Raw genomic sequence first — 42,462 nt, 5'->3', positions numbered from 1 at the left:
TCTGTACTCTCCATTAAATGATTCTTCGCAAAATCAGTTTAATGAATGCGGATGTCCCCCGTTAATGATGAAGAGCCGGGTCACTTTTAGTTTTTGATGTTTTTTATTTGAGCAATAAACTGAGAGAAAGATATGGGGCGGTAACCCTTGGCTTAACTGTAAGGTTGAAGCAAGCAAGAAGAAAAGTTTGCCTTAACACTACCGTAATTTCACTGATGAAGAACTGGCTCACATTCTCGCTGAGACTGACTTCAAGAAGCTTAATACATCAACTTGGGCTTATCCGTATGCCTTACACATGTTACCTCGTTCATTGCATTTCCTTGGCACACGACTCAGTGAACTAGCACTAGCGCAAAAGGAACAGTTCGTTGATGTGGATGGGCGCTTGCTCTTTGAGGTACGAGAAGGTAAGACAGTTAACGCTCAACGTATAGTGTCTGTATCACCATCTATAAAGCTTCTTGTGCTTCAAGTCTTAGACAGGGCAGGTGATGGCCTTTGGTTGCTCCCTGAGATCGGTGAGGCTGTAATAGGTGCTGAAGGTTCGGCTAATAGTATCTCGTCGAAGTTCGGTAAGATAACTAAAGGATTCGCTAAGGTTGAAGGCTACACGACAGGCTTACACTCGTTCAGAGGTCACTTCGCGACAGCGCTAGAACAAGTGGGTTGTCCTGAAGACATCGCTACGAAACTATCAGGGCACAAGCAGTTGTCCTTGACGTATAACTTGTATAGTAAGTACAAAAACAAGGACGAACTGTGGCAGTATGTCGAGAGGATTCACGAGGCTGACTGCTTGAAAAGAATAACTTTTTGATTAAGTTTAGTAGTTTACTTGTTAATACTTTACGAATAAAGGACGATATATGGATGAGCTTAAACTTTATAGAGAGTACGACAGTCACCCGTCTAAAGACATGTATAGGCAGTACTTGAAAATAGCCCAGTGTATAGGCATCACGCTCGATTCGTTAAGTTCAATTGATGTTGTTTTGAATAATCAATCAACAGCAGGTGAAAAGTTAATATCAATTGCAAAAGAAGTGCAGTGTTACGTAATAAACGTGGTAGGGATAAAAGAACTGGCATGTGGGTTGAGACGTTTTAAGGCTTATAAATTTAGTGAAAACCAACAATGCTTAGTTAACATTTGTAAAGCAATTCGTAATGCCTACGCCCATTCTTCTCTTCTAATTCCCAGTTACAAAGCAAAATGTATAAAAGGCTCTTGCGTAGAGTCTTACGACTTGCCACTGAGTGAGTTAGCACCATATATTGAGAAGTTGTGGAAATCTGATGACCCCGAAAAAGTATCTAACATATCACTTACGATGGCTTACTTAACTGATATTTGCTTCGAGTATTCCGAGTTCTCTTACACGAAGGATTCATGCGAAACCAAGTTAGAGAAGTTTTTAGATGTCGTTGGCTTTATCCAAAAGCACTCTTCATTTTTTCTTTGTATAACTTTAGATAACCTTGAGAAAGGATTTAAGAGAAATAGTCTAGAAGGCTATAGTGGTATACGTGCCAGCTTGTCGTTACCAACCTTTGAAGAACACATTAAAGGATGCCGCTCGAAACTAAATACTATCGGCATAAAAATCTGAGAGACCATATCGAAATTGATGAAGCCTCATCCCCCCTACAAGGGGCTTCTACGCACTGTAGGAACACCGCCAAGATAATCTTAAAGCCAGTCGCAGGCCAAAAGTCCACCACAAGTGTCTGTTGTGAGATGACTGGTAGTAATGAAGGCTCTCGAACTGGCAGAGCCTGAGGACACTATCCACTCAGATAACAATATGATTGCTAATGGCTACAACGAGTGACACAGAGAGTGGAAACTGAGCGGTTGGAAGACTGCCAGTAAGAAACCAGTAGCGAATCAAGACATATGGCAATGTATCGACAACCTGAAGAAAGAGAATCCAACAGTTGTCGTTAAGTGGGTTCGAGGCTATAGCGGTCTCTACGGCAATGAACTTGCGGATAACTCAGCGACTGTAAAGAGCATCAAGCAAGTGCTGGTTAACTTTGAATAATGCCTTCAATTCTGTCTATATATATTTTGTGCGTGAAGGTGTAGGCTATTGAAAGCAAGGTGAAAGTTAGTCAGCACATGGTCTTAGTATTTGGAGAAGAGTAAATGGACATACTATCAGATGACGGAACCCAATTAGCGGAACGCATTAGTAATTGGGAGGATATATTTAGTCGCCCAAGATATCAAAAAGACGTAGACCATGATGCAGTACAGTTGGTGCGGATACTCGGACACTACACGATGGAGGAAGTAGGGAGTTGTGGACTTTCAAACTGTCACCAACCACATAAGAAAGGTTTCTTGGTTCTCTGTAAACCTCAAAATGGCCTCGCTAACCACTTTGAGACCAATATTGGGAATCAGTGTGGTAAGAATATCTTTGGCGTTACTTTTGATGAGCAAACCAAAAATTATAATATTGAAAGGAATACAATTCTGTATCGAGACTCGCTTGTTGATGCAATCTGTAAAGTAGATGACTTTAGACAAAGAGTGCACGTTCTCTTAAAGGATGAAGGTGGTGAAGCTGCTTATGCGCGTGTTAGAAATGCTATTAAAATTAGGGGTATCGATCGTTCTTTGGTTTCTAAATTGGAGAGAAGAGCTAAGAATGGGGATGTTGAGGTTTTTTTGAGAATCGCTGCTACCAAACGTGATATCGATTTAGAGGAGTCCCGCATGGGACGAAAGCTATCAGCGGAAGAACTCGAAGACTTAACTCAACATGAGAGCCTTGGACGTATCTCGGGAGTTCGAGCTGTGACGAATTATGAGAAAATTAAAAGTGAATTGAAGGTTGAGTTGCCTCAACTTCTTGATGAGCTAGATGAATTGAAGCCGGAGGAGCTTTTATATAACGACTTGAAGAGTTGGTCGAAAAGAATAGGAGACCTTGACTCTCGTTTCCGAGAGGTTGAAAAGTGTATTGATGACTGTAAACGATTTTCGGTGGCTTCAAATATTGAATTCATTAATGCAAATAAGGAGTGGATTTAAAAGTGTTTTTAAAGGGTTGTTTTTTTAGCTTTTGGATTTAATTTATTCTGAAATCGAAAAAGAGTAGGGGCACCTAATGGGTCACTCTTTGGGTCCCCAATTTGAAATAACCCTACGAATATTGGTGTGTAGAAGTGCGATTATGTTTAGTGGCTCATATCTAATCTGACAGTCCAGAGAAAAAAGTGGAAGTTGAAATTTCTGATTTTAAGTTTCTGAATCGTGCCAATGTACGAACATCTCAAACTAAAAAGCCTCAGAATTTACCGGTGCGATTCCGTGCACTGATTATCTGAAACTGCGAGCTCGTCGAAGTAGATTTATAGACAGCTATTTTGTCACCTTGATAGCTGTTTAACGAATGGAAGAATATTTCCGTAATGTAGGCTAAAAATAACTATTCTTTTAACCAAGCGGTTAACTTTAGTAATATTTGATGGTTATCGATCAAATACGAATGGTTAATGTCTTCGTATTCAGTATAATTGTTAAAGTGGTGGTGATTATTGTCCGCGTTTGGTGTTGAATTTTTGATGTTGCTGCTGTATTCCAACACAAGGCCATCATTAGGCTTATCTTCGAACCATTTTTGAATTTTCCAATTTGCTATATAACTTTTAAAAAAGTTACCAAATTCTAACCATTTTTTTCCACCGGAAACACTGAAAATTTTTATATCTTTCAAGCTATCTGAATCGCTTTGTAGTTTATCAATGAGGCATTGGCCGTTTATATTGTCTTTCTTAGTTAATTCTTTTGCCGAGTTTGCATTCGGCGTAAACCCCTTCATTTTTGAACTTATCGACTCTCCCCAGTGAATCAGATGACCTATGACCTCTGTATCGTAGAGTGTTCCATCATGAGGTGTTCCCAGGGTTACTATTTTTGACACATACTTACTACTTCCTGTTAGTTGGCATAGTGCTCGCGCGACTAAGCCCCCCATACTGTGAGCTACTAAGCATAAAGATTTTTCTTGGATACAATCTTTTTTAATTTCATTAAAACTTTCAATAATTGCATTCAGATTATCGGCTGCAGCTTTAATACCTCTGTAGGAATGATAGTTGAAGACAAATGTTTGGAAATCATGGTTGTTCAGAGTTTCAGCAATTGCACTCATATACACACTATTAGCTGTAAAACCGTGAATTAACACAACATTATTTTTAACCCCAAAATCGTCCGCTTTGGCTCTGCGCATGTCTCCCCCAGTGTAACAGAGTAACTCATCTCCTTTTTTTTCAGTTTTCCTTGTGAATACATCAGTCATAGGAGTACTCCAACTATTAAGATGTCAAAATAAAAGTGCATTATCTTTTCATTCTTTACATCAATTTCGTTTACGTCGGATTTTGAGTCAATAAAGTCAAGGTACTTGGGCTTTGTCACCGCTTTCTTATTTTTGATTTCCAAGTACTGGCCAAACGAAAATTGAGTTTGTGTATTCAAGTGAATGCCCAATAGAGCAAGCTGTGTTTTAGGTACAAGATCAAGTAGTTCGTCCCTTTTTAGGCTGAATGCCAATTCTTCGTTAGAAAAACTTTCCAATAGGACATCAAATTTTTTAATACTTAAAGGCTTTGATAGTGAGAATTTTATCTCTATTGGATCAATGGGCGAGCTTTCACACAGGCTCAGTATCTCTTGATTCAAAATGCTTTCCTTTTGAAAAGATACAATGCAATCGTTTAATGATTTCATTGTTTTTATATTTACATTTCTAGGTGGATGTATCTCTTCTAAAAAGTTACTGTGTTGATTAACTTTTTCTTGATGAAAGCTTGCATTGCCTGTAACTATTGCTTCCGCAGCAGCTTTAAGGTATAGCCTAATTGCAATAACGGCATCATCATTGCCAGGAATAATATAGTCAATTCCGTCTGGGTTGGTATTAGTATCAACGACCGCCACTACGGGGATACCTAATTGTCGAGCTTCTGTTACCGCAATATGTTCATGGTCAGCATCAATAACAAATATAGCGTCGGGAAGCCCGCCCATTTCTTTAATACCTCCCAAGCTATTATTTAACTTTTCATGTTCTCGCTGAAGCATAAGGCATTCTTTTTTACTCAACTTTTGAAAAGTACCGTCTTGGCTTTGTTGCTCAAGATTTTTCAAACGTTTTATTGCCTGCCGAACCGTTTTCCAATTTGTTAACATACCGCCTAACCAGCGGTTATTTACGTAAAATTGGTTGCAACTTGTCGCCGCTTCTTTGATTGCTTGACTGGCAGCTCTTTTGGTACCTATGAATAGAATTCGGCCATTGCCTGACGAAACTTGGGTAAGAAAGTGCAGTGCATCATTAAACAAAGGCACTGTCTTTTCTAGGTTGATGATGTGAACATTGTTACGCGCTCCAAAAATGTATGGCTTCATTTTTGGATTCCAATATCGTGTTTGATGACCAAAATGCACGCCTGCTTTGAGCATTTCTCTCATGGAGACGCTTACTCTCGAACCCTTGACTGGTGCAGTATTTTCTTTGTATGCAACTTCAGTTTTATGTTCTAGCTCTTTTGAAGACATTGTGTATTGATGGATTTTATTGGGTATGAGTAAAAGATAGTTGATCCAAAATCAATATGCTAGGAGAAGTCGACTTATGTATAAAGAGGTTTAATTACCTGTTGCATTGCGCAATTCGTTGTTCTTTCAAAGACCGTTTTGAAAGATCAGCGGCTATATTTTTTTCTTGAGCCCCAAGATCCTAAAAACGTACATAAAAGACTGTCAGAATTGGTTAAGCCCTATTTCTGAGAGTGTCAGGGGTCGGAGGTTCAAATCCTCTCACACCGACCAACTTCCTCGCCCCAAATAAACAACTTTCATCACTCTTCAGCGTTTACTCAATCCAAAGCAAGCATCTTTCAAGTTACCTTTTTGATTATGAAGGGCCAGCAGAGCCATTTTGAATACTTCATTAGTCAATTTCAGGCTGAAACTGAAGGCTTATTGCAATGCGGTTCCAGCTATTAATTTGAAGGACGACCGTTGTAAGCTCTACTAAACTTTGTTTTCCGAACACGCTTTCTACCTTGCTATAGATGTCGTCGGAAATGGTAGAGGAATGAATGAGTGTTAACGCTTCAGTCCACTCTAATGCCGTTCTTTCTTCATTTGTAAAACAGTCTAATTCTTTCCATGCCGATAGAACGTCTAATCTTGCCTGCTTTTCACCTGCGGCCCTTGCCTCATCGGCATGCATCTTTTGACAAAATCCACACTGGTTTATTTGCGATGCGCGCAGTCTTACCAAATGAATGAGATTTTCGCTTAATTGGCTAGTGTTAGAAACGTTAACCAGCCCTGCCAAATGCTCAAGAATGTGAGGGTGCGTAGAATAGAACTCAGATTGTTTGATACGGTTAGTCATTGTGATCTCCTTTAATTTAAGGAGAACTGTAAACGCATCGCGCTGGGTTTAATTGTAAATTTGCGACAACTTTCGCTTTCTATACTGAAACGGCGTTTCTAGCGCAAACGAGCGAAACGCGTGGGTGAAGTGTGCTTGGTCGAAATAGCCACTGGCTAAAGCCACTTGGCTTATTTCTAGTTTATTTGAAGCAAGCAGTGACCTAGCGTTGCGAATTTGAGCAAATTGATAGATTTTATTTGGCGAAAAGCCAAAATGGTTACGAAATTGTCGCTCAAGCGTTCTTCTACTCACGCCATGCTGATCAGCAATGTGTTGTGGGGGCACCAGTAAATTCATTGACTGGTAAAGCACTTGCTCCCATTTTTGAGCGCTTGCGTGGCTGCTTTCCACTGAATGCTGTAACCAGCTCTGTATAGCAGAACACTGTTGGCTGATACTTTTTCCTACCAGGTTTTCTAGCAGCCTGCGATATGAATCACGCTGCGTTTTTAGCACTAATTCAAAGTCAATTTCTTGATTTGTATTATCATCTATCTGAAGGCCAAATAGCTGCTTTAATGCGCCTGGTCTGAACCTTATACTTACTTGTCTATTAAGTGGCTTCCAAGGCAACTCACAAACGTGAGTTTGGTGAAACAACAGCGCTTTACAATGCGTTGGGTTGATAAAAAAGGTTAAGCTTGCCCCCGCATCGGGGTACAGCTTTTCGTTTACTGAAGTGGTAGAGGGGGCTGTTTTATCAATTACCCAAATACACTGTACGAACCTTTTTAGGCAAGGCGATGGCGGCACAAAAACAATATCCATTTGCTTAAAGCTTGCGGCTGGAATGATGTCGTTACTATATAAAGCGTGCATGAGCCTTGTTTGCAGTGGGTTCGTCCGTGGCAGTGTTTTTATATTACCTCTATTAAACGGTGGTTCAAGCTAAAGCGTTGGCTAATTGAGCGATTCATCAATTAATGCGTCTGCACTAAACGTATCATCATCAAACCCGTCACTAATAAACGCTTCAACCGATGCTAACACCGCCGTAGCGCTTTCAATTTGTGGGTAATGCCCAATATTTTCCAGTTCAACCACATTGGCATTCGGTATAAGTGCTTTGTAGCGAGCCACCATGTGGGCGCCAGAAATGGGGTCGGCCATACCTGCGGTTAGCCGAATAGGTACGGTTGTATTTTGAAGTGCGCCAACCCACCTCTCTCTGTATTTACGACGCTGTTTCATATAGTCCAACAGTAAATGCATGTACTTATGGCCATTGTTTTCACTAATCAGCGCCCAAAAATCGTCAATTTCTTGATTGGTCGGTGGCGTGTTGGGGCCAAATATACTGTGCATGTTTTTCCTAATGGCGTTTTTATTTAGAAAGTGAATGAGCAAATTGCCAAGAGGGGAGAGCAATAGTTTTTGAATAGGAAGAGCTAAATGGGTTTCTGGAAACAGGCCACCATTTAGTAAGTGCAATGATTCGATGTGAAACGGCAGCGCGTTTTCATTGTGCTGCGCCAATAATTCCTGCGCTACCGTGTCGCCGTAGTCGTGAGATAAAACGTGGGCACTTGCAATGCTTAAGTGCGCCATTAGTGCGTTAATAACAGCCGCTTGTTCTTTAATTTGGTACTTTTTTGGGGCTTTGCTGCTAAACCCAAACCCTAGCATATCAAGGGTTACACAACGAAAACGAGACGTCAGCGCGGGCCACATTTTTACCCAGTCGAAACTAGCGGTAGGGTATCCATGAATAAGCAGCAGAGTAGGTCCGCTACCCTCGGTTTTATAGAATATTTGCTGCCCATCTATACTTAAAAACGTACCGCTGTCGCGCCATTGTGTAAGTTGCATCGTTTTATGCTCTTGTCCTTTTTGTCGTTACAAGCTTGCCCAGCACTCGTTAAAAGGTCTGTCGTGAAAACGACATTTCAAAATCATTTCAAAGCCTTTCAATGTTAAGTGCTACCTATTTAATAACGCTAGGTCTGATTTTGTTGTTACGCTATATTAAAAGCCTCTTCAAAATAATGTATGACCAAAGTAACGTTGTAAACTTGCTCGGTATTTTCGGCTATCTTAAATGATGAGATGCGCTAAATAGTGTGGATATGATAAAACGAAGTTGTTTCATAATATTCTGGATGGTGTCAGCTTCGGTATTGGCAGAAAATGCTGCGCAAAAGGAAAACTGTGTCGTTTCTCAACATGAAACGTTCACCGCAGACAACGTGGTTATTACGCCGCAAAATATCTTTGACGAAGAAGCCGAAAATGCCATTGCTTTGCACCATTGGGCGAATTCACTGCACATTGTTACTAAACCATTTGTTATTGAAGAGCGATTGGTTTTCCAGCAAGGAGATGAGGTTAGTTTAGGCGACCTTGCCGAGGCAGAAGCGATTTTGCGCCGTGAAATTTACATTGCCAATGCACAAGTTGAGGCTACAAACCTCTGTGACGCAACCAAACCCAACACCGTTACGGTAACAACCCAAGATAACTGGTCGTTAGTGCCTACGTTTTCTTTTGGTCGCAGTGGCGGCGAAAATAGTTCACTGATTGGGGTACGAGATAGCAACCTTTTAGGTTTAGGTGTATACGCGCAATTTCGTTACACCAGCGATGAGCAGCGCAGTGGTTACCAACTGGGGTTTGCCTCGGCATTTCACTGGATACCTCATGCCAACGTGCAACTTAATCTGGCTGACAACGACGATGGCGAGCGATTTCATTTCATCTTCAACAAGCCGTTTTATCACGTGGGCACTCAAACAATGCAATACGCAGAGGTGTTTAACTTCCGACGCGTTGAAGACATCTTTCAAAATGGTGAAACACGGAACAGTTTAGACGTAGAGCAAACGCTCTTTAGAGGTGCGTATGGTTGGAATATTAGTGCCTCTGAGAACCATGCCAGGCGCATTGTAGTGGGCGTGGACTTTTCTGATACTGTTTTTGCATTCGACCCATCAAGCCCCAGTTTTAACCCGTTATTTTTGCCAGAAGACCGTGAGTACCAATTTCCTTGGGTTGCTTATGAGTTCTTAGATAGAAACATCAAAGTGAAGCAGGATATCCGCCTTATAAAGCAACCTGAAGATATTAATTTTGGCTGGCTCTATCGTTTACAATTTGGGCTTGAAACCAATGATACCCGAGAAGGTAGTGACTTTGGCTATCATTTGTCGGCCTCTGCAGAGCGGGCATTTGAAATGAACGATTGGCTGTTCTTATTTGAAACGGACTTTCGCACAATTTTAAATACCACGGCAAAAGACTTTGTTCGGATGTCTTCGCGAATTGATGCGTTTTATCGCTATTCCAATGTTATTGGTTATTACGCACGCTTTAGTGGCGACTTTAGCAGTGGGCAATTTTTAGATATTCCCATAGCGCTTGATGACGACAGTGGTGTCCGTGGTTATCCTAATCAATATCAGCATGGCGCACACAGAGTATCAGCCAGTGTGGAAACCCGTTTTTATACTAACTACAATGTTTATCAGCTGTTTGAAGTAGGATTCGCAGGTTTTTTTGATGTTGGACGCGCCTTTAATGGTGAAACGGCACAATTTAATGAAGACGACGGTGTACTTTCCAGTGTGGGTATAGGCGCACGATTTTATTCGAATAAGGCCAGCAGCCCTGGCGTTGTGCATTTAGATATTACAAAACCGCTAACTGACGGCGATGGTGTAGATAGCCTTGAATGGAGTGTGCAGTTTCGTCGTAGTTTTTGATCTAACCTATTTGAGCGGTTAGAGTAAATCGAGTTTTTCGCCACATTAGGCCAACTAAATAAAACTGACTTATCATAATGAGCGAAAACCACCATTCGTAAGCATTTTCCCATGCATCCCAACCTAACCATAAAAAACCGAGTAGGGCGCTTACAATTGCCGAGCTCACCAAGCACCCACAAATCATCTTCAACCACTTGAATTCCTTGTCAATAGTGAGAATTTCTAAATTGAGATGTCTTAATTTGCTAAGCAAAATCAGATGGGCAAAAGAGGAGAACGCAAAATACAGTACTACACCAAGCCGTCTCGCTAGCGCGTAGGGTTCACCTTGTGCACCAAGCGTTACTGTATAAATGATAAGAGCAAGGCAAGCCGTTATTCCTAAAATCGAAATTAGGTAGGGGTTCAAACGGTAATCAGAAATTGATAACACCCATTTATGAAGTAGAAGCCAGTAGAAGAACATAAATACAGCTGTAGGAATAAGTAGCGCTTTGAAAATAAAGAATTCAGGATAACTACGCCCTGTAGCACTGATAGAATAGCACTCAGACCAATAGACCATGCATGGCGTTAAGTTGCCAGCCAAGGTGCCAATTAACCACGTGGTGTGTACAGAAGTTAAAGGTAAAAACACACAGATTGATGCAAGACGAAAAGGAGTCACTTAGTCACCCTAAACAGATTAACGATTTTACTTAATTGTTTACTTGCCTGACTTCGGCGTAGCGAGGTAATGATTTGCTTCGAGCAATGAGGCTAAATCCTGTCATGCCTCGCTGGTGTTATGGCCAGATCCCATAGTGCCATTTCTGATAAAACTGATCACGCTCTCATTTACTCATTTGCAAAGTAAAGATGGAAAAAGAACCAATCAGCGAGATTCAGCGCTCAATAGGAATGGTGACAATAAATCTAGTTCCATCGTTAACACTTGATTGCACCGTAATTTCACCATTAAGCTTTTGATGTACCAAGTTGTACAAGATGTTTAGGCCTAGCCCAGTCCCCCCTTTATCGCGCGCGGTTGTGTAGAAAGGTTCGAATATTTTTTTATGAAGTGCTTCGGGAATACCTTTTCCGTTATCTGCTACGCTAAGCGCAATACTTTGCTCATTTTCGTAGCAGGTAACCGACACCTTGTTATCTTGGTTGTTCACCGCAGATCCAAATGCATGGCGTTGGGCGTTTGAAATAAGGTTTGTTAACAATTGGGCAATGATGCCCGGACAGGTGGTAATGACCAAGTTTGGTGTTACATCAATGGAAAGCTCTACGCGTTCTTTGCGAAGCATTGGCTTTAAAGGGTTACAAACCCGCGGAATGTATTCGTCTAGTGCTATTTCTTCAATTTCTAAAGAAGTTTGGTCAGCCGATGTTCGCTTAAAGTCCTGAATGAGGTTCGCTGCACGCGTTAAGCTGGTTTCTGCTAAATTCAAACCTTCTGAGCACACAGATTCAAAGTCTCTAAAGCCTTTTTCCGTCAATTCTTCGTTTTCAAAGTCGCGGAATATATGCTTAAGTTCATCTTTGCAATTGCTAACAGATGTTAAGGCGATACCCAGTGGTGTATTAACTTCATGGGCAATACCAGCAACTAAATTTCCAAGTGCCGCCATTTTTTCAGATTCAATCAGTTTCTCTTGCGCAGACTCTAATTCAGACGTTCGCTTTATAATTTTTTCTTCAAGGGTTTGATTGACCTCGAGTAGTTTTGCTTCGTAATCGGCACGTTCATTAGCACTAATTGCTCGGCCGTAAAGGTCGGCCAAGGACGCTGCGAAAACTACTTCATCAGCATGCCACTCTCTCGCTGGGCCTTGGTGCTCGCAGCAAATAATTCCAATCATTTTTCCTCGGTGTCGAATGGGTACATCCAACATTGAACTAATGCCCAGTGGGGTTAGGTATACTTCTGCAAACTCAAAAGTGGCTACATGCGTTAATGCGTCGTGCGCTGCAATAGTTCTTTCGGTATCTAATGCTTCGAAATAGTGAGGAAAGTCTTTTCTTGTAAGAACCAACGACTCATAATTTGAATCGTTACCCCTATCTATCAGAAGTTTACATTTTATAAGAGACTGCTTTTCGTCATAAAGCCAAATACCTGCCCGTGTAATTTGTAAGCCTCTGCATGCTGAATGGATAATAAGACGAGAGGCAACGTCTAGTTCTCCTTTGTCTATATCGGCGCTTTGACTAACGTGAAGTAATATTAGTTCAAGCGTTTCTTTCATGCGACTTCGTCCGGTTCGGTAGCGCGAATCTCTAGAATTTCGTCGAAGTGTTCAAGCATAACTTCGGTAAGACGCGGATCGAACTGTTTACCTGCGTTCTCTTTTAGATATGTTTTGACCTCTTCTGGGCTCCAAGCGGGCTTGTAGCAGCGCATTGAGAGTAAAGCATCTACTACATCAACAATACTCATAATACGCCCTTCCATGGGAATGTCTTCACCGGCCAACCCCTCTGGGTAGCCCTTGCCGTCCCACCTTTCGTGATGAGTTTTAGCAATCACAGCGCCCATTTTGGCAACAATTCTGTCTGAGTCTGCAAGCAAGTTGTAGCCTCTTTGCGCATGAGTTCTCATTACTGACCATTCTGCAGCATTGAGTTTATCGGGTTTGTGAAGAATGGATTCAGGAATGCTAATTTTGCCCACATCATGTAGCGCTGATGAATAGCGAATGGTGTCTATAAACTCTTTGCTCATGTTTAGCTTTTTAGACAGAAATTCGGTCATTAAAATAACCCGCCTTACATGGCCTCCTGTTTCTTTACTCCGCATTTCTATTGCGTCGCTTAGCACCATGATTAGCTCTTTTTGGCTTTTTTGAATGTCTTCTTTTTGAGTGAGGTTCTGGAATATGACAGCAACGTTAGAGGCAAATATTTCAAGTGTTTTGCGCTGCAGTTCGTCAAGAGGGTGATCTAGCTTAACGTACAAAATATTGTGGCTGTCTTCACCGGTTGGGTAGTAGCCTATGAAAACATCTTTCGACTGATAGTGCGTTTTGCTAGCAAGAACCTGCTTTACTTCTGCTTCTATCGATTCTGGAATGCGCGTTGAAATTCCCGGTTCACTTAGCTCAACTAAATCACCACTTGCGCCCAATACGGTCATCCTTGTATCACCGTATAGGTCAGTTTGCTGTGTTGAGAAATACAGTACAGAGTTATTAAGATTCAATAAGGTGAGCGTTTGTTTTAAAACGGCATTACCAAATTGCGCTAAAGACTGACTGGCTAAAACCGATGATGACGATTTAAGCACATCTTCCATTCCGCGTTTACTTTTCTCTATCGTCAAAATATCGCGATATGAACGAATGGCCGTGTAAACACATGATTTTAGCTTTGAAGAAGAGAGCTCAGTTTTTTCTTTATAGTCGTTAATGTCGTACTTTCTTATGACTTCTTCTTCGGGAGCTTGCCCGGGCTGTCCGGTTCTAAGAATGAGTCGTGTTGAATGATTGTTTAGTTCATTTCGAATAGCATTGACCATCTTAAGGCCCGCGTCATCGGTTTCCATCACCACATCCACAAAAGCAAGCGCAATATCTGGATGGGCTTTAAATAGAGCTAAGCCTTCCTCGCCGCTATGTGCTGATAAAAACTTCACCCCTCGATTTTCAAAATCAAATCGTCGAAGGGTCAATCTGGTGACCTCATGAACATCTGCTTCATCGTCAATGATGGCTATTTTCCATGGCGCTAGGCGAGATGCAGATGCTTCGGGTTTTGACATTTTAAATAATGGCATACTTAGCGCTTTAAACGTTCGGGTACAATAAACGTAAGTCACAAAACGCAATCTCGCAAACTTTAGCGACACGATTTATTCTAAAGTTTAATGTTGATAACTTGTTAAGAACTGTCGTTTTTTTGGGTAAGCATACGCTGAAATAAGAGGTATTAGCGTATCGTCGGCAATAGGAAAACAGCCCTTCTGGTTTTAATGCATTTAGAAGGGCTGCGATGAAGTTGTAGGCGAGTAGGTTAGTTAATTGTCTTCAATAGGGGTGTTTTCAGTAATAGGTACCGTGTTCACATCGGTGTCTAGACGTTCAACCGCATTTCTCACGCCTGCAGCGTAGTCGGGGTGAACCCTTTCTAAAACCGCGTACCAGCGCTCTTTAACGCCGTCAGAACATGGGCCCATTGCTGCTGCATAGTTGCTGTAAAGGCGCGCTTTTTGGTCGTCAGAGAACATTTCGTAAAGTTTACGAGGCTGCACGTAGTCAACATCAGCATCTTCCTGATCATACCTGTCGGCATCACCATCAATGCGTAACGGCGGCTCTTTCATTGAAGAATCAGCGACAGGGCCCTCATGCTGATTGGGCTCATAGTACGCGTCAGGGTTGCCGAAATCATTGGTGAAAAAGCGCATGGCGCCATCTTTGTGATAGTGGTTTACTTCATTGCTTTTCGGCGCATTGGCCGGTAGTGCTTCGTAATGTGTCCCTAAACGATATCGATGTGCATCGGCATAGGCAAATATACGGGCTTGCAGCATTTTGTCGGGGCTAAAGCCTATACCAGGCACTACATTCGATGGGCTATAGGCAGCATTCTCAACCATCTGGAAGTAGTTTTCAGGGTTTTTATTCATCTCCAATTCGCCCACTTCAATAAGTGGATAGTCATCGTGGGGCCAAACCTTGGTTAAATCGAAAGGGTTGTAGCTTTGCTCGCCTGCTTCTTCTTCAGGCATCGCTTGAATGTACATGGTCCATTTAGGGTACTTTCCTTCTTCAATCGCATTGTATAGTTCTTCTTGATATTTCTCTCGCGTACTCCCGATAATTTTCTCGGAAGTTTCATTCGTGTAGTTTTTTATGCCTTGCTGGGTTTTGAAATGAAATTTAACCCAATGACGTTTGCCATCTTTGTTCCACATACTGAAGGTATGGCTGCCATAGCCATTCATATGCATAGGAGAAACCGGTATGCCGCGATCAGACATCAATATGGTGACCTGATGCACACTTTCAGGCTGAGCAGCCCAAAAGTCGAACATCGCTTCTGGCGAACGAAGGTTGGTCTTTGGATGACGTTTTTGCGTGCGAATAAAATCTGGAAACTTATATCCATCTCTTATAAAAAAAATAGGCGTATTATTGCCTACTAAATCCCAGTTTCCCTGCTGCGTGTAAAATTTAAGGCTAAAGCCTCGAACATCTCGTTCAGTGTCGGCTGCGCCCGACTCTCCAGCCACGGTTGACCAGCGACTTAGTACTTCCGTTTGTTTACCAACTTCAGAGAGCATGTCTGTACACGTGTAGTCTGATATATCGTGAGTAACCGTGAAGGTACCTTGTGCGCCCCAGCCCTTAGCGTGAACCACGCGTTCTGGGATGCGCTCGCGGTTTTGGTGCGCTAGCTTTTCAATAAGCTGATAATCTTGCAGTAGGGCAGGGCCGCGCGCTCCTGCTGTTTGTGTGGTTTCATTACTTACAACAGGGGCGCCTGCCGACGTTGTTAATTGCGGTTTCTTAGCCATTAAAAAACTCCTTTCATCTGCTTTATTGAAAGCCAAACATCCATAATCGTCATGGATTCTTCACTCATGACATGCACTTGCTACGGGCCTTTAAATGAAAGAGTTTACAAACGTGTATACATATCTATAAAAACAAACAATTCTTATATTGCGTTAAACCTGTTGAACACAGTTGTGCTGCTGTTTACTCTAAATTAACAAATCAGTATGTATTTAAAAGTGTTAAAGGGGTCGCATGAACTTTGCAGAGTTTGCAGCATCAAGAAAAAGTGTACGAGGGTTTACCAAACAGCCTGTTACTAAGGAAACGGTTGACGCCATTATTAATGCGGCTAAGTGGGCTCCCTCTTCATACAACACACAAACATGGAAAATCCATGCGGTGTCTGGTGAAGTTCTGGATAAAATTCGCGAAGGGAACACCAAAAATACATTAGAAGGGAAGCCTCATGTAAGAGACTTTCCTTATAAAGAAGACTACCAAGGTATCCATCGTCAGCGTCAAATCGATGTTGCTATTCAGCTGTTTGAAGTCATGGGCATTTCACGTGAAGATAAAGAAAAGCGTATGGACTGGATGATGCGGGGCTTTAGGCAGTTCGATGCGCCAGTGTCACTAGTGCTTACTTATGATAAATCTTTGGAGCCCGCTGGAATCACTCAGTTTGGACTCGGTTCATTAGCGTATGGGATTGTTCTTGCTGCATGGGATCTTGGGCTTGGCTGTGTTATTAACGGTCAAGGTATTATGCAGTCTGACGTGGTCCACAAGTACGCAAATATCCCCGATGACGAAGCAATAATGATTTGTATTGCATTAGGCTATCCTGACCCTGAATTTTTGGCTAATGAGGTGCGCTCTACTCGCGCTAACAACGAAGAGTTCGTTACCTATCACGGCTTTTAGCGCCAAGATAGCGCAAGCCTAAGACGCCAAATTAACCTTATGCGCTTGCGCTGTTCTCTTTGATCAGCCTTTCAATTTCATCTTGCGGAACGGGTTTACTCCAGTAATACCCCTGACCTACATCGCATCCCATTCCGATTAACTTCGACAGTGCCGATTCGTTTTCAATTCCCTCAGCAACCGTTTGCATTCCTAAACTCTCTGCCATTTGAATAATGGCTGAAACCAGTGGCTCTTCGTTATCGTCTACGCCTAGCGTGTTAATGAATATTCTATCTATTTTAAGTTTTTTGGCACTGAAGGTACGAAGGTAATTTAGGTTCGAATATCCAGTACCGAAGTCGTCAATGGCGAATTGCACACCTAGCGCTTTTATCTCGTCAAGCTGTTGAGAAATATTGCCTGTCTCGTCCGCCAGAATTGATTCCGTGAGCTCTAACTCAAGATACTGGGGAGGTAACTGCGATGATGCTAACGCTTGCGAAACAATTGACGGTAACGTGCCATCTTTAAATTGTGCAAACGACAAATTAACCGCTACTGAAAGGTGGGAATACCCATTTTTATGTTGCTTTGCACAAAAATGACAGGCTTGGTCTAATACCCATTTACCTATAGGGATAATGAGACCGCTGCTTTCCGCTAAAGGAATGAATTTGTCAGGAAATACCATGCCGCCATTGCTCTGAGGCCAGCGAAGTAACGCTTCCACCGCGCATATTTTTCCTGAACTTAAATCTACAAGGGGTTGATAATATACAGCTAGTTCGTTGGCTTGAACTGCCGGACGTAAGCGCTGAATAAGCGTAAATTTTTCATCACTTTCTTTATCAAGTTTAACGTCGTAGTATTCGAACCTATTCCTCCCTTTGCTTTTGGCTTCATACATTGCAATGTCTGCTTTTCTGCAAAGCTGCTTAAAGTTCATGCCGTCAAAGGGCGCTTGCGCCACACCTATAGAGCCAGACACCACAACTTTAGTCTGGAAAACGTCAAACTCGGTGGCACACCACGTAATAATTTTTCTGCATAACGTATCAATTTGCGATTTGTGCTTTATTCGTGAGGCCAACACAATAAACTCGTCACCCCCAAAGCGTATTAGACATTCATCGATTGAGAGATTATCAGTTATGGTTTGTGATATTTGCTGTAAGAAGCGATCTCCAGCAGCGTGACCTAGTGCATCGTTTACGGGTTTAAAGTTGTCTAAATCGATAAATAGTAGCGCTAGCTGTAGACCTTCTGCTTCACTTTCTCGCAACTTATCGTTAAATAACCGTTCTCCCATTAACCTGTTAGGCAAGTTGGTAAGAGGGTCGTGATGGGCCAAATGCTGGATGTGCGCTCTATTTTGCTCAACTTTAGCAATCTCGCGCTGTAATGAGAGCATCAAGCGGCGGATGTCTTGCACCAAGATAAAAACACTGAACCCCGTAATTACATAAATAACGATAATGAAAAGAACGTGTGGCCAGCTTAAAACGGGAGGATTGGGCGAGACAGTTCCTTGCATAATAAGCCACGTAAGTGTTACGCATTGAAGGATAACCAAAGATAAAACGGTACCAAAGAGAACAATACCCCCCAATAACGCGGCAAAAATAATGACCCCCGGATAGCCAAGCATCGCGATGTCGAACACGCCTGCGCCGGTTGCCGCTAAGGCAAAAAGCATGGAAGACATAGCGCCAAGCAAAAGGTAGCTACTGGTTGTTACGTGGTATTTGTATGCAAGGGTTGCTGTCACTACTAGAGAAAACAAACCCAGTAAAAAAATATCGAAAGTAATGCCACGGGCGGCCATTGATGAGGCCAGAAGTCCGGTACCTGTTACCGCGCTTATTTGAATGACACGATGTCTTCTAATAGAGACTAGGTTTGCTGACTTCACTGAAGAAAAGAGGAATTTTGGAACCTGCATTATTTCATTTTTTAAATGAGCTTTAAGCAACCTTAAACTCAACTTGAAAAAATGCAAGTGCTGCCAGTGAGATGGACGATAAACTAGGCAGTGCAGTGTGAAGCCGCACTGCCTTGAATCGTAACTATCTTTCGTCAGAAGGCGCGTAGCGTTCTAACCAGTGGCCATAAGGGGCGGGCATAACCCAAGATGGTTTTTCCACGCCTAATTGTTTAGCGGCAAAGTAAGTCCAGTGTGGGTTGCTTAAGTGCATTCTGCCTACCATTACCACGTCTAGCTGTTCATTCTTTACCGTGTCGTTGGCAAGTTCTGGCGTATCAACACCCCACGCCGTTGCTACAGGAATGCCAGCTTTGTCGCGTACCCGTTTCGCAATAGGTGCTAAAAAGGCCGGGCCTCATGGAATGTTGGCATTGGGAATGTTAAAGCCCACACTATCACTCACAAAATCAGCGCCAATTTCTCTCTTTTACGATGAGAACAAAAAAGCACCCTGCGGCCTTATTAAAATGGTAGCAAAGTGCCTTTTAGTGTCAGGTTATGCTGCGAGAGTTAAGATTTCGCGTGCTTTTGCTAGGTCAATATCGCCGTGCTCGCCAAGGGCAGTTAAACCGTTGCGCTCTAGATTAGAAACAAGACCGTCAATAGCCGATTTCTCTATGTTGTAGTCTGACAGGCGAGTCTTAACCTGCATTGTTTCGAAGAAGTCCTGAACCGCTTTAATCGTTAAGTCGATGGCTTTTTCAGTGTTGTCTTCTTGAATGCCAAATACGCGCTCACCTAGTTGCAAAATCTTGTCTTGCTTTTTGTCGCGCTGTACAAACATGAGCGAAGGTAAAACAATGGCCAGCGTTACGGCGTGATCAAGGCCGTGAAGGGCAGTGAGCTCGTGACCAATCATGTGAGTTCCCCAGTCTTGAGGTACTCCTTTACCAATTAGCCCGTTAAGCGCCATAGTGGCAGACCACATTACGTTTGCGCGCACATCATAGTCTTGTGGCGTAGCAAGTGCTTTAGGGCCTTCTTGAACGAGTGTTTGTAAAATTCCCTCGGCAAAGCGGTCTTGTAGTGGCGCGTTTACCGGGTAGGTTAGGTACTGTTCAATAACGTGAACAAATGCATCAACTACACCGTTTGACACTTGACGAGGTGGTAACGAATAAGTGAATTCAGGGTCAAGCACCGCAAATACAGGTTGTACCGTTTCCGAAGAAAACGCACGTTTTTGAGACGTTTCTTTACGATTAACCACTGAGTTTCCGTTGCTTTCAGAGCCCGTTGCAGGAAGTGTAAGCACAGCGCCAATCGGCAGCGGATTTTCAAACGCTGCGCCTTTTACTAATATATCCCACGGGTCGCCTGCAAAATTCACAGCAGCGGCTACAAACTTTGCGCCGTCAATTACACTGCCGCCACCAACAGCTAAAATGAAGTTAACGTCGTTCTCACGAGCAACTTGCACGGCCTTCATTAGTGTTTCGAATTCTGGGTTCGGCTCAACACCTTGAAATTCAATAACGTCGGCACCTTCAAGTGCAGTATTCACTTTATCGTAAATACCGTTTTTCTTAATTGAACCGCCGCCATAAAGGAATAGTACTTTTGCTTGTTTCGGCAAACGGGAAGACACTTCGCTAAGCTGGCCTTTGCCGAATAAAATCTCAGTTTGATTTTTAAATGTAAAATTAAGCATCGTTTTGCCTGTCCTTATTTATTTTGTGCATTTAGCTGCTGTAGAAGTTTTTCTGCTAGCAGATCATCAGAAAATGGGTTTTGGCCTGTAATGAGCTCACGGTCTACCACTACATTAGGCGCCCACATTTCTTTGTATTCCATATCACCACCCGCTTGCGCCATGGCGTCTGCTGGGTAATATAATAAAGTCGCGTTATCTAACGTGCTTTCAAAATACTCTTCTTCCGGTGTAGAGAAGATAGTCATTTTGTAGCCTTCGTAAATCCAGTTATCAGATGTGGCTTGTTCACCTGATTTCAATGCTAGCTCGAACGCTTGTGGGTTGGATTGACCAGAAAGTAAGGCGATTGGGCCATGACAAATTGCCGCAGTCGGTTTTCCTTCATTGTGGAAGTGCGACAAAATTTCACCTACCTGCGGGTTGTTTGCTAAGTCAATTAAAGGCGCGTGACCGCCAGGAATAAATACCCCCTCGTATTCGCTAAGGCCTTGGCTGATAACTTCGCTTAGCGATAATGTGTTGTTTATGCCGTCAAGTGACGCTACGAACGATTGAATTTCAAGCATTTGTGATTCGCCGCCGTCAAAGTACTGAGGGATTACAGACTTTTTATCAACGGAAGGTGCGTTACCTTTCGGCGTGGCTAAAACTAGCGTGTAGCCAGCGTCGACAAGCGCTTTAGCCGGTACGCCAAATTCATTTAAGTAATAGCCCGTTGGCTCAGTTTTACCTTCTGCAAGCTGCATAACGTTTTCACTTGATAGCAAGACAAGTACTTCACCTTTACTAGCTTGTGATGATTGCGCGTCGCCTGCAAATGCCGATTGAGATAAACCTGCTACAACGGCGAGTGATAAAATTGATGATACTGAATTCATGTGTTGCTCCTGTCGCATGAGAAAGTGCGTGTATCTTAGAGGTGTTGGATAAAATGAAGAAGTCAGATAAATTTAGATGAGTCATCAAAAATCTGATGGGTAAAGATTTATGTCTTACTTAACACAGCTAAAAACATTCGTAGAAGTCTACAGAAGCGGCAACATAACTCGCGCCGCGGCGAGTCTTCATATGTCACAGCCTGCGGTAACATCGCATATTCAGGCAATGGAAAGTATTGTTGGGAAAGAATTGTTTGTGAGAAAGGCGCGAGGGGTTGAGCCGACCGCCATTGCAGACGACTTAGCACTGCAAGTTGCCAGTCATATAGACATATTAGAGCAAAAAGTGGCGTCTATTCGCAGTCGCGCGTCAACTGATCACGGCACGTTGCATCTTGCAGGGCCGGCTGAGTATTTAAGCCTTGTCGCGGGGCCTGCGTTAGCTAATCTGCTTCAGGCAGATAAAGTCAATTTAGTCATTCATACGGGTAACAAGAATAACACCTATCACTTGCTCGAAAATGATATCGCAGAGCTGGGGATAACAGCGTCAGAGCCTACAGACGCTATGTATGAATACCAAACACTCGACAAAGAGCGTTTGGTATTGGTTATGAATCGCGTGCAAGGAAAGCTATTAGCTGAGCGGGAGATAACGGCAACACTGCTTAATCAATATAAAGTGGTAACTTATGATGAACAGTTGCCGCTTATTCGCCGTTACTTCTCTGAAGTATTTAATGCAGCATGCGAGTCGCCTGTAGCTGCGGTTTGCCCAGATATTCGAGCCATCAGCAGTATTATAAAAGCAGGAATAGGATTTTCAGTATTACCCGACTACTTATGTAAAGAGGGTATCGCTAGGGGGGAGCTTGTACCATTAGGCAAACCCGGGCCTGAAAATCAGCTGTATCTGGTTTGGAAAAAAGGCGCGCTTCGTAACCCTAGAGTCGACTTTGCTAAAGATGTCATAATGGCATTTGCCAATATTAATTATTTATCAACTTACCCTGGCTAAATACACATTTTTACAATTAAAATGCGCTAGGTCGCACTTTTTGTGTGCGCCGTTGCGCATTGGCAATAGACCTCAATCAAAAAGTGCCGACGACTTTCACCGTATTGTTCACTTTGCTTTCATCAATTAAGCCAATTGTGTTTGGGTTAGTTGCCACTAAGCTTAACATTTCATCTTCGGTTGCTATCATTTTAGGCGGTGTACCTCTTCCGGTGAAAACAAGCTTGGACCAAAACGCAGAGTACTGAGACTCAGATTTTCCGAGCACGTTGATATTAAACGCGTCTCTGATAACGTTTCCTTGTTCGAAGGTCAGTGGAATAACCCGGTTTCCGTCTGGAAAGGCTTTTACTTTACCTAAATAGATTTTTTTCACCGTGTCGAAGTCTATACCAGAATTGTTATTGGCATTGACTATAACTGCTGTGCCAGCGCACAGCGGCGCGGACAATAAAAAACACAGTGCTGCAACTATCTTCATCTTCATTACCTTTGCGCTAAACGTGTAGAGATTGATAAATAAGAACGGGTTTCATTGCCCAACGGCAATCTACCTTACATCAAGTATAACCAAAACTAACGGTTTGTCGCATTTCGACAAAAGGTGGAGTTTGAAAATTAACTTAAATGATTTTACGAGAAATTATGGCAAAACCTAATGCAAAAGGCCCTGTTAGAACCGTTCAAATTTACTGTGCGAAATGTAAGTTTCAATTGTTCAAATACCGCAAAGGTGGGAAAGGAGCCTTAGTAAAATGCTTCAAGGAAAGAATTGTTGAGGATTACACAGAAAAAGAGGGCATTTGCCCATCATGTCAAGGTCAGTTTGCGCGAGATACGCTAATTCGAGGAACGCCAGCCCTGAAAATTGTAGGTGGGAAAGTGACGATGAAATGAATGGTAACAATTTGATTCTGCAACGGGTGGGCTTTAGATTGCTTAGGTTCCTTTTCATTATTATCCTTATATATGAACGAATATAGGGGTTTCTCGTCGAAAAACGGGGAGGCCCATAACATGGATAAACCATAATGAAACAACTATCTACACTGTTTGGAGTGATAGCAAGTGTTGTAACACTGATCTCGCTATCAACTACATCAGTTTTGGCGCAACCAGCGCACAAGGCATCAGCATTAGAACGACCACTACCACCAAAAAAAATGCTTGCCGATGTGGAGTATCGTTTACCTTCAACAATAGCGCCTACATTCCAAAAGATTCACCTTCACATTGACCCAGACAAGCCTACGTACAGCGGCACAACCAATATCGATATAGCAGTTAAAAAGGCTACGAACAAAGTGGGCTTTTATCAACAAGACTTGACGGTTACTTCAGCCCAGCTGGTTTCAGGAGATACAGTTATTCCCCTACAGGTAACCATTGGTGAATATGACATTAACTGGGGCGAGTCACAAAGTGCCATTGCACTAGGAAAATATACATTACAGATTACCTTTGAAGGCAAAGTAAATACGTCTTCTGACGGAATGTACCTGTCACGTTTTGAAGAAACAAATTATATCTTTACGCAGTTTGAAGATATGCACGCCCGTAAAGCGTTTCCAAGTTTCGACGAGCCGAACTTCAAAATACCGTATCAAATGACAATCAGCTCGCCACAGCATCAAGAAATTGTAAGTAATACCCCTGTTGAGAAATTAACAATTGAAGGCGGCATCAAAACGGTTGTGTTTGAAAAAACCAAGCCAATGCCCACATACCTCATTGCTTACACAGTAGGGCCGTTCGACAGTACTGAAATAACGGGCTTATCTGTGCCTGGTAAAATTTACGTGCCTAAAGGTTATGTAGATAAAACCAAGTTTGTTATTAAGCACACACCAGAAATTCTTGCCTCATTGGAAGACTTTTTTGGTATTAAATACCCTTACAAAAAAATGGACTTTGTGGCGGTACCTAACTTTACCCATGGTGCCATGGAAAATGTTGGTTTAATTACATATCGCGACAGTTTATTACTGCTTGATGATAACCCTAGTGTGACAGAGCGCTCGCGCCCATTAAATGTTATTGCTCATGAGATTGCTCACCAATGGTTCGGCAACCTTGTAACAATGGCATGGTGGGACGACCTGTGGCTTAACGAGGCCTTTGCTTCATGGGCTGCTAGTCACACTATGAAAACCCTTTATCCAGAATTGAAATACGCCGATCGCATTGTTCAAGAAGGTGCATTTAGCGCAGATGCAAGTCCAACGGTTAAGCCTGTGAAAAAAGTAGTGAAAAGCCAGCCTGATGTCATGGATGGCTTGGGTCTTAACTACTCAAAAGGCGAGTCAATTCTTCAAATGATTGAGTCGCTCATTGGCACCGAAAAGTTTCGCGAAGGGGTTCGAAACTATATGAACACACACGCGTGGGGCAATACCGTTGCTGATGATTTGTGGCAGGCACTAGATAATGTGTCTGATTTTAACCTAAGCGCCATGATGAAAGCGTATTTGGAGCAACCCGGCTATCCGCTTATCCACATTTCTCAAGATGGAAAACTTGCTCAGTCTCGTTTCCACTTGGCTGGCGCAACAGTAGAAGATCAAACTTGGGCAATTCCGTTAAAGCTTACTTATCAAACGGAAGGTAAAATTCGTAACGACGTGGTATTCATAGACAAAGACGTTACCACCTTACCTCAATTGGCTGAAGCAGACTGGGTGTACCCGAACGACAATGCAACAGGATATTTTCGCTGGTCTATAGAACCTGCCCAGCTTAACGCGTTATTGGAAAACTTGGACGTATTAAATAAGCGAGAGAAGAAAAACGTATTGTACAACTATCAAGCGCTGTTAAATGCTGATGAAGTGGGCATTGATAGTGTTATGAACGTACTTAATCGTTTGGCAAAAGATGATGACCCAGAAGTGATCCGCGCAGCTGTGACGGTATTAGCGGAATTTGATTATCTAGTAAATGAGAGCAATCAGGCTCAATTTGCATCATTGCTACAGCTAACTTACTTGCCATTATTAAACGAGTTGTCACTTAGTCAGAGCGAGCACGATAACGCTGACGTTATTCGTTTGCGCAATCAGCTATACGATTTATTAGGCAAACATGCCATCAATAAAGAACTTACGGAGCAAAGCGTTAACATTGCAAAGCAATATCTTGCCGATACCTCTTCTGTGCCTTCTGGCATTGCAGGTACGGCGATTGAGGTTGCAACTCGTAATAGTGATAAAGGCGAGCACGCAAAATGGTTCAACGCCATTGTTGAGGCGTTTAAAAATGCCGAGCTTCCTAATGTGAAAAACACATTGGTGTATTCCATGCATTTTGATGGTAAAGAAACCGTATTTAAAATGCTAGATTTAGCGCTAACTGATGACATCACGCCAGCGAATACTATGTATATGGTGGTTCGTGTAGCGAGAAACTTAGATGATCACACATTATTGTACGAATGGCTTGATCAGAATAAAACCGCATTATTTGCGAAAATGCCAGACTATCATGTCAGCAGAATGCCTGAATTTGTGTCTACAACGTGCTCAGCAAAAAACCTTGAAATGGCGAACGCATTCTATGCGCCCATTGACGAAGAGCATCAAGGTATGGCGCGTGGCGTCGAAATTATGCAAGACGAGTCTATGCAGTGTATGCGATTGAAATCTGCGTTTCAGGAAGACTTTGACCGTTTTCTAAATCAGCAGCAATAATTACTTTAAGGCGCGTTAATCGCGCCTTTTTCTTTTATTCACCTAATTAATAGAGCGCTAGTTCAGCGCTCTTTTTTTGTGCATAAAGCTGTCACTTGCACCACATTTATCCACTGAAATATGTCAAATCTGAAACATTTTGCTTTTATGACAAATTAACTTTCCCTGTACCAAAGTTCAGTAGAGTTAATTAACAAATAAACTTATTTTACATCGCTAAGTTTATGATTTTTATAGTGTGTGACGTTTATATTATTATTTTCGTTAACTGCTTGCTGTATATACGTATGTATAAGAATTTATACCTTCCTTATACAAAAAAGCGGAAAGCAAAATGATTAATGAGGGTAACACACAAAAGTATCAGCTGAGGAAATCAGCTAAAGTGGTCAATGCGTTGTTGGCGGGCGCGTTGTCGCTAGGTGCCGTATCTTTTAACGTTGCGGCAGAAACGATTTGGTTAGAAGATTTTGAAGCAAGCGAACTCCAAAACAAAGGTGCTACGGGGCCAATTGACGCTGGCACTAACGTTAATGTTGACGGCGTTGAGCGATGGTCAATTGATGTATCTAATGCTGGCCTAACAGCTACATCTGACTGGTTCAAAGTGAATAACGGCGCCATGCAGGCACGAGATGTGGATGGCGAGGCAGTTTGGTTAAGCGAATCAATCGATATCTCTGAGAAAGGTGATATTACTATTGAAGCCGTGTTAACTGAAAGCGGTAAGTTCGAAAATGCAGACTACATTGATGTTTTATATTCAGTAGATGGTGGTGCTTTCGAACTCATTACAATAACCGAGGGCAGCACAAATACGGTAAATGATGACTTTTCTAACGCAGTAGTTACGCAAACCATCACGGGCGGCAGCACGCTAGTTTTAAAAGTGGCTATGCTCAATAACTCTGGTTCTGAATATCTTAATTTAGACAGCATTTCTGTAAGTGCGTCTGGCACGTCAGATGGTGGCGACAATGGCGGCATTGATAACCCTGATAACGGCGGTGAGCCGTCCAATGAATTGCTTTTCTTAAGCGGCGCGTGTTTCAATTGTCCTGACCTACAGGCGGTTAACTTAGCAACCGACTATAATAGCGCTGAATACTATGCTGCTCTAGACGCAGCAATAGCAAATAACGAAAGCCCGCAAACGTTAAAAGAAACAGCGCATAACATAATAGAAAATGGCCATCGCACGTTGTCTTACTCTGAAGCATGGACCGCGTTAACATATACCGACGAAGACCCTGCAAACACGGATAATGTTTTGCTGTTTTATAAAGGGATTTCGCAAGGAAAATTTACTAACGGCAGTGGAAGTCAAAGCACGAATCCAGATAATTGGAATCGTGAACATGTTTGGGCAAAAAGCCACGGTTTCTCTAGCTCAAGCCTTACCGCATACAGCGATATTCTACACCTACGCCCAACCGACATATCTGTAAATAGCTCTCGTGGCAACTTAGATTTTGACATCAGCGATAGCGACTTGGCTGAGGCACCGTCGAACCGTGTTGATGGTGATTCATTCGAGCCACGCGACGCAGTGAAAGGCGACGTAGCCCGTTCAATGATGTATATGGACGTGAGATACGACGGTAACACCACAGGTGATACAGAAGACGATTTAGTATTGGTTAACCGACTCACATCTACCAGTGAAGCCGCATTTGGTAAGCTTTGTGTTTTACTGCAATGGCATGAAAGCGATCCAGTTGATGATTTTGAGCAACGCCGTAATGAGCGTGTTTATGAACTTCAGGGGAACCGTAATCCGTTTATCGACAAACCTGAGCTAGCCTCACTCATTTTTAACGACAGCTGTGACGGCACAGGCGGCGATACAGGAGGAGACACTGGTGGTGATACAGGTGGTGATACAGGTGGCGACACTGGCGGAGACACAGGTGGAGATACTGGCGGAGACACAAGCCCTTCAACCAATAGCGTTTATATTTCAGAATACGTAGAAGGCGGTGGTTTCAATAAAGGCATTGAGCTTTTCAATAGCTCAACACAGCCAGTTAGCTTAGCGGGTTACGAGCTGGTGCTACTTTCTAATGGCGATACGCAAGACGCTGATCGCAAAGTACTTACTCTGGAAGGTACAATTCCTGCTGGTGGTGTGGCCACATTTGCGCACGGTAGCGCCGATCCATTGCTGACCAACGGCGCGACACTAAGCAGCTTTGTTATGAATTTTAACGGCGATGACTACATCGAGCTTGTGTTTAATGGGCAAGTGGTTGATGCATTAGGTACTTACGGCGTTAGATCTAACTGGGGTAAAGACGTTACCTTGGTTCGTAAAAGCTCAGTAACCGGCGGCAACCCTAATCGCAACCCGGCATTCACGCTAGAGGAGTGGGATAGCTTCCCTAAAGATACTTTGAGTAATTTCGGCGCTCATAATGGTTCTGTTAGCGAGCCGACTGACCCGACCGATCCTACCGATCCAACTGACCCAACAGACCCGGTAACTGAAGTTGTATTAATTAGTACTATTCAGGGGGAAGGCGAGGCATCACCTCTTGCAGGAACTGATGTCATTGTTGAAGCTGTGGTAACTAAGGTTGTTCCTGATATGAATGGGTTCTTTGTTCAAGAAGAAGCCAGTGACTCAGATGGCAACACTAAGACATCTGAAGGTGTTTTTGTTTACTCTACGACATTCACTGAGTTCCCGAATGCTGGTGACGCGGTGCGTGTAACAGGCGCGGTAGCTGAATACAACGGTATTACTGAAATTGTGCTTAGCGCTAATGCCGAGGTAATTGGCACAGGCGACAGTATCTTATCAACTACACTTGCCATGCCGTTTGACGACGCTGTAGACCTAGAAGCGTTTGAAGGCATGCAGGTTGGATTCGAACAAACACTAAAAGTGTCTGATATATACAACTTAGGGCGTTTTGGTCAGTTTAAAGTTTCGTCTGAGCGCTTAATGATTCCAACAAATCAGTATGTTGCTGGCTCTAATGAAGCCATAGCGTTAGCGCAATCTAATGCGCGTAACTATTTGTTAGTAGACGATGGGGCGAGCGCTCAAAATGTGGACGGCCTTGCGTTCCCTGTAGGTGGCTTGTCACATAATAACCCGCTTCGATTAGGCTACAGTGTAGAAAATCTAGAAGGGGTAATGCATTACGCTTTTGGTGCTTACAACCTTATCCCTATCGGTGACGTTCAAACTGTACGCACCAATCCGAGAACTGCTTCACCTCAGCTAAACGCAATTGGCGATGTGAAAGTAGCCAGCTTTAACGTACTGAACTACTTCAACGGTCCAAATTTCCCAACGTCTCGCGGTGCAGATTCTGAAATCGAATTCGCGCGTCAAAAGGCGAAAACAACGGCCGCTATTGTTGCGATGAATGCAGATGTTCTTGGCTTAGTGGAAATTGAGAACGATGGATATGATTCAGATTCGGCCATTGCGTCATTGGTTGATGATGTTAATGCTGAGCTAGGTAGCAATGAGTATAGCTACGTCGCGCTTGACTCAATGCTTGGCGGTGACGCGATTGCCGTTGGCATTATCTATAAGCCAGCGGTCGTGTCGCTTCAAGGCCCAGCGGTTACATCAATAGAAGCACCGTTTGATTTTGGCAATCGTCAGCCGCTGCTTCAAAGCTTTAGTGTAAATAGTAATGGAGAAATATTTACGCTAGCAGTAAACCACTTTAAATCAAAAGGTAGCTGTGGCAGTGCAACAGGTAACAATGCTGATTTAGGCGACGGGCAAGGCTGCTGGAACGAGCTACGCACGCAAGCTGCAGAAGGACTTCTTGCATTGGTAGAACAAAACAGCGACGTGTTATCTGACCGCGTAGTGGTAATGGGAGACTTAAATGCTTACGCGAAAGAGTCGCCAATTTTAGCCCTTGAAGATGCAGGTTATAGCAACTTGGTTAACCTTTTCGATGGCGAAAATGCTTACTCTTACAGCTTTGGTGGCGAGATTGGCTACTTAGACCACGCGCTTTCAAGTGCTGCGCTAACTGAATTTGTTGTAGACACTACCGTATGGCATATCAATGCGGATGAGCCACGTGTGTTTGACTATAACGTAGAGTTTAAAACAGAAACTCAATTGTCGAGTTACTACGGTGCAGATGCCTATCGCTCATCAGATCACGACCCAGTAATTGTTGTGCTTAATTTCCCTGAGGCGGTGATTGTGGGCGACTTAGATGGCGACGACGACGTTGACTACAACGATGTATTGGCGTTCTATCAGTTGTTTTTATCTGGTCAAGCAGCAGACGAGTCTTTCGATTTTAATGGCGATGGCCAAGTCAGTTTGTTTGATATTCAAGCGCTTATGGCAATGTGTACACGCGCTAACTGTGCAATTTAATTTAGGACTATAATAATGAAAAAATTCTTTTTACTTTTACTAACGATTTCGACGCTTAATGCAAACGCAGCAATTATCTCAATTTCCACAGATAAAGACGTTTACAACGTGGGTGAAACCGTGACCGCTACCGTGAATGCGAAAAATTTGATTGAAAGCGGAATACAAACGTATTTTTATGGTTACGACATACTTCTAATGCTGAATAACCCATTAATTAGTTTTGACCCTGCTTCAATTACAGATTTAGGGTCTCTAGGGGCGCAGTCAGTAACGTTTACCATGGCGAGTAACCCAAGCACAGTAAGTGCTTCTGGTGTCGAGTTTTTCTTGGCTCGAATGGACCCTTTCTTTCCAGGCGCTAAATTCACGCAAGAAGGGAGAGGCATGGTGTCGTTGTTTTCATTTGAGCTTGTTGCATTAAGTGCAGGTGTTGTTGAGCTTTCAAATATTATTGCGAGCTTGTCAGACGGTTTGGGCGGGAATGTCCCAGATGTTAGCACGCAAAGCACTAGATTCGCTATTGCCGAAGTCTCAGCACCAACCACGCTAGCGCTTTCCATTCTTGCGCTAGCTGGCGTTATGTTTACACGTAAGCGCGCAAACAGCTAATTACCATTAAATTTGAAGGCCAAGCCCAGCTTATCGCTGGGTTTTTTTGTTTCTTCGCTATTTACATGTGGCTTAAAATGAACCACACTAAAGGAAAATTTTTAGCGCTTACTATGTTAGACACCATTTCATTTTCTCAACGCCAACGACTAGCGTACATCGACTTTTGCCTGTTGTTTAAAGGTGCCATTCATCGACAAGATCTCATTAGTCGCTTTGAAGTAGGGCTTTCCGCTGGCTCTCGCGATTTCACCTTATACAAAGAACTCGCGCCAGGTAACTTGGTTTACGACCCACGAGAGAAACGTTATTTTCAAACGGAAAGTTTTATCCCGGTTTTCGAGCACGACGCAAGGCGCACGCTGGTAAAGCTTGCCAACGATATATCAGACGGTTTTGATGCGATTGGAGACATACACTTTCCCGTTGAAAGTGCATCCTCGTTAAATGTACCTGATATTTTTGTCGTGGCTAAGGTTGTGCAGGCCATCGTGAATAAAAAGGCGATGAGTATCATCTATACCTCATTAACAAGTGGCAGTGGGGCACGAGAGTTGGTGCCTCATAGTATTGTTGATAACGGTCAGCGTTGGCACGTACGTGCTTTTGATAGAAAGTCACAGAGTTTTCGAGATTTTGTACTTACAAGAATTAGTAAGGTTACGGTGAAAGAGGAGCCTGAAGCCTTTGAATCCATTGAAAATGATGAGGAGTGGGGAAGGTTAATCCCACTTGAAATTGTACCCCATCCGAAAAACATTAAATTCCCGACGGCAATTGAACTTGATTATGCGATGGAAGAGGGAGTGTTAGCCCTTCAGGTACGTGCCGCAATGGCCGGATATCTGTTAAGACGATGGAACGTTGATTGTACTAAGCATGCTAGTTTACGCACCGGAGAGTATCAGCTGTGGCTACGAAATCAGCAAAGCCTTGCCAATACAGATAACCTTGCAATTGCACCCGGTTATGTTGCCGAGCAACAGCCGTTTACTGTTTAGGGTAAGAGCACCTCTAGTATTCATATATTGAGTGCTAGCATTAGCACTCAATATACTTTTAAGGTACTAGAAGCCCAAATACTTCTTAATACAAAGAAGTAATGTGTCTTTATCTAGCGGCTTAGACATAAAGTCTGTCATACCTGCGGCCAAACATTCTTCTTTATCTTCGGCGAAAGCATTTGCAGTTAGCGCTACGATGGGGGTTTTAACATTAAGCGCTTCGCGCAAAATGATAGAAGCTTCAATGCCACCCATCACAGGCATGTTGCAGTCCATTAATATAAGGTCGAAGCTATGGCGCTTACTAACCTCCACTGCGTCTTTACCATTTTTCACATGTAAGAACTTATAGCCTTCTGATTGTAAGATAGTTTTTACTATCTCTGCATTTATCTCGTTATCTTCAGCCAGCAAAATGCGCTTTTTCTTATTGCGATCCTGAACGTCTTTACCAGAAACAGGTTCAATTTCAATTAGTTTACTTAACTCGTGCTCGAGTTCTCTACGGTTAATAGGTTTGGCATGAGTTCGCCATATAAGATCAGACACGTCTTTTTCGTCATCTAAGCGTTCTAACTCAGCCGATATTAAAATAACTTTCGGAAATTTTTCTGGCTTTAGGGCTTTTAATCTTTCTAGTAGATCTACACCACTCATTTCTGGCATAGATAAATCGAGAATAATTACGTCAAACTCCAGTGGCGTATCATTGAGGTATGCTTTAGCACTTTCGTAGCTTTTTGGAATAATCGACATAGAGGTCACGACATGCTCAAAGTACTCTCTGCTTGTTTGAAGGTCGTCAACAATGGCGCAGCGTAAGTTCGCACTGGGCGCCACGTTAATGTCGGGCAGTTGTGACTCATCTGCAGCCATTGTAAAGCTAAAAGTGCTGCCTTGACCTTTTGCAGAAGTCACCGTGATGTCACCTTGCATAAGCTTGGCAAGTTGCTTGGCTATACTTAAACCCAGCCCAGTGCCGCCGTATTCCCTTGTGGTTGATTGGTCTGCTTGCTCAAACTTTTGAAAAATGTTCTCAAGTTTAGATTCGTCAATCCCTATTCCGGTATCTATGACATCAAACGTTAATGCATTGCCATTGGCATGCTTTGTGTACCTTACCTTCAGCGTTACCGAGCCTTTTTCAGTGAATTTAATAGCATTGCTTAAAAGGTTGTGAAGAATCTGAGAGATACGGGTAATGTCACCTTTAATAACATGAGGTAAGTGGGGGTCTTTAACGTAATCAAACGCTAAACCTTTGCGTTGGCAGTAAACCCTTTGCAACGACACGACGTCGTCCAGTACTTGAAGTAAATCTACCGGTGCCTGTTCAATTTTAATTTTTCCAGCTTCAATTTTTGAAATATCAAGTATGTCGTTGATCAAAACCAGTAATTGACGTCCAGCCGCTTTCGCTTTCTTAAGGTAAATATTGCTCTTTTCGGGGTTATCGATAGCCAATTCAATCATTCCAAATAGGCCATTCATTGGCGTGCGAAGCTCGTGGCTCATGCTGGAAAGAAATTCAGATTTGGCCTTGCTGGCTTTTCGTGCCTGTTGTGCTGCAAGCTCCGCTTGCTCTTTTAAGTTGGTAAGCTTGGCAAACGCGCGCTTGACCGCGCGTTCCATGGGCGAAAATATGAATGCAGCCTCGATGCCTAGAAGCAAGAGCGTGGCAATCCACAAGTAAACTTCAATAGATAATACCAAGCTTATGCGCTGTGTTGCGTCTTGTTCAAAAATGTCCACAACGTTGTCTAACTGTTGCAGCAATTTAGTCAGTTCATGGATATCAATGGGGGAAGGTGATAGACATTGACCTTGCGTTAATATTTGTTCCGCTGTGGTGATATATTGATTCACCCTCGCATCAAGCTTTCCTTCGTTAAAATAGATATTCGAAATAGCTGAAGGGAGGTTGTCTAGCGTCACGAGTTGCTGGTGGTTTTGTTTAAAACGAGAGAGCGCTTGCTCTAAGAAACGCTGTTCGTCGCTGTTCTTGCAGACTTTAGACGTGGACACCAATAACGCTATACGCTGAGAAAGCATGCGCTGTTGCCCCGCTATATTAACAATTTCAGCGTCTTGTTTTTGGTGGCTAATTAACTCGTATAAAACGATGAAAGATAGCGTGATAAGTGTCGCAGTTAATATTAATGCAGCGATATAACGAACACGAATAGACATAAAGTTGAAATTAGCTCAATGATTAATAAAAGATAATAGATACCAAAAGGTTACGCAATGCGTCGAAAGATTAAATATGGTGTGTTGAATCTATTCACTTTCATTTTTTTCTATTTTTGTGTCAATAAAACTTCATTGTTGTGTCAACTCTCTGTCACTGCGTTGTCACAAATGTCCTCCAGAATTTTTGCCCGCTAAGACCACTTTTATTGGGGAAATGCATTCCCCTGTTCTCTACTCAAATCAGAAAACAAGTATAAGCAAGGAATTATAATGAAAAGCGCAACTGTTCGCAGGATAAAGTATTCAGCAATTGCATTAGCGGTAACACTTGGTATATCAGCCTGTTCACTTGAGGGCGATGACGGTGAAGATGGCGTTCAAGGCCCAACAGGTGAACAAGGCCCAACAGGTGAACAAGGCCCAGTAGGCGAACAAGGGCCTCAAGGCGATAACACTGGCAAACTTACCCGTATTGCCACGGTTCCGCTTGGTGCAGAAGTAACCGGTATTTTCCTTACTGATGAAGGCGATTTATTCTTCAACGTTCAGCATCCATCGGGCACAAACGCAGCAACAAACAGTGTGAATGACATGCCTATCAACACGGGCACAGTAGGCGTACTGGCCGGGGCTAACTTCAACAACTTGCCCGTCACATTGCCGAACTCTCCGGTTCCAACTTCAGACGAAGAAAAAGAATTGGTTGTATCTGCAATTGGCCAATACCAAGTGCTTGGTCAAACAGGCGATACCTTTGGCACAGATTTGCCAGAAGGTCTGGGGCATATTTATACGCTTGACGGCGAGGAGTTAGTGCTTGAAAACGACATGCCTGACTTCAATGGCTTTATTTCCACAGCGGAAGGCGAGGGTTATCTTTTCTCTAATTGGGAAGAGTTGCCTGGTGGTATGAGCCGCATGAAAGTAGAAAAAGATGAATTTGGCATGTGGGAAGTTACCGAAGCAATGATGCTAGACTTCTCACCTGTATGGGGAACGGCAGCGAACTGCTTTGGTTCAATGTCGCCTTGGGGCACACCGTTGACCTCTGAAGAGTGGGTTGTAAATTCTTCAGTCGACACAACAACTTCACCAATGTGGAACAATCCAGAAGCCGTTTCGACCGAAGCACGGTTAGGCCGCATGTGGCAAATGACAGCGCCCGACGCGCCTAACCCTTACAACTATGGCTACATCGCCGAGGTCACCGAGCCACTTGCCGACGAGCCAGTTATCGTCAAGCATTTCACAATGGGTCGCTATGAGCACGAAAACTCGACAGTAATGCCAGATGGCAAAACCGTGTACCTTTCACAAGATGACACGGGAGGTGTGCTATTTAAGTTTGTTGCAGACGCCGCTGAAGATTTATCAGCAGGAACCCTTTACGGCGCAAAACTTACTCAAGATGCAGGGCAAAACGACCCAGCAACAACAGGTTTTGCTGTAGAGTGGGTTGAACTAGCAAGCGGCGACAACTTAACCATTCGCGCATGGATTGACGAATACAACGGCATTGGCACTGATGACTATATAGATGGCCAAAGCTCTTACATAACCATGGCTGACGTACGAGCGTGGGCAGATGGTGATGCCATTTACCCAACGGTAGAAGAGGGCGGCTCAAGTGTGACCGCAGGCGAGCCAATGGATGATCGCGTTGCATTTTTAGAAAGCCGTGCGGCTGCGCGCCTCAAAGGAGCAACGGCCGAGTGGAGAAAGCTTGAGGGTATCTCTATTAACCAAAAGCGTGCAAAAGAAGCTGTTGAAGGCGTTGATACCATTGAAGGTGAAGTTGTTCAAAATGCGTATCTTTATATTGGCATTGCAGACATCGATAACACAATGGTCGATGGCGAGGGCGACATGCAGCTTTCGGCGCGTGTTAAAGATTGTGGCGGTGTTTACCGCGCTAAGCTGGAAGACGGCTACAACATTTCTCGCATAGAGCCTGTAGTAATGGGTGGCACGTATCGTTCGAGTCTCACCGGTGCTGAGCGTTGTGACGTGGAGCAGCTTTCACAACCTGACAACGTGATTGTAATGAACGACGGCCGTATTCTTATCGGTGAAGACGGTTTTCAAGAAAACAATACACTGTGGATGTATGAACCAGCAGATAAGTAAGTTTTCTCTTTAATTAAAATATTCCGGGTACTGTCGTACCCGGATTTTTTCCGTTGTGACGATTATGAAAATGTTAAAAACTTCAAGTGTAGGCCTTCTGCTTTCGCTACTTATTAGTGCAGGCTGCACTGAAAGCACTAGCACTCAATTAAACGAATTATCTGATAGTAAAAAAGATGGCGCTGTAGATACGGGGGCCCAAACGGCTCATCATCAATATGGTAAGCAGGCCCATGCTTATCCGTACAGCGAAGGTGATGACATTCCTGCGCTCGCTTATATTGAGCACAATGAAGTGTACAATCCAGAGTCGGTCATTCCTCCTCAGTGTTACACAAAAACTGAAGGGGTGAATAACCCCTGTTATGCATGCCATCAAAGCTACGACGCTGTGGAAAAGCGCCCAAATCAAATGGGCGATGGTACGTTACAGGGCAACTACGAATTTTCAGATGTGGGGATGACCAATAGTTGGAAAAACTTGTTTATTGACCGTACATCGCTGATTGCTAGCATTGACGACGCCACGATTAAAAAATATGTGGAACAAGACAACTACACGGCATCACTAGATAGTGAAGTAATGCCTGATTACATGCGTATTAAGCATTTAAGTGCCGCCGAAAAAGCCTTCGATAACTCGGGCTTTGCCAAAGATGGCAGCGGATGGGTGTCGTACAACTACAAGCCTTTCCCTAGTACATTCTGGCCCACTAATGGCTCTACCGGAGACGCCATGATAAGGCTGCCCGAAGCATTTCAGAGTCTTAACGGAAAATACAATAAGGCTGTTTACACATTAAACCTAAGCTTGGTTGAGATGGCACTTAAAGAGCTAGATACACTACGCATTTCACCAGTTAATGAAATTGCGTTAAATCTGGATGTAAACAAGGATGGAAAGCTATCTGAGGGTGTGACGGAAATTGCCCGCGCTACGCATTACGTTGGCGATGCGAAAGCCATCCCTCTTGCTCATATGCTTTACCCTGAAGGGACAGAGTTTCTACATACCGTGCGGTACATCGGAGTAGACGACAGCGGCAATATTTACAATGCACCACGAATGAAAGAAGTGCGTTACATGAAAAAGCATAGGTTTAGAAGCCGAGAAAGCTTGGCGTCTGCTTATTATGCTGAAGCCAAGGATAAGCACTTTGAGAAATTACCCCAAACACGGTATTTGGGTGAAAAGGGCATAGACAACGGATTTGGCTGGACCATCAATGGTTATATTGAAGACGATAAGGGCGAACTTCGTGCCCAGCACGATCAAGAACTGGCCTTTTGTAACGGCTGTCACAAAACTGTAGGTTCAACATTCGACCAAACATTCTCGTTTGCGCGTAAGGTGCCGGGTGAAGAAGGGTGGGGTTACATCAACTTGCGCAATATTGAAGATGTGCCAAACATCAACGAAGAAAAAGGCGAGTTTCTCACCTATATGGAGCGCGTTGGTGGCGGCGATGAGTTTCGTCAAAATGGAGAAATGCTGGCTAAGTGGTTCGATGAAAAGGGAATGGTGAAAGCAGAGGATGTGGTACGCGCCACGTCCGTTTACGACATCATTACACCATCGCCAGAACGGGCTTTAGCGCTTAACAAAGCGTATCTAACCATTGTTAAAGAGCAAAGCTATTTATTCGGTCGAGATGCCACGCTTACCGAAGCATCAAATGTGCTTAGCACAGTTGATGTTGACCAGCCGCCGCTAAAGCCAGAGCATAGGTTTACCTGGGATATGCGATTGAATTGGCAAAAAGAAACGCCGCGCGCTATTGCTGAAAAACGATAGTGTTGTCTTAGAATATGTTATGTGGCTCGCAAGTAAAAAGGTGCTTGCGAGCTATTACGCTGTTGTTAAAACTCATCACCACACGCCTTAGATAATAAAGCTACTCGATAACAATTATGCGGTAGTGCTCAACACATTCAAATTCTTTCCAGGTGAGTGAAAAGACGTGAACGTTTTTTCGCCCACAGACGATGCTGATGTATTTGGCATTAATTCAGCTTTTGGGGTGGGGTCCTCACTACTTTCCTCGTCTTTTTGAGGCAGCTGTTTTATTTTAATACCGCAGTCTTTAAAGTTGGCATTGATGTAGCCCTTTTCAGCATACCGTTCAAGCACGCTAATACAAGGGTAAAACCCCCATTTGGAATGAAATCGTTGTGCGTTTTGCACAAAGTCTAATAAGTGATTAATTGGGCAGTAATTATCAGGTCGATGAGGAGCGAATGTACGAATTGGCAATTGCTCTAGAGAAAAACCTAACGCGCGGCAATTTGTAAAAAAGTCTTCGTCGTTTAATCCGAAGCCTTCGTAGCCTTCATCGAAACCGCCGGTTTGTTGAAAGTCTGCCTTACGAATAAAAAACACTGTAGAACAAACGCTATCGTCACTAAACTTTCCATGATTTTTTTCCTGTTTTCCTGAAATGGTCTCATTGCTGTCGTTGGCAGCTACCGAATCGTCGTTACTTGCTGTACAACCTAATGTTTGTTCGTCTTTTAAAATCTGTAAAAACGGCTTATTACATCGTTCGCTGGGCAAAAAAACCACCGAGGTGTACAAGACGGTATTATCCTGAAGTGCAAGTAAACCGTCTTTAAACAATGCAGGTGAAACAACTGCATCAACATTTAAATAAACTAAATTTACGTGCTTGGCAGCCTGCATCCCTTTATTTCTTGCTTTGGCAATTGGCAGTGCCTCCTGCGTAGCAAATTTGTGAACAACGTCAAACTTGCCACTCTTAATAAGCGACAGGTCCGAAGGCGGCGCCATCCAAACTATTATCAATTCGTCAGGAGTCGCAGAGCATTCCTCTAACTGATTGATTAGATTGCAAAGCTTCTCAGTTTTGGTTTTTACAATAGTTACTGCACTTAATGGTGAACGCATACTCTTCCTCCCTCTTTGCATCGCCGTTGCAATACCGTACAGACTTATTGCATCTTTTACTTTCAGTAAGCAAAGGCTAAGCCATTATTTTAAACTTTTGTTTTTATTTGCCTTTTTAGGTTGTCAAAGGAAAGGCGAGATGCCGTAGTTGTAAAAAGGTGAAAGCCTTAATCAAGGAAGGAAATATTTACAAACTATGGTTTGCATTACCGCAACGTTGATTTACTCGAGTAGCCTGCGCGTTTCTGCTTTGCCCACTATGCAAATTTTGATATTCTTAAATTCTAGGTTTAAGCATTACAATTCAATAGTTTGCCTAATCCTGTATTTATTAGAAAACACGTTTTTTGTGAATAAGACTTTCCCAAATCTGTGACCGTTTTTTTCTGACTGAGTGTAGGTAAATCTTCAGCCTTACTTGAAACGTATTAATTTTGTATTTGTTTTTTTGGTGGGCAATGGCTGTGGATTCACATTCTTCTGTAATTATTAAGCATTACGACAAGCAATCGCTTCAAGTCGTTGATGTGATATCGGGTATTTCTCCAAATGCAATGCGACGAGTCTTTGGAGGCTGGATATTTTTCGCTGCTGTGGTTGGTGTTATTGTTAGCGTTGCACCTGATTTGAGCGCACAGTTTATAGGACTTACGCTATTTGTGCTGGTGGCATTTACACTTTTAATGTTTGGGCAAAGCCGAATTTCAGAAGGCTGGCCAGCGATAATTTGTGATAAAGACTATATTGGCGTTGTACGAGACCCTGTGAAACGAGAATATATTTGTGTTAATTCAGATTTAGTACAAACAGCTAAACCGACATTAATTAAGCCCAACAAAAAAGCAATTGAAATAGTGCTTGATAGCGACAAACTTTCAAAAGAAGATCAGAAGGTGCTAAATCAAGCAGTATGGCCTCGAGACAATAAATTAATTGGTCTTGCCCACTTCAAAAAGCGAGAAGAAGCCTGTGAAAGTGTGATGTGGTGCGTTAAGCATAGAAGTTCACACTAAGCGTGTATTTATTATTTTTCAGTTAACGCTTAATTGTTGTCTTCAGTAAACGCTAATTCAGTATATAGAGGGTAATGGTCAGAGCCTATGCTTTCTAGCTTTTCAATATGTACTAATGAAAAGTGCTTAGAGTGAAATACATGGTCTAAAGGCCATTTTACTAATGGGTATTTCGCGTGGAATGTATTAAAAAAGCCACGCCCCTCTCTTGGATCTAAGAGATTACTGATTTTTTTAAATTTCCTTGTCGTGGGAGACCACGCTACATCATTTAGGTCACCCGCCACAATTATTGGGCCTGAGGTTTCCGCAATTTCCTCACCAACAACCGTCAATTCAATATCTCGAGGTTTTGCGTAGGTATTTTCAGTAGGGCTTGGTGGTTTTGGGTGCAGGAAATAAAGCGTTGCTTCTTTGTTTCGGTGGTTTATTTTTACTTTAATAGACGGAACATCATCCTCAATTAAAAATCGCAGCGACACTTCTTCGAACGGTATTTTGCTGTACAAGTGCATACCATACAGGTTTTCTAAGGGGCAGAATTTACGATATGGATATTCAGACTCTATCTCGCTAATACCCTGTTGCCACTTTTCGTTAGACTCCAGTGTAACTAGAAAGTCGGGTTGTTTGTTTCTCACGTGATTAATTAACTTCCTATAGTCGCGATTCGGCATATAGACATTGCTAGAAAGCACACTTAACGTATCGTTCGCTTGGCTTTTCTCAACTCTGCTAACTTCACGCTTATACAGAAATGTGTATGGAATAATCCAAATGAGTTGATATGTGAAGCTAATGATAAGTCCAATAACAAGAATCGCACTAGCTACGCTTACCTCTTCATTAGAGAATAAATTAAAACAGTGCCAGGAAAGTAAGGCAAATTGCATTATGGCGATCTGCAAGCGTGGAAACTCCCAAACTCTAACAAGCCAGTGCGATGAAGGAAGTAACGGTGCGAAGCTTATAATTATAAAAAACATCGAAGCAACGTTTAAAACAGAGTCCATATCAACAATATCCTGAGTTTCCATTTGCAAGGGAGTTAGATCTCTATCGCTTACTCGAGCTAACAGCAAGAAAGTAAATTAAATTTAATAATAAGCTAGTACGGCAGTGATACCGAATCAGTTTAAACCTGATCTTTCATTGACATATTGTCTAGGTGTCATGACGAAGTAGTACCGAAATTGTGGCATAAAATAACAGCTGAGCTATCAAGTAAAAAATTCTCAAATAAAGGCAAAGTTTGCAAAAGGAGTACTGATATTTACTAATTAATTTTAGCTAATTTCAGTTAAATCATAGGGTTAGTTTGTTGGCAAGGTTTTGGCATCTAGTTGAGCGAGTTTCGACAAAGGAGAAATGTTATGAAACGTTCACTAATTTCTATGATTGTTGCTACAACACTGACTACAGCTGCATACGCAGGTGATATGGACACTGACAACAAATGGGAAAAAGCTGCCAAAGACGCATGGATTGACGGTAAAGCCGAGGCTACACTGCTGTTCAATGGCAACCTTGATTCGTTCGACATCAATACAGACGTTAAAAACGGTAAGGTTATTCTGACGGGTAAAGTAGAAAACTCTGTTGATAAAAAGCTGGCTGAAGAGCTAGTAGCGAATATTGACGGTGTAGTTTCAGTCGATAACAAGTTAACGATTGTTGCTGACAACGATATGGACTCTGACATGTCAGATGATATGGAAGATGCCGCAGATGAAGGCACTAGCGAGCTTACTGACGCTAAAATTGCGACAGTAGTGAAAACGCGATTGCTTATGGACACCGACATCTCTGGTTTTGACATTGATGTAGACGTAGAAAACGGTGTGGTAATGCTGACAGGTAAAGTTGATTCTGACGCTGAAAGAGATTTAGCGGTGGAGATCGCTAAAAATGCATCAGACGTTAAAGACGTGAAAAGTGATTTACGTGTAGTGACAAAAACTGCAATGAACTAAGCATTTAGTTACACTTAACGTCAAAAGGGGCCTCTGGCCTAATGTCAGTCAGTTAAGCTGACTGGCATTTTTCTTTTTAGCTGGGTGCTTACTCGGTTTAGATTTAACACATCGTGGATATAATCTGTCCTCTCGCCGTGACGGTAGCTCGTAGTAAGTCAGCTGATTGATAAGGTTTTCGTACAACACGGGCAGCTTCCCTGGGCTTGTAAGCCCTGTAGTAAGAAGGAATGCAACCACGGCGCTAGAACACCCGCTGAAGCTTAGCTGATTAGGCCAGATGCCTTTACGTCGTGCAGCTTCAGTCATCGCCACTCGTATCAAGTTATAAGCCAGCAGTAATCCCCATAACTCTTGCTCAACCATGTCAGGTCGCTTACTCCGAAGCGTGTATTCACTATTCAGTAGTGTCTGCTTCATCTCTCGGTACCCTAATTCAATTTCCCAGCGATGGCTGTATAAGTCTACAATCTCGTCACTGGGATA

At 42.9% G+C, this 42,462-nt stretch carries 33 protein-coding genes and 1 pseudogene; 16 read left to right on the top strand and 18 right to left on the bottom strand.

The window, feature by feature from the left end; translation table 11 throughout:
* The first annotated feature begins 298 nt into the window (after window positions 1-298).
* From ACHUFN_RS19700 to ACHUFN_RS19685, 4 genes are all read left to right on the top strand, one after another.
* Window positions 299-820, top strand: a complete 522-nt coding sequence (locus ACHUFN_RS19700) for a tyrosine-type recombinase/integrase (protein WP_394224440.1) — start codon at window positions 299-301, stop codon at window positions 818-820.
* 49 nt (window positions 821-869) lie between these two features.
* The gene (locus ACHUFN_RS19695) at window positions 870-1,613 is read left to right on the top strand and encodes a hypothetical protein (protein ID WP_394224439.1); all 744 of its coding nucleotides are present in this window, start codon (window positions 870-872) and stop codon (window positions 1,611-1,613) included.
* 237 nt (window positions 1,614-1,850) lie between these two features.
* Complete coding sequence (locus tag ACHUFN_RS19690) at window positions 1,851-2,048, top strand: RNase H family protein (RefSeq protein ID WP_394224443.1); 198 nt, start codon at window positions 1,851-1,853, stop codon at window positions 2,046-2,048.
* 104 nt (window positions 2,049-2,152) lie between these two features.
* A complete protein-coding gene (locus tag ACHUFN_RS19685) occupies window positions 2,153-3,046 on the top strand; it encodes a hypothetical protein (protein WP_394224438.1) in 894 nt (297 codons plus the stop codon).
* 397 nt (window positions 3,047-3,443) lie between these two features.
* On the opposite strand, the gene ACHUFN_RS19680 is transcribed toward ACHUFN_RS19685, so the two are convergent.
* The 5 genes and pseudogenes from ACHUFN_RS19680 to ACHUFN_RS19660 all read right to left on the bottom strand — a co-directional run bounded on the left by ACHUFN_RS19680 (window position 3,444) and on the right by ACHUFN_RS19660 (window position 8,279).
* On the bottom strand, window positions 3,444-4,319 hold the full coding sequence (locus tag ACHUFN_RS19680) for a lipase family alpha/beta hydrolase (protein WP_394224437.1): 876 nt from the start codon (window positions 4,317-4,319) through the stop codon (window positions 3,444-3,446).
* A 509-nt stretch (window positions 4,320-4,828) separates the two neighbouring features.
* Window positions 4,829-5,494 (bottom strand): annotated as a pseudogene (rpsB, locus tag ACHUFN_RS19675) (30S ribosomal protein S2); the annotation flags it as partial.
* Between the two features lie 481 nt (window positions 5,495-5,975).
* A complete protein-coding gene (locus ACHUFN_RS19670; protein ID WP_394224436.1) occupies window positions 5,976-6,428 on the bottom strand; it encodes a carboxymuconolactone decarboxylase family protein in 453 nt (150 codons plus the stop codon).
* A 48-nt stretch (window positions 6,429-6,476) separates the two neighbouring features.
* Window positions 6,477-7,289: a helix-turn-helix domain-containing protein gene (locus tag ACHUFN_RS19665; RefSeq protein WP_394224435.1), complete on the bottom strand. Its 813-nt coding sequence runs from the start codon at window positions 7,287-7,289 to the stop codon at window positions 6,477-6,479.
* 81 nt (window positions 7,290-7,370) lie between these two features.
* Entirely contained in the window at window positions 7,371-8,279 is a 909-nt protein-coding gene (locus ACHUFN_RS19660) for an alpha/beta fold hydrolase (RefSeq protein ID WP_394224434.1), read from the bottom strand.
* A gap of 257 nt (window positions 8,280-8,536) precedes the next feature.
* Between ACHUFN_RS19660 and ACHUFN_RS19655 the strand changes: the two genes are divergently transcribed.
* On the top strand, window positions 8,537-10,168 hold the full coding sequence (locus tag ACHUFN_RS19655; RefSeq protein WP_394224433.1) for a BamA/TamA family outer membrane protein: 1,632 nt from the start codon (window positions 8,537-8,539) through the stop codon (window positions 10,166-10,168).
* 1 nt (window position 10,169) lies between these two features.
* Here ACHUFN_RS19655 and ACHUFN_RS19650 read toward each other — a convergent pair whose 3' ends face one another.
* The 4 genes from ACHUFN_RS19650 to ACHUFN_RS19635 all read right to left on the bottom strand — a co-directional run bounded on the left by ACHUFN_RS19650 (window position 10,170) and on the right by ACHUFN_RS19635 (window position 15,677).
* Window positions 10,170-10,838 carry a hypothetical protein gene (locus ACHUFN_RS19650; RefSeq protein ID WP_394224432.1) on the bottom strand — a complete coding sequence of 223 codons (669 nt, stop codon included), beginning with the start codon at window positions 10,836-10,838 and terminating at the stop codon, window positions 10,170-10,172.
* A 217-nt stretch (window positions 10,839-11,055) separates the two neighbouring features.
* Window positions 11,056-12,408 carry an ATP-binding protein gene (locus tag ACHUFN_RS19645; protein ID WP_394224431.1) on the bottom strand — a complete coding sequence of 451 codons (1,353 nt, stop codon included), beginning with the start codon at window positions 12,406-12,408 and terminating at the stop codon, window positions 11,056-11,058.
* Entirely contained in the window at window positions 12,405-13,934 is a 1,530-nt protein-coding gene (locus ACHUFN_RS19640) for a DUF3369 domain-containing protein (RefSeq protein WP_394224430.1), read from the bottom strand. The genes ACHUFN_RS19645 and ACHUFN_RS19640 overlap by 4 nt, the downstream gene beginning before the upstream one ends.
* Before the next feature lie 240 nt (window positions 13,935-14,174).
* Entirely contained in the window at window positions 14,175-15,677 is a 1,503-nt protein-coding gene (locus tag ACHUFN_RS19635) for a catalase (protein WP_394224429.1), read from the bottom strand.
* A 235-nt stretch (window positions 15,678-15,912) separates the two neighbouring features.
* Here ACHUFN_RS19635 and ACHUFN_RS19630 point away from each other — a divergent pair, with 235 nt between their 5' ends.
* The gene (locus ACHUFN_RS19630; protein WP_394224428.1) at window positions 15,913-16,584 is read left to right on the top strand and encodes a nitroreductase; all 672 of its coding nucleotides are present in this window, start codon (window positions 15,913-15,915) and stop codon (window positions 16,582-16,584) included.
* A 37-nt stretch (window positions 16,585-16,621) separates the two neighbouring features.
* On the opposite strand, the gene ACHUFN_RS19625 is transcribed toward ACHUFN_RS19630, so the two are convergent.
* The 4 genes from ACHUFN_RS19625 to ACHUFN_RS19610 all read right to left on the bottom strand — a co-directional run bounded on the left by ACHUFN_RS19625 (window position 16,622) and on the right by ACHUFN_RS19610 (window position 21,082).
* Window positions 16,622-18,508, bottom strand: coding sequence for a putative bifunctional diguanylate cyclase/phosphodiesterase (locus tag ACHUFN_RS19625; RefSeq protein ID WP_394224427.1), 1,887 nt, complete (start codon window positions 18,506-18,508; stop codon window positions 16,622-16,624).
* A gap of 124 nt (window positions 18,509-18,632) precedes the next feature.
* Window positions 18,633-18,761, bottom strand: a complete 129-nt coding sequence (locus ACHUFN_RS19620) for a hypothetical protein (protein WP_394224426.1) — start codon at window positions 18,759-18,761, stop codon at window positions 18,633-18,635.
* Between the two features lie 285 nt (window positions 18,762-19,046).
* Window positions 19,047-20,201 (bottom strand): iron-containing alcohol dehydrogenase, encoded by a 1,155-nt coding sequence (locus tag ACHUFN_RS19615; RefSeq protein ID WP_394224425.1) that lies wholly within the window; start codon window positions 20,199-20,201, stop codon window positions 19,047-19,049.
* A 14-nt stretch (window positions 20,202-20,215) separates the two neighbouring features.
* Window positions 20,216-21,082 carry a type 1 glutamine amidotransferase domain-containing protein gene (locus ACHUFN_RS19610; protein WP_394224424.1) on the bottom strand — a complete coding sequence of 289 codons (867 nt, stop codon included), beginning with the start codon at window positions 21,080-21,082 and terminating at the stop codon, window positions 20,216-20,218.
* A 109-nt stretch (window positions 21,083-21,191) separates the two neighbouring features.
* On the opposite strand from ACHUFN_RS19610, the gene ACHUFN_RS19605 reads away from it, so the two are divergent.
* The gene (locus ACHUFN_RS19605) at window positions 21,192-22,100 is read left to right on the top strand and encodes a LysR family transcriptional regulator (protein ID WP_394224423.1); all 909 of its coding nucleotides are present in this window, start codon (window positions 21,192-21,194) and stop codon (window positions 22,098-22,100) included.
* A 76-nt stretch (window positions 22,101-22,176) separates the two neighbouring features.
* Here ACHUFN_RS19605 and ACHUFN_RS19600 read toward each other — a convergent pair whose 3' ends face one another.
* Window positions 22,177-22,581: a phosphate ABC transporter substrate-binding protein gene (locus tag ACHUFN_RS19600; RefSeq protein ID WP_394224422.1), complete on the bottom strand. Its 405-nt coding sequence runs from the start codon at window positions 22,579-22,581 to the stop codon at window positions 22,177-22,179.
* A gap of 164 nt (window positions 22,582-22,745) precedes the next feature.
* Here ACHUFN_RS19600 and ACHUFN_RS19595 point away from each other — a divergent pair, with 164 nt between their 5' ends.
* The 5 genes from ACHUFN_RS19595 (at window position 22,746) to ACHUFN_RS19575 (ending at window position 31,762) form a co-directional block, all read left to right on the top strand.
* Complete coding sequence (locus ACHUFN_RS19595; protein ID WP_394224421.1) at window positions 22,746-22,997, top strand: hypothetical protein; 252 nt, start codon at window positions 22,746-22,748, stop codon at window positions 22,995-22,997.
* Between the two features lie 134 nt (window positions 22,998-23,131).
* Window positions 23,132-25,786 carry a M1 family metallopeptidase gene (locus ACHUFN_RS19590; protein WP_394224420.1) on the top strand — a complete coding sequence of 885 codons (2,655 nt, stop codon included), beginning with the start codon at window positions 23,132-23,134 and terminating at the stop codon, window positions 25,784-25,786.
* A 334-nt stretch (window positions 25,787-26,120) separates the two neighbouring features.
* Window positions 26,121-30,149, top strand: coding sequence for an ExeM/NucH family extracellular endonuclease (locus tag ACHUFN_RS19585; RefSeq protein ID WP_394224419.1), 4,029 nt, complete (start codon window positions 26,121-26,123; stop codon window positions 30,147-30,149).
* Between the two features lie 15 nt (window positions 30,150-30,164).
* Complete coding sequence (locus tag ACHUFN_RS19580; protein WP_394224418.1) at window positions 30,165-30,761, top strand: hypothetical protein; 597 nt, start codon at window positions 30,165-30,167, stop codon at window positions 30,759-30,761.
* Window positions 30,762-30,874: 113 nt separating this feature from the next.
* On the top strand, window positions 30,875-31,762 hold the full coding sequence (locus ACHUFN_RS19575; RefSeq protein WP_394224442.1) for a WYL domain-containing protein: 888 nt from the start codon (window positions 30,875-30,877) through the stop codon (window positions 31,760-31,762).
* 66 nt (window positions 31,763-31,828) lie between these two features.
* Here ACHUFN_RS19575 and ACHUFN_RS19570 read toward each other — a convergent pair whose 3' ends face one another.
* Window positions 31,829-33,955, bottom strand: coding sequence for a response regulator (locus tag ACHUFN_RS19570; protein WP_394224417.1), 2,127 nt, complete (start codon window positions 33,953-33,955; stop codon window positions 31,829-31,831).
* Window positions 33,956-34,228: 273 nt separating this feature from the next.
* Between ACHUFN_RS19570 and ACHUFN_RS19565 the strand changes: the two genes are divergently transcribed.
* A complete protein-coding gene (locus ACHUFN_RS19565; RefSeq protein WP_394224416.1) occupies window positions 34,229-36,085 on the top strand; it encodes an alkaline phosphatase PhoX in 1,857 nt (618 codons plus the stop codon).
* A 64-nt stretch (window positions 36,086-36,149) separates the two neighbouring features.
* A complete protein-coding gene (locus ACHUFN_RS19560) occupies window positions 36,150-37,880 on the top strand; it encodes a hypothetical protein (RefSeq protein WP_394224415.1) in 1,731 nt (576 codons plus the stop codon).
* 114 nt (window positions 37,881-37,994) lie between these two features.
* Here ACHUFN_RS19560 and ACHUFN_RS19555 read toward each other — a convergent pair whose 3' ends face one another.
* Complete coding sequence (locus ACHUFN_RS19555) at window positions 37,995-38,990, bottom strand: glycosyltransferase family 2 protein (RefSeq protein ID WP_394224414.1); 996 nt, start codon at window positions 38,988-38,990, stop codon at window positions 37,995-37,997.
* A gap of 464 nt (window positions 38,991-39,454) precedes the next feature.
* Between ACHUFN_RS19555 and ACHUFN_RS19550 the strand changes: the two genes are divergently transcribed.
* Window positions 39,455-40,003, top strand: a complete 549-nt coding sequence (locus ACHUFN_RS19550) for a hypothetical protein (protein ID WP_394224413.1) — start codon at window positions 39,455-39,457, stop codon at window positions 40,001-40,003.
* A 29-nt stretch (window positions 40,004-40,032) separates the two neighbouring features.
* Here the strand turns inward: ACHUFN_RS19550 and ACHUFN_RS19545 are convergent, their stop codons facing one another.
* The gene (locus ACHUFN_RS19545; protein WP_394224441.1) at window positions 40,033-41,016 is read right to left on the bottom strand and encodes an endonuclease/exonuclease/phosphatase family protein; all 984 of its coding nucleotides are present in this window, start codon (window positions 41,014-41,016) and stop codon (window positions 40,033-40,035) included.
* 360 nt (window positions 41,017-41,376) lie between these two features.
* Here ACHUFN_RS19545 and ACHUFN_RS19540 point away from each other — a divergent pair, with 360 nt between their 5' ends.
* The gene (locus ACHUFN_RS19540; protein WP_394224412.1) at window positions 41,377-41,976 is read left to right on the top strand and encodes a BON domain-containing protein; all 600 of its coding nucleotides are present in this window, start codon (window positions 41,377-41,379) and stop codon (window positions 41,974-41,976) included.
* 48 nt (window positions 41,977-42,024) lie between these two features.
* On the opposite strand, the gene ACHUFN_RS19535 is transcribed toward ACHUFN_RS19540, so the two are convergent.
* Window positions 42,025-42,462 (bottom strand): transposase (locus ACHUFN_RS19535; RefSeq protein ID WP_394224411.1); only part of this gene is annotated, 438 nt, incomplete at its 5' end.

It is taken from the genome of Alteromonas gracilis, assembly GCF_043642145.1.
GTDB classification, from domain to species: Bacteria; Pseudomonadota; Gammaproteobacteria; order Enterobacterales; family Alteromonadaceae; genus Alteromonas; species Alteromonas gracilis_B.
Note: the sequence above shows the minus strand (reverse complement) of the source record. Positions and strands in the feature narration are given on the sequence as shown.

Excerpts from the sequence above, each read along its gene's own strand:
- ACHUFN_RS19545 (WP_394224441.1), bottom strand. The coding sequence starts at position 41,016 with ATGGACTCTGTTTTAAACGTTGCTTCGATGTTTTTTATAATTATAAGC.
- ACHUFN_RS19700 (WP_394224440.1), top strand. The coding sequence starts at position 299 with ATGTTACCTCGTTCATTGCATTTCCTTGGCACACGACTCAGTGAACTA.
- ACHUFN_RS19590 (WP_394224420.1), top strand. The coding sequence starts at position 23,132 with ATGAAACAACTATCTACACTGTTTGGAGTGATAGCAAGTGTTGTAACA.
- ACHUFN_RS19585 (WP_394224419.1), top strand. The coding sequence starts at position 26,121 with ATGATTAATGAGGGTAACACACAAAAGTATCAGCTGAGGAAATCAGCT.
- ACHUFN_RS19640 (WP_394224430.1), bottom strand. The coding sequence starts at position 13,934 with ATGCCATTATTTAAAATGTCAAAACCCGAAGCATCTGCATCTCGCCTA.
- ACHUFN_RS19670 (WP_394224436.1), bottom strand. The coding sequence starts at position 6,428 with ATGACTAACCGTATCAAACAATCTGAGTTCTATTCTACGCACCCTCAC.
- ACHUFN_RS19560 (WP_394224415.1), top strand. The coding sequence starts at position 36,150 with ATGAAAATGTTAAAAACTTCAAGTGTAGGCCTTCTGCTTTCGCTACTT.
- ACHUFN_RS19635 (WP_394224429.1), bottom strand. The coding sequence starts at position 15,677 with ATGGCTAAGAAACCGCAATTAACAACGTCGGCAGGCGCCCCTGTTGTA.
- ACHUFN_RS19655 (WP_394224433.1), top strand. The coding sequence starts at position 8,537 with ATGATAAAACGAAGTTGTTTCATAATATTCTGGATGGTGTCAGCTTCG.
- ACHUFN_RS19680 (WP_394224437.1), bottom strand. The coding sequence starts at position 4,319 with ATGACTGATGTATTCACAAGGAAAACTGAAAAAAAAGGAGATGAGTTA.
- ACHUFN_RS19595 (WP_394224421.1), top strand. The coding sequence starts at position 22,746 with ATGGCAAAACCTAATGCAAAAGGCCCTGTTAGAACCGTTCAAATTTAC.
- ACHUFN_RS19685 (WP_394224438.1), top strand. The coding sequence starts at position 2,153 with ATGGACATACTATCAGATGACGGAACCCAATTAGCGGAACGCATTAGT.
- ACHUFN_RS19695 (WP_394224439.1), top strand. The coding sequence starts at position 870 with ATGGATGAGCTTAAACTTTATAGAGAGTACGACAGTCACCCGTCTAAA.
- ACHUFN_RS19645 (WP_394224431.1), bottom strand. The coding sequence starts at position 12,408 with ATGAAAGAAACGCTTGAACTAATATTACTTCACGTTAGTCAAAGCGCC.
- ACHUFN_RS19630 (WP_394224428.1), top strand. The coding sequence starts at position 15,913 with ATGAACTTTGCAGAGTTTGCAGCATCAAGAAAAAGTGTACGAGGGTTT.
- ACHUFN_RS19570 (WP_394224417.1), bottom strand. The coding sequence starts at position 33,955 with ATGTCTATTCGTGTTCGTTATATCGCTGCATTAATATTAACTGCGACA.
- ACHUFN_RS19665 (WP_394224435.1), bottom strand. The coding sequence starts at position 7,289 with ATGCACGCTTTATATAGTAACGACATCATTCCAGCCGCAAGCTTTAAG.
- ACHUFN_RS19565 (WP_394224416.1), top strand. The coding sequence starts at position 34,229 with ATGAAAAGCGCAACTGTTCGCAGGATAAAGTATTCAGCAATTGCATTA.
- ACHUFN_RS19660 (WP_394224434.1), bottom strand. The coding sequence starts at position 8,279 with ATGCAACTTACACAATGGCGCGACAGCGGTACGTTTTTAAGTATAGAT.
- ACHUFN_RS19555 (WP_394224414.1), bottom strand. The coding sequence starts at position 38,990 with ATGCGTTCACCATTAAGTGCAGTAACTATTGTAAAAACCAAAACTGAG.
- ACHUFN_RS19605 (WP_394224423.1), top strand. The coding sequence starts at position 21,192 with ATGTCTTACTTAACACAGCTAAAAACATTCGTAGAAGTCTACAGAAGC.
- ACHUFN_RS19620 (WP_394224426.1), bottom strand. The coding sequence starts at position 18,761 with ATGCACTTAAGCAACCCACACTGGACTTACTTTGCCGCTAAACAATTA.
- ACHUFN_RS19615 (WP_394224425.1), bottom strand. The coding sequence starts at position 20,201 with ATGCTTAATTTTACATTTAAAAATCAAACTGAGATTTTATTCGGCAAA.
- ACHUFN_RS19625 (WP_394224427.1), bottom strand. The coding sequence starts at position 18,508 with ATGCAGGTTCCAAAATTCCTCTTTTCTTCAGTGAAGTCAGCAAACCTA.
- ACHUFN_RS19575 (WP_394224442.1), top strand. The coding sequence starts at position 30,875 with ATGTTAGACACCATTTCATTTTCTCAACGCCAACGACTAGCGTACATC.
- ACHUFN_RS19610 (WP_394224424.1), bottom strand. The coding sequence starts at position 21,082 with ATGAATTCAGTATCATCAATTTTATCACTCGCCGTTGTAGCAGGTTTA.
- ACHUFN_RS19540 (WP_394224412.1), top strand. The coding sequence starts at position 41,377 with ATGAAACGTTCACTAATTTCTATGATTGTTGCTACAACACTGACTACA.
- ACHUFN_RS19600 (WP_394224422.1), bottom strand. The coding sequence starts at position 22,581 with ATGAAGATAGTTGCAGCACTGTGTTTTTTATTGTCCGCGCCGCTGTGC.
- ACHUFN_RS19580 (WP_394224418.1), top strand. The coding sequence starts at position 30,165 with ATGAAAAAATTCTTTTTACTTTTACTAACGATTTCGACGCTTAATGCA.